The sequence below is a fragment of the Foliimonas ilicis genome, assembly GCF_039939195.1.
GTDB lineage: Bacteria > Pseudomonadota > Alphaproteobacteria > Rhizobiales > Rhizobiaceae > Foliimonas > Foliimonas ilicis.
Map to the genome: position 1 here is coordinate 1 of NZ_JBDUUH010000005.1, position 57671 is coordinate 57671.

Annotated in this window: 54 protein-coding genes and 5 pseudogenes (1 of these 59 running past the window's edge); 32 read left to right on the forward strand and 27 right to left on the reverse strand. The window is 56.1% G+C overall.

Annotation, left to right across the window (positions count from 1 at the left end; genetic code table 11):
• From ABFT80_RS12345 to msrB, 6 genes and pseudogenes are all read right to left on the reverse strand, one after another.
• Positions 1-184: pseudogene (locus ABFT80_RS12345) on the reverse strand (hypothetical protein); the annotation flags it as partial.
• 319 nt (positions 185-503) lie between these two features.
• Complete coding sequence (locus ABFT80_RS12350) at positions 504-797, reverse strand: hypothetical protein (RefSeq protein ID WP_347972228.1); 294 nt, start codon at positions 795-797, stop codon at positions 504-506.
• Between the two features lie 112 nt (positions 798-909).
• Complete coding sequence (locus ABFT80_RS12355) at positions 910-1698, reverse strand: molybdopterin-binding protein (protein WP_347972229.1); 789 nt, start codon at positions 1696-1698, stop codon at positions 910-912.
• Between the two features lie 2 nt (positions 1699-1700).
• Positions 1701-2585 (reverse strand): cytochrome b/b6 domain-containing protein, encoded by an 885-nt coding sequence (locus ABFT80_RS12360; protein WP_347972230.1) that lies wholly within the window; start codon positions 2583-2585, stop codon positions 1701-1703.
• Between the two features lie 54 nt (positions 2586-2639).
• On the reverse strand, positions 2640-3374 hold the full coding sequence (gene msrA / locus ABFT80_RS12365; RefSeq protein WP_347972231.1) for a peptide-methionine (S)-S-oxide reductase MsrA: 735 nt from the start codon (positions 3372-3374) through the stop codon (positions 2640-2642).
• A 23-nt stretch (positions 3375-3397) separates the two neighbouring features.
• Entirely contained in the window at positions 3398-3889 is a 492-nt protein-coding gene (gene msrB, locus ABFT80_RS12370; protein ID WP_347972232.1) for a peptide-methionine (R)-S-oxide reductase MsrB, read from the reverse strand.
• Positions 3890-4052: 163 nt separating this feature from the next.
• Here msrB and ABFT80_RS12375 point away from each other — a divergent pair, with 163 nt between their 5' ends.
• The 5 genes and pseudogenes from ABFT80_RS12375 (at position 4053) to ABFT80_RS12390 (ending at position 9584) form a co-directional block, all read left to right on the forward strand.
• Entirely contained in the window at positions 4053-4589 is a 537-nt protein-coding gene (locus tag ABFT80_RS12375) for a sigma-70 family RNA polymerase sigma factor (protein ID WP_347972233.1), read from the forward strand.
• 2 nt (positions 4590-4591) lie between these two features.
• Complete coding sequence (locus tag ABFT80_RS12380) at positions 4592-5230, forward strand: NrsF family protein (RefSeq protein WP_347972234.1); 639 nt, start codon at positions 4592-4594, stop codon at positions 5228-5230.
• 81 nt (positions 5231-5311) lie between these two features.
• Positions 5312-5483, forward strand: a pseudogene (locus ABFT80_RS28075) (ImmA/IrrE family metallo-endopeptidase); the annotation flags it as partial.
• Positions 5484-6242: 759 nt separating this feature from the next.
• A complete protein-coding gene (locus tag ABFT80_RS12385) occupies positions 6243-7691 on the forward strand; it encodes an alanine/glycine:cation symporter family protein (RefSeq protein ID WP_347972235.1) in 1449 nt (482 codons plus the stop codon).
• Positions 7692-7985: 294 nt separating this feature from the next.
• Positions 7986-9584, forward strand: a complete 1599-nt coding sequence (locus ABFT80_RS12390) for a BCCT family transporter (RefSeq protein WP_347972236.1) — start codon at positions 7986-7988, stop codon at positions 9582-9584.
• A 118-nt stretch (positions 9585-9702) separates the two neighbouring features.
• Here ABFT80_RS12390 and ABFT80_RS12395 read toward each other — a convergent pair whose 3' ends face one another.
• Complete coding sequence (locus ABFT80_RS12395; RefSeq protein WP_347972237.1) at positions 9703-10362, reverse strand: GntR family transcriptional regulator; 660 nt, start codon at positions 10360-10362, stop codon at positions 9703-9705.
• A gap of 159 nt (positions 10363-10521) precedes the next feature.
• Here ABFT80_RS12395 and dctP point away from each other — a divergent pair, with 159 nt between their 5' ends.
• From dctP to nhaA, 6 genes are all read left to right on the forward strand, one after another.
• Entirely contained in the window at positions 10522-11502 is a 981-nt protein-coding gene (gene dctP / locus ABFT80_RS12400) for a TRAP transporter substrate-binding protein DctP (RefSeq protein WP_347972238.1), read from the forward strand.
• Positions 11503-11574: 72 nt separating this feature from the next.
• Entirely contained in the window at positions 11575-12123 is a 549-nt protein-coding gene (locus tag ABFT80_RS12405; protein WP_347972239.1) for a TRAP transporter small permease, read from the forward strand.
• Positions 12123-13439: a TRAP transporter large permease gene (locus tag ABFT80_RS12410; RefSeq protein WP_347972240.1), complete on the forward strand. Its 1317-nt coding sequence runs from the start codon at positions 12123-12125 to the stop codon at positions 13437-13439. The genes ABFT80_RS12405 and ABFT80_RS12410 overlap by 1 nt, the downstream gene beginning before the upstream one ends.
• Positions 13440-13510: 71 nt before the next feature.
• Complete coding sequence (locus tag ABFT80_RS12415) at positions 13511-14827, forward strand: malonyl-CoA decarboxylase (RefSeq protein WP_347972241.1); 1317 nt, start codon at positions 13511-13513, stop codon at positions 14825-14827.
• Positions 14820-16334, forward strand: a complete 1515-nt coding sequence (locus ABFT80_RS12420) for a malonate--CoA ligase (RefSeq protein WP_347972242.1) — start codon at positions 14820-14822, stop codon at positions 16332-16334. The genes ABFT80_RS12415 and ABFT80_RS12420 overlap by 8 nt, the downstream gene beginning before the upstream one ends.
• Positions 16335-16590: 256 nt before the next feature.
• Positions 16591-17799, forward strand: a complete 1209-nt coding sequence (nhaA, locus tag ABFT80_RS12425; RefSeq protein WP_347972243.1) for a Na+/H+ antiporter NhaA — start codon at positions 16591-16593, stop codon at positions 17797-17799.
• Between the two features lie 155 nt (positions 17800-17954).
• Here the strand turns inward: nhaA and ABFT80_RS12430 are convergent, their stop codons facing one another.
• The 13 genes from ABFT80_RS12430 to arsC all read right to left on the reverse strand — a co-directional run bounded on the left by ABFT80_RS12430 (position 17955) and on the right by arsC (position 30115).
• The gene (locus ABFT80_RS12430) at positions 17955-19235 is read right to left on the reverse strand and encodes a sigma-54-dependent transcriptional regulator (protein ID WP_347972244.1); all 1281 of its coding nucleotides are present in this window, start codon (positions 19233-19235) and stop codon (positions 17955-17957) included.
• The gene (locus tag ABFT80_RS12435; RefSeq protein ID WP_347972245.1) at positions 19228-20646 is read right to left on the reverse strand and encodes a sensor histidine kinase; all 1419 of its coding nucleotides are present in this window, start codon (positions 20644-20646) and stop codon (positions 19228-19230) included. Before ABFT80_RS12435 ends, ABFT80_RS12430 begins: the two co-directional genes overlap by 8 nt.
• Before the next feature lie 53 nt (positions 20647-20699).
• Positions 20700-21890 carry a monovalent cation/H(+) antiporter subunit G gene (gene mnhG / locus ABFT80_RS12440; protein ID WP_347972246.1) on the reverse strand — a complete coding sequence of 397 codons (1191 nt, stop codon included), beginning with the start codon at positions 21888-21890 and terminating at the stop codon, positions 20700-20702.
• Positions 21890-22186 (reverse strand): monovalent cation/H+ antiporter complex subunit F, encoded by a 297-nt coding sequence (locus tag ABFT80_RS12445; protein ID WP_347972247.1) that lies wholly within the window; start codon positions 22184-22186, stop codon positions 21890-21892. Before ABFT80_RS12445 ends, mnhG begins: the two co-directional genes overlap by 1 nt.
• Positions 22183-22515 carry a Na+/H+ antiporter subunit E gene (locus ABFT80_RS12450; protein ID WP_347972248.1) on the reverse strand — a complete coding sequence of 111 codons (333 nt, stop codon included), beginning with the start codon at positions 22513-22515 and terminating at the stop codon, positions 22183-22185. The genes ABFT80_RS12445 and ABFT80_RS12450 overlap by 4 nt, the downstream gene beginning before the upstream one ends.
• Positions 22512-24050 (reverse strand): Na+/H+ antiporter subunit D, encoded by a 1539-nt coding sequence (locus tag ABFT80_RS12455; RefSeq protein WP_347972249.1) that lies wholly within the window; start codon positions 24048-24050, stop codon positions 22512-22514. The genes ABFT80_RS12450 and ABFT80_RS12455 overlap by 4 nt, the downstream gene beginning before the upstream one ends.
• Positions 24047-24454: an NADH-quinone oxidoreductase subunit K gene (locus ABFT80_RS12460; RefSeq protein ID WP_347972250.1), complete on the reverse strand. Its 408-nt coding sequence runs from the start codon at positions 24452-24454 to the stop codon at positions 24047-24049. Before ABFT80_RS12460 ends, ABFT80_RS12455 begins: the two co-directional genes overlap by 4 nt.
• Before the next feature lies 1 nt (position 24455).
• Positions 24456-24854: an MnhB domain-containing protein gene (locus ABFT80_RS12465; RefSeq protein WP_347972251.1), complete on the reverse strand. Its 399-nt coding sequence runs from the start codon at positions 24852-24854 to the stop codon at positions 24456-24458.
• Positions 24851-27151 (reverse strand): hydrogen gas-evolving membrane-bound hydrogenase subunit E, encoded by a 2301-nt coding sequence (mbhE, locus tag ABFT80_RS12470; RefSeq protein ID WP_347972252.1) that lies wholly within the window; start codon positions 27149-27151, stop codon positions 24851-24853. The genes ABFT80_RS12465 and mbhE overlap by 4 nt, the downstream gene beginning before the upstream one ends.
• 453 nt (positions 27152-27604) lie before the next feature.
• Positions 27605-27901: a potassium transporter TrkG gene (locus ABFT80_RS12475; RefSeq protein WP_347972253.1), complete on the reverse strand. Its 297-nt coding sequence runs from the start codon at positions 27899-27901 to the stop codon at positions 27605-27607.
• A 13-nt stretch (positions 27902-27914) separates the two neighbouring features.
• Complete coding sequence (gene arsH / locus ABFT80_RS12480) at positions 27915-28625, reverse strand: arsenical resistance protein ArsH (protein ID WP_347972254.1); 711 nt, start codon at positions 28623-28625, stop codon at positions 27915-27917.
• Positions 28625-29680, reverse strand: coding sequence for an ACR3 family arsenite efflux transporter (arsB, locus tag ABFT80_RS12485; RefSeq protein WP_347972255.1), 1056 nt, complete (start codon positions 29678-29680; stop codon positions 28625-28627). Before arsB ends, arsH begins: the two co-directional genes overlap by 1 nt.
• Positions 29681-29689: 9 nt before the next feature.
• Positions 29690-30115 carry an arsenate reductase (glutaredoxin) gene (gene arsC / locus ABFT80_RS12490; protein ID WP_347972256.1) on the reverse strand — a complete coding sequence of 142 codons (426 nt, stop codon included), beginning with the start codon at positions 30113-30115 and terminating at the stop codon, positions 29690-29692.
• A gap of 139 nt (positions 30116-30254) precedes the next feature.
• On the opposite strand from arsC, the gene ABFT80_RS12495 reads away from it, so the two are divergent.
• On the forward strand, positions 30255-32426 hold the full coding sequence (locus tag ABFT80_RS12495) for a TonB-dependent siderophore receptor (protein ID WP_347972257.1): 2172 nt from the start codon (positions 30255-30257) through the stop codon (positions 32424-32426).
• A gap of 33 nt (positions 32427-32459) precedes the next feature.
• Here the strand turns inward: ABFT80_RS12495 and ABFT80_RS12500 are convergent.
• A pseudogene (locus tag ABFT80_RS12500) lies at positions 32460-32565 on the reverse strand (transposase zinc-binding domain-containing protein); the annotation flags it as partial.
• A gap of 89 nt (positions 32566-32654) precedes the next feature.
• On the opposite strand from ABFT80_RS12500, the gene ABFT80_RS12505 reads away from it, so the two are divergent.
• From ABFT80_RS12505 to ABFT80_RS12525, 5 genes are all read left to right on the forward strand, one after another.
• Entirely contained in the window at positions 32655-33683 is a 1029-nt protein-coding gene (locus ABFT80_RS12505; protein ID WP_347972258.1) for a LacI family DNA-binding transcriptional regulator, read from the forward strand.
• Between the two features lie 67 nt (positions 33684-33750).
• Positions 33751-34422 (forward strand): amino acid ABC transporter permease, encoded by a 672-nt coding sequence (locus tag ABFT80_RS12510; RefSeq protein ID WP_347972259.1) that lies wholly within the window; start codon positions 33751-33753, stop codon positions 34420-34422.
• Positions 34423-34431: 9 nt separating this feature from the next.
• Entirely contained in the window at positions 34432-35088 is a 657-nt protein-coding gene (locus tag ABFT80_RS12515; protein WP_347972260.1) for an amino acid ABC transporter permease, read from the forward strand.
• A 55-nt stretch (positions 35089-35143) separates the two neighbouring features.
• The gene (locus ABFT80_RS12520; RefSeq protein WP_347972261.1) at positions 35144-35941 is read left to right on the forward strand and encodes a transporter substrate-binding domain-containing protein; all 798 of its coding nucleotides are present in this window, start codon (positions 35144-35146) and stop codon (positions 35939-35941) included.
• Positions 35942-35964: 23 nt separating this feature from the next.
• Positions 35965-36729, forward strand: a complete 765-nt coding sequence (locus ABFT80_RS12525) for an amino acid ABC transporter ATP-binding protein (protein ID WP_347972262.1) — start codon at positions 35965-35967, stop codon at positions 36727-36729.
• Between the two features lie 874 nt (positions 36730-37603).
• Here ABFT80_RS12525 and ABFT80_RS12530 read toward each other — a convergent pair.
• Complete coding sequence (locus ABFT80_RS12530; protein WP_347972263.1) at positions 37604-38554, reverse strand: NHL repeat-containing protein; 951 nt, start codon at positions 38552-38554, stop codon at positions 37604-37606.
• 18 nt (positions 38555-38572) lie between these two features.
• On the reverse strand, positions 38573-39367 hold the full coding sequence (locus ABFT80_RS12535) for an SDR family NAD(P)-dependent oxidoreductase (protein ID WP_347972264.1): 795 nt from the start codon (positions 39365-39367) through the stop codon (positions 38573-38575).
• A gap of 113 nt (positions 39368-39480) precedes the next feature.
• Between ABFT80_RS12535 and ABFT80_RS12540 the strand changes: the two genes are divergently transcribed.
• Entirely contained in the window at positions 39481-40419 is a 939-nt protein-coding gene (locus tag ABFT80_RS12540) for a LysR family transcriptional regulator (protein WP_347972265.1), read from the forward strand.
• Between the two features lie 303 nt (positions 40420-40722).
• On the opposite strand, the gene ABFT80_RS12545 is transcribed toward ABFT80_RS12540, so the two are convergent.
• Positions 40723-41661, reverse strand: a complete 939-nt coding sequence (locus tag ABFT80_RS12545; RefSeq protein ID WP_347972266.1) for an SDR family NAD(P)-dependent oxidoreductase — start codon at positions 41659-41661, stop codon at positions 40723-40725.
• 144 nt (positions 41662-41805) lie between these two features.
• A complete protein-coding gene (locus tag ABFT80_RS12550; RefSeq protein ID WP_347972267.1) occupies positions 41806-42744 on the reverse strand; it encodes a LysR family transcriptional regulator in 939 nt (312 codons plus the stop codon).
• Positions 42745-43212: 468 nt separating this feature from the next.
• Between ABFT80_RS12550 and ABFT80_RS12555 the strand changes: the two are divergent.
• The 8 genes and pseudogenes from ABFT80_RS12555 to ABFT80_RS28080 all read left to right on the forward strand — a co-directional run.
• Positions 43213-43644, forward strand: a pseudogene (locus ABFT80_RS12555) (SMP-30/gluconolactonase/LRE family protein); the annotation flags it as partial.
• Positions 43645-44033: 389 nt separating this feature from the next.
• Positions 44034-44549 (forward strand): Lrp/AsnC family transcriptional regulator, encoded by a 516-nt coding sequence (locus tag ABFT80_RS12560; RefSeq protein WP_347972268.1) that lies wholly within the window; start codon positions 44034-44036, stop codon positions 44547-44549.
• Positions 44546-45715 carry a saccharopine dehydrogenase C-terminal domain-containing protein gene (locus tag ABFT80_RS12565; protein ID WP_347972269.1) on the forward strand — a complete coding sequence of 390 codons (1170 nt, stop codon included), beginning with the start codon at positions 44546-44548 and terminating at the stop codon, positions 45713-45715. The genes ABFT80_RS12560 and ABFT80_RS12565 overlap by 4 nt, the downstream gene beginning before the upstream one ends.
• A gap of 103 nt (positions 45716-45818) precedes the next feature.
• The gene (locus ABFT80_RS12570; protein ID WP_347972270.1) at positions 45819-46607 is read left to right on the forward strand and encodes an ABC transporter substrate-binding protein; all 789 of its coding nucleotides are present in this window, start codon (positions 45819-45821) and stop codon (positions 46605-46607) included.
• A 117-nt stretch (positions 46608-46724) separates the two neighbouring features.
• On the forward strand, positions 46725-47402 hold the full coding sequence (locus ABFT80_RS12575) for an amino acid ABC transporter permease (RefSeq protein ID WP_347972271.1): 678 nt from the start codon (positions 46725-46727) through the stop codon (positions 47400-47402).
• Positions 47399-48073, forward strand: coding sequence for an amino acid ABC transporter permease (locus ABFT80_RS12580; RefSeq protein WP_347972272.1), 675 nt, complete (start codon positions 47399-47401; stop codon positions 48071-48073). Before ABFT80_RS12575 ends, ABFT80_RS12580 begins: the two co-directional genes overlap by 4 nt.
• Positions 48054-48827 carry an amino acid ABC transporter ATP-binding protein gene (locus tag ABFT80_RS12585; RefSeq protein WP_455189927.1) on the forward strand — a complete coding sequence of 258 codons (774 nt, stop codon included), beginning with the start codon at positions 48054-48056 and terminating at the stop codon, positions 48825-48827. Before ABFT80_RS12580 ends, ABFT80_RS12585 begins: the two co-directional genes overlap by 20 nt.
• Positions 48828-49083: 256 nt before the next feature.
• A pseudogene (locus ABFT80_RS28080) lies at positions 49084-49278 on the forward strand (hypothetical protein); the annotation flags it as partial.
• Here ABFT80_RS28080 and ABFT80_RS12590 read toward each other — a convergent pair.
• Both ABFT80_RS12590 and ABFT80_RS12595 read right to left on the reverse strand, forming a co-directional pair.
• Positions 49211-50224, reverse strand: a complete 1014-nt coding sequence (locus ABFT80_RS12590; RefSeq protein ID WP_347972274.1) for a transporter substrate-binding domain-containing protein — start codon at positions 50222-50224, stop codon at positions 49211-49213. The pseudogene ABFT80_RS28080 and the gene ABFT80_RS12590 sit on opposite strands and share 68 nt — an antisense overlap.
• Positions 50225-51012: 788 nt before the next feature.
• Positions 51013-52146 carry an NAD(P)/FAD-dependent oxidoreductase gene (locus ABFT80_RS12595; protein ID WP_347972275.1) on the reverse strand — a complete coding sequence of 378 codons (1134 nt, stop codon included), beginning with the start codon at positions 52144-52146 and terminating at the stop codon, positions 51013-51015.
• Between the two features lie 226 nt (positions 52147-52372).
• Between ABFT80_RS12595 and ABFT80_RS12600 the strand changes: the two genes are divergently transcribed.
• The 6 genes in view from ABFT80_RS12600 to ABFT80_RS12625 are tightly spaced (at most 51 nt apart) and all read left to right on the forward strand, a layout consistent with a single transcriptional unit that may run on beyond the window.
• Positions 52373-53251: a MurR/RpiR family transcriptional regulator gene (locus ABFT80_RS12600; RefSeq protein WP_347972276.1), complete on the forward strand. Its 879-nt coding sequence runs from the start codon at positions 52373-52375 to the stop codon at positions 53249-53251.
• 51 nt (positions 53252-53302) lie between these two features.
• Positions 53303-54871 (forward strand): ABC transporter substrate-binding protein, encoded by a 1569-nt coding sequence (locus ABFT80_RS12605; RefSeq protein WP_347972277.1) that lies wholly within the window; start codon positions 53303-53305, stop codon positions 54869-54871.
• Positions 54872-54912: 41 nt separating this feature from the next.
• On the forward strand, positions 54913-55839 hold the full coding sequence (locus ABFT80_RS12610) for an ABC transporter permease (protein ID WP_347972278.1): 927 nt from the start codon (positions 54913-54915) through the stop codon (positions 55837-55839).
• Between the two features lie 2 nt (positions 55840-55841).
• Positions 55842-56687, forward strand: coding sequence for an ABC transporter permease (locus tag ABFT80_RS12615; RefSeq protein WP_347972279.1), 846 nt, complete (start codon positions 55842-55844; stop codon positions 56685-56687).
• 1 nt (position 56688) lies between these two features.
• Entirely contained in the window at positions 56689-57645 is a 957-nt protein-coding gene (locus ABFT80_RS12620) for an ABC transporter ATP-binding protein (protein WP_347972280.1), read from the forward strand.
• Positions 57642-57671 carry the 5' portion of an ABC transporter ATP-binding protein gene (locus tag ABFT80_RS12625; protein ID WP_347972281.1) on the forward strand. The gene runs 948 nt beyond the window's last position, so the window shows 30 of its 978 coding nt (coding positions 1-30); the start codon lies at positions 57642-57644; the stop codon falls past the right edge of the window. Before ABFT80_RS12620 ends, ABFT80_RS12625 begins: the two co-directional genes overlap by 4 nt.

Below are 57671 nucleotides of genomic sequence, written 5' to 3' on the forward strand. Positions count from 1 at the left end.
CAGGTCCATCAAACGAAGCCAGGAAGTCATTCGCGGCGAACCCTAAGCCACTCATAAAGAATGCAAGCGCGAGCAGTAGCGGATATCGGTAAGACCGACGCCGCTGCCAGAGCATCAAAAATGTCGCAGTGAAGATCAGCGAGATAGCTGGGTTCAGCAACTTGAAGAAAAACTCGCCGGTCAATGTTTGCTTCTTGTCGTCGTTGGCGCTGTATTTTCTATATCCGGTGAGTGCTGATAATGAAGCGTTAAGTCAGCGGCATGAGTAGGGCCGCTGGCGATGGAAAAGGCGATTAAGATTAATGTCTGCTGACCTCCGGACCAATCCGACGGGTCTTCAAAACGAATAAGAGATCATGTGTGTCACGCTTGGCGCTCAGAAGATCATTGGAAACCAGCCGGTGAAATATGGCCGCGTTTGAGTATCTAAAACTGCTGAAAGCAAAGAATAGAACTGGACGGCGAGGCCACACAAGCCTCGCCGTGTAGGCGTGGTTATGGCATCAGCCCTTGTTCATGGCTTTCATGGCACTGTCCATATGCGTCATGCAGTCATCCATCTTGTTGGCCTTCATGGAGTCCTTGGCCATCTCCATTTCCTCCATCGCCATTTTCTTCGTCTCCGCCGATCCCTTCATAGCCTCCATCTGGCTATCCATCTTCATCATCGAAGCATCGTCGCATTTCATCATGGTATCGCTTTTCATCGCGCCGTCAGATTTCATGGGTTCAGCAGCAAATGCCGGTTGCGAGAGGGCGAGCGCGACGGTTGCGACGGCGAACATTGTCTTGAGCATGATAAATTCCTCACTATTCATTTCGGGGAATATTCCCCTGCAAATGAGTTCGGTCGCGATAGGAATTTGTTACGGGGTCACAGTTTCGTGAAAGATTTATTGCCGACGAAATTTAGATCCCGCCGAACCAGTCATAGCCATTGTCTTCCCAATAGCCGCCTTGTCCCATGCCGATCGGTACAAAGCTGTCGACTAATTCGATCTTGCCTATGTATTTCGGCATTTTATAGCCAAGTTGTCGCTCCACCCGAACCCGCAACGGCGCGCCATTTTCGACCGGCAAAGGCACGCCGTTCATTCCGTAAGCGAGGATCGTTTGGGGATGACGGGCGTCTGCGAGGTCGATGGAGCCATAATATTTTATCTCGCCGGAAAGATCGCGGTCGATCGTGTCCATGCATTTAAAAACGACGTAACGTGCGGACGGCTTTGGTTTGGCCTCATCAAGTACGAGCGACAGCGGCACGCCGGTCCATTTCGCGATGCAGCTCCAGCCTTCGACGCAATCGTGTCGCGTGATCTGCGTTCGCGAAGGCATCATCTGCAATTGCGCGAGCGATAATGAAAGCGGTTTTTCGACGAGGCCGCCGACATCGAGTCGCCAATCGGCAAAACCGTTATTGAGAAACGCCTTGTAATCTTCATTGTCCGGCGAGGTGACGCCATTCGGTCGCTGCGGCTGGCGAATGTCGGCTTCGGTGAATTCCTGCGCCATGGCACTCTGCCCGGCAAGCAGCCTTTGCACGCGATAGGTCAGATTGTTGGCGTTTTCGAGAAAATTCCGCACGCCGCTGTTCGTGCCATAACCGTCCAGCACGTCGCAGCCAGAAAGCATGAGCCCCGACCCGCCAACAGCGGCTCCAGTCAGAAAAGCACGACGCGAAAGCTTGAACTTGGACATGATCAGGCTTCCTTACCCTTGTCGCCGTGAGGCTTCGGCGGGTCTATGCGATACCAGCCGGTGATGATCGAGCGCAGTTCGTTCAGCGGACCGGCAGCCACGATCATCAGCATATGCACGATGAAGAACCCGACCAGCAGCAGCATCATGCCGAAATGAATTGTTCGCGCGGTCTGGCGTCCGCCGAATGCGTCCGCAAGGAAAGGGATGACCGCATTCATGGTCGGCGACATCGCAAGGCCTGTGAGGATTATGAGCGGAAACACGACAAACAGCACGCCGCCATAGGCGAGCTTCTGGAGGGTGTTGTATTCGCGCGTGTGATGGAATCTGAGTTTTGCGTGGTCAATTATATCGCGGGGCAAATTGCGCAAATCTTCTGCTCGCGGCGCAAGATCGCGGCGCAAATGCCCGTTGATCAGGCTTCCGGCCAGCCAGCCGAAAAGCGTGATGACGAGTACCCATGCAAAGAAGAAATGCACGACGCGTCCAGTGCCCAAATCCTGATAGGAAGGAATGGTCGCCCATGCGGGGAAACCGCGGCTGGAACGGTCTGCCTCTGAGCCGGATAATCCAAGTACGCCGGTCGTATCGAAGCTCTTTCCGAAGATGCGCGCGTAGCCCGCCGGACCGTCTGCCGTATTTGTCGACCCGAGCGCGAGCACCTCATTGTTGAAACCGAAACCGGACTGCTTGCCGACGTAAAGTGTCGGGTGCGCATTGAATATTTGCAGCCCGGAAAGCAGCAGGAAGAAAAGCGCGATCGCCCATAACCAATGCGTCAACCGCGTCCATAGACGTTGGCGGTAGATAAGCGGTTTCTTGATCGCGCTCTCGCTGATCGGAGTTTCGCGTTCGGCTATGCCGCGCGACGTTATATCGGTCATGGACGTCCTCGCTTTCTTGTAAACCGAATGGCAACGCGTCGTTCTCAGCTTCCCTCAGTCAACCGCCGCGTTGGCAACCAGCTTTGGCTCGGCCCGATAGAGATCCGGGAACAGTTTTTTCAAATTGTCGAGCTTCGGCAGATCGTAGGTTGCAATGTAGCCGCTATCGGGATGAAGCGTCGCATAATCCTGATGATACGGTTCGGCCGCATAGAAAGTTTTCGACATCTCGATGGTCGTCGCGATCGGTGCATCGAAGACCTTCGCCTCATCTAGCTGCTTGATGTAGGACGCGGCAGTCTCCTTTTGCGCCTTGCTCTCTGCAAATATCGTCGAGCGATATTGCGTGCCGGTGTCCGGACCTTGCCGATTAAGTTCGGTCGGGTTGTGCGCGACGGAGAAATAGACCTGAAGCAGTTTTCCGTAGCTCACGACTTTGGGATCGTAGGTGACCTCGACCGACTCCGCATGGCCAGTCTGACCGCTGCTGACAATTTCGTATTTGGCGGCTGACGATTGACCTCCGGCATAGCCGGAAACGGCGTTTTGCACGCCTTTTACGTGCTGGAACACGCCCTGAACGCCCCAGAAACAGCCGCCGGCAAAAATTGCCTTTTCGGTTCTCAAACCGGTGGCAGCTGCACTTTTTGCTGGCGGCGGGATGATGGTTGCCGTTTCGGCGGAGCCTGGTGTGATACCACCGAAAAACAGAACAGCCGCCAAAAACGAGCCGCCCGCGAGAGCCGCTCGATAATATCCAAGTGTCGATTTTCCGGATGAATATGTCATGTCATAAACTCCTTTTAAGATAGTCAGGCAGCGGCAGCGGCAAATTTCATCGCAACGCCGTTCATGCAATAACGAAGGCCGGTTGGCTGCGGACCGTCATTAAAGACGTGCCCAAGATGCCCGTCGCATCTGGCGCATTCGACGGCTGTGCGGGCCATTCCATAGGAATTATCGGTCTTGGTGATGACTGCGTTGTCGAGCGGCGCCCAAAAGCTCGGCCATCCCGTTCCGCTGTCGAATTTCGTCTTGGAAGAAAACAGCGGAAGGTCGCAACCGGCGCAGGTGAAATTACCGGCGCGTTCCTCGTGCAAAAGGTCGCTGGTGAAAGCGGTTTCGGTGCCTTCCTGCCGCAGAACATCATATTGCTGTTCCGACAGCATCTTGCGCCATTCCGCATCGCTGCGCTTTATCTTGCCGGTGACCGCAAATGCCGCCCGGACGCTTGGAAATTGCATCGTTACCGCAAGAATGGTGCCCCACAACGCGCTATTCAGAATCTGTCGACGTGTTGCCATTGGAAAGTCCTTGCTTTGAAACAGTCTACCCATCTTCGTTGGTAGTAACGGCGCTGTTACATCCATGTGTGAACACGAGAGTGTGATAGGCTGACTCGCTGACAAGCTTTTCCTCGTTCATGTAACAAAGCAGCGTTTTCGCACGTAATCGGGAGGTAAGTAGGTGCACGGCAAGGGAGAACGCGAACTTGCCGGTCTCTTGCGGTCAGCGATCGCCGGAGACGAGAAAGTCTACGCACTGTTTTTGGAGAATGTAGCGGTGCTCGTGCGCGGCATGGCGCGGCGCAAGATCGTACAGGGAGGCGTGGACCCCGAGGATATAGTGCAGGAAACCTTGCTTGCAATTCACTTAAAGCGCCACACATGGCTGACGGACATGCCGGTGCTGCCGTGGATATTTGCGATTGCGCGCTACAAGCTCATCGATGCGTTTCGCAAACGCGGGCGAAGGATCGAAATCGACATCGACCATATTGCAGAGACATTCGCGCAGCCTGAGCAGAGCATTGCCAGCGATCGCGACATTGGCCGCGCGCTTGACATTCTGCCGCCTGGCCAGCGCAATATCGTCGGTGCGATTTCGGTGGAGGGGCATTCGATCAGCGAGACGGCGCAGAAGCTCGGCATGAAGGAGGCCGCGGTTCGCGTATCCCTGCATCGCGGGCTGAATGCGATCATGAAGCGGTTTGGACAGGAATGAGCATGGAAACCAGCGAGATGATCAGGACATTGGCTTCGCAAGCAAACGTCAAACCTATGCCGATGCGCAAGGCGTGGTTGGTGGGGGTTGCTCTGGCGATCTTTCTGGCCGCCATTACATTTACTGTGATGCTTGGTCCGCGCCCGGATTTTGCCGATGCTGCGCAGACCGTCCGCTTCTTGTCGAAGTTCGTATTCGCGCTCGCCCTGACGTTCAGCGCCTATAAGGTTTTACGCGCATTGGCGCGGCCGGACGGTTATGAGAGCGGCGACGCGAAGTGGCTTTTGCCTGCACCGCTGCTGTTGGCAATGGCTGTGATATTCGAACTTTTTGCCGTGCCTCAATCGGTATGGAGCGATAGGCTCGTCGGCTCGAATAGCCTGCTATGCCTCACCCTCATTCCGTTCATCGGCATCGGTCCGCTGGCGGTTTTTCTCGGAGTGCTGCGCCATGGCGCACCGACACATCCGCGTATGGCCGGAGCCTTCGCCGGTCTGTTTGCGGGCGGGATAGCGGCGACGTTTTACGCAGCGCATTGCATCGACGACTCGCCGCTTTTCGTCGCGACCTGGTACTCGATTGCGGTCGCAATTCTCACGGTTGCCGGAGCACTGATCGCACCGCGTGTGACCCGCTGGTGACATCCGATCCGACTTCAAGTATCCGGCACCCAGGCGACGCTTTACGCAGGTAATACCAAAGTTTTTTAATCAGAAACCGCATCCATCAAACTGCAGTTCGCTGAACAAGCTGGCCTCGATGCGGACGGAGCTACATCTTGGGCTCGGCAAACTTTGGGCGAAAACGATCCAGATGAACTCGCACTCAAATAAAACGCGAGAGCGCTTAATTACCGGGCATGAGATCGGACACTTCCGTTTGGACAACTTGCGTCGAGGGTTTGTCGAAAACGCTGGCTATGGTCACGAAGAGACGTTTTGCTTGCTAATCAGGCGGTCAGATTGTGAACTGTTCGGCGATTGAAGGACGCGGGGGCGCTCGAAAACCTAATTGCTTTTCAGCGAAGGTGGCGACATGTCGAAAACGCAGAGAAAAGGAAAAGGCCAAGGTCAGCCCTGGTGTTGCATTGTTCATCGTCTCACCGCGTCGATTTTTCATTTGATACGGCGAAGGTCAATGAAACAATTGACGTCTCAATATTCAAAAGATGGCGGGACGATAGCTACCGCCTACCCAACCTGATAGAGTGGGCAAAGCGGGAAAAAATAGAATTAGCGGATATATCTGGATCGACTCTGGCGAACTCGCCGACCATCGCTGCGCCATGCCCAAAGTTATAACACCTCTCGACGGCTTTCCTCAGAACTATGCAAGCGGTAACTTTGCGCCTTCCTATCGACAGTAGAGACGAACCAGGCCTTCACCTAGAAACGGACACCGCCTTAAACGGACTGGAAGGCCTCCAAGTGGAGAGTGTTGAGCGCCGATATTCCAGCCTCTGGCTTTGTCTTTCGAACAACGGTTTCCTAACCCGAATTTTCAAGCCATGCTCCAAATGTGTTCTGTTCACGCGAAGTACAACGAAGCCTTCGCTTGTCATCCCGTAGCTATTCGACAGATACTGAACCTTCAGTGTGTCGGAAGCGGCAATGGTTCGACACTCCCTGAAACAAGACGGAGAAGTGTGGAACCATGGAAATCATTAGAGGTTTTTTCGGTTTAGTCGAGGATTTCACATGGGGATGGTCCTTGATCCCCATACTGATCATTTTTGGCGGCTTCATTACCGTCATGAGCGGATTTGTGCAGTTCGAATATTTTGGCAGGATGTTTCGCGTTCTTTCCTCGAAGAATCAGAGTGCCGACCCGAATGCTATCAGCGCTCGTGAAGCACTCCTCGTTTCCGTAGGTGGCCGGGTCGGCGGCGGAAATATTGCCGGTGTTGCAGTGGCGATCACCGTCGGTGGGCCGGGTGCGGTATTCTGGATGTGGATGGTCGCCTTGATCGGAATGGCGACCAGCCTTGTTGAGTGTTCTCTGGCGCAGCTTTACAAAAGGCCAAATGGAGATGGGACCTATCGAGGAGGGCCGGCGGCCTACATAATTCACGGGTTAGGTGAAAAATACAAATGGCTCGCGATGTTTTATGCGATCTGCCTGATGGCTGCCTTCGCCTTTGGGTTCAATGCCTTTCAGGGCAACACATTTGCCGGGGCAATTAATGAGAGCATGGGGGTCGACAGGATATGGAGCGGTGTCGTTCTTGCCATCATAACCGGCTTCATCGTCTATGGCGGCATCCGACGCATTGCCAAAGCGGCCGATGTGATCATTCCGGTAATGGCGTTCATTTACATTGGTCTGGCGCTGTTTGTAATCGTGATGAACATCACGGACTTGCCCAGCGTGTTCTGGAGCATCATCGCAAACGCCTTCGGCCTTGAAGAGGTGGTCGGCGGCGGTGTCGGTGCAGCGCTAGCTCAGGGATTGCGTCGCGGTCTCTTCTCCAACGAGGCGGGGCTGGGCTCTGCTCCGAACGTGGCCGCAACCGCGGATGTTCGTCATCCGATCAGCCAAGGTATCACCCAGTCCTTTTCGGTGTTCATCGACACGATCATCATCTGCTCGTGCACGGCCTTCATCATCCTGCTCAGCCCGGTCTACACGCCCGGTGCGGAGGGTGTTGACGGTATCGTTCTGACGCAGCAGTCGCTGGTTGCGTCCGTTGGCGCATGGACACAATATTTCCTGACCTTCGCCATCTTGTTGTTCGCGTTCAGTTCGATCATCTACAATTATTATCTTGGAGAGACGGCATTGAAGGTCATGACCGGGAGTGCAGCAGCGCTGCATGTTCTGCGCGTCGCCGTTGTCGCAGTCGTTTTTTTGGGTGCCATTGCACCGGGGGCTACTGCGGTGTTCTTTTTTTCTGATCCGTTAATGGGAGTGTTGGCGCTGGTCAATCTTATGGCCATCATGATGCTATTCCCGGTCGCTTTGCGAATTTTGAACGATTTTCGTTCACAATTGAAACAAGGCGTCGCGCGGCCTGTGTTTGAGCCGGAAAGATTTAGCGATCTGGATATCGAACCTGCAGCTTGGCCGTATGCTCAAAGTGCAGAGCATAAAGGCTCGAAATAAGGTCGTAGTAAATGCCAAGAATCAAGGCCCGCTTCGGTGGGCCTTTTTATTCCATGGCCGCCGAACGGACAGTTCAACAACCTAAGCCGATCTGGCAGCCCTATATTCATTCCGAGATTTGGGTGCACAGGCTCGTCCCTAGTCTTATATCAACCGTCAATGTCTCGATCTCCGTTAATGGAGTCGCGATCAGGCAATTGAAGGTGTTATTTTTGCGTCACTTTTGCATATGTGCGAAGATCGCTTTGCTTCAGCTCTACTTAACGGTTCGGGCTGATATAATGGGAGGGAAACATGACAGGTTCGCAGGTGAGAGTAGCAAAAGTCGGTATTGGTGAACACGGACTTGAAGCTGGCCAGGACAATATCCGCGTGCTGGGTCTGGATGTCCACAATCCGGTGTTTTTCATCTCAGCGGTGACGATCATATCGTTCGTAATTGTCACGCTGATCTTCAGGGATTCGATTGGACCGGCCCTGGAAAGCCTACGTACCTGGCTGACCTCCACCTTCGATTGGCTGTTTATGATTTCGGCAAACCTGTTCGTGTTGTTTTGCCTCGTAGTCGTTGTGTCACCGCTCGGCAAAGTAAGAATCGGTGGAGCGGAGGCAACGCCCGACTTTTCCTATACTGGTTGGTTCTCGATGCTTTTCGCAGCCGGTATGGGCATCGGGCTGATGTTCTTTGGCGTGCTGGAGCCGATGTATCATTTCAATAATCCGCCGCTTGGCCTCGCGCCTCCGATTGTTGACGGCTTGCTGGTTGAAGGTGCGGCTCCACAGGCCCGCGAGCTGGGCATGGCCGGGACCATATTCCATTGGGGCCTTCACCCTTGGGCCATTTATGCCGTGGTAGCTCTTTCGCTTGCGCTGGCAACTTACAACAGAGGCATGCCGCTCTCGATCCGCTCGGCTTTTTATCCGATTTTTGGTGAACGTATTCGTGGCTGGATCGGGCATGTGATCGACATCATGGCGGTCTTCGCAACACTGTTCGGTCTCGCCACCTCGCTTGGTTTTGGTGCATCGCAGGCGCTAGCCGGCCTCAACGAACTCTACGGTGTCCCCAACACCGATACGATGAAGGTGATCCTGATCCTGGGCATCACGGCCATCGCCCTTGGATCGGTAGTTGCTGGACTTGATGCCGGCGTGAAACGCTTGTCGGAAATCAACATGGCGCTGGCGATCCTACTGCTGCTGTTCGTCATCATACTGGGACCGACGCTTTCTATTGTCACCGGCTTCTTCACCAACACCGTCGACTATGTGATGAATCTGCCCGCGCTGGCGAATCCGTTCGGACGTGAAGACGAGGCTTTTGTCCACGGCTGGACTACTTTCTACTGGGCGTGGTGGATTTCCTGGTCGCCCTTCGTCGGCATGTTCATCGCTCGGGTATCGCGTGGCCGCACGGTGAGGGAGTTCCTTGTCTGCGTGCTGATCATTCCGACGCTAGTGTCGATCCTATGGATGACGACGTTCGGCGGCACTGCGATGAATCAGTTTCTCGCTGATGGCTACACAGGCGTTCAGCAGACCGTGGTCGACTATGTGCCAGAACTTTCCCTCTTCGCGATGCTTGCAGATCTGCCGTTCGCACCCGTGACATCGCTGATTGGCATCGTGCTGGTGATCGTGTTTTTTGTCACATCATCGGATTCCGGCTCGCTGGTCATTGACTCGATCACCGCGGGAGGCAAGGTGGATGCGCCAGTCGCACAGCGTGTTTTCTGGGCAATCTTCGAAGGTTTGGTTGCGATCGTATTGTTGCTGGGTGGAGGGCTTGCGGCGCTTCAGGCCAGCGCGATCGCGACAGGATTTCCCTTCGTGATCCTGCTGTTGCTGATGATGTACGCTACTTGGAAAGTCCTGCGGACGGAACCCCGCTGATGACAGGACAGGGGTGGTGTCAGGCGGGCTTTGGCTGTACGACAACGCTCCGTAGTGCGCCAAATCACAGTGCAAGAGCCAGAGGGCTCTTGCAACGCTTCGCGCAATGCTCCTTCTTCTATTCCTTTTTGGAAGCCCGCCGATAGTTCACGATAAGGTCGTTGAATGTTCCACCCTGCACGGCGACATGTCCGCGTAAAGTCTCGGATGCGACTTTTGCATCGCCGCTGATCAGGGCATCGAGAATCTTGCGATGCTCCGCGAGCGATTGTGCCATACGCCCGCGGACCTTCAGCTGCATGCGACGGAACGGTTTCAGGCGTCGATGCAGTCTTGCTGCCTCTGCCGCGAGGAAAGTGTTTCCGGAAGCCTCATAAACCAGATGGTGGAATGTTTCATTGGCACGATAATAGACATCGACATCGTCTGCTGCGACCGCTTCTTCACAAACGATCACAGTTTCACTCAATTTTAAAATCAACTCGGACGTCATGCGACGGCTGGCCAGCCTGCCGCAGAATGCTTCGAGTTCTGCCATAACCTCGAACATTTCGATAAGTTCTTCGAATGCCGGGTGCCGGACGAACGCGCCGCGCCGCGGCTGCAATTCTAGCAGCCCCGAAGCTGCAAGCGCCTGAAAAGCCTCGCGAAGTGGCGTTCTCGATACATCGAAACGCTGAGAAAGCTTGATCTCGTCCAGCCGCTCTCCGCTACTGAAAACGCCTTCGACAATCATCTGCTCGAGCCTCTCGCGAACCGTATCCGACCGACTGCTCATATGTATTTCCTGCAACGTTAAACGAAAACAACAAAACGATTCTTGCATACAAGAGGGTTGACACAAAATGCAATAACTTTACTCATTGCGGTCCGAATGGGGTGGAGACCGCATTCTATAAGACACCACTATCAAAATGATCTCTGGGAGGAGACAGCGATGTTGAAGTGTTTTGCGGCTACAGCCGCCTTGTCCATTTTTGCCTGTGCCACGGCTGGTGCGACTGAGCTTCGGCTATCACACCAGTTTGCACCCAATGATGTACGCCACAAGATCGCGCAGATGGTTGCCGAAGATGTTGCGGCTGCCGATGTAGACCTTTCGATCAAGATTTTCCCCTCAAGCTCCTTGTTCAAGGCAAACGAGCAATATATTCCGCTCTCGCGCGGCCAGCTCGATATGACTGTGCTTCCGCTTTCCTACGCCGGTGGCCAGCGCCCGGAATACAATCTCACACTGATGCCGGGCCTCATCAAGGATCATGATCATGCGGCACGGATGAACACCAGTCCGTTCATGAAGGCTCTTGAAGATATAATGGCCGAGGATGACGTCATGGTTCTCGTTCACGGTTATCTTGCGGGCGGCTTCGCTTCAAAGGACAAATGCATAACCAAGCCTGAGGATGTAAAGGGTTTGACCGTTCGTGCTGCGGGCAAGGCTTTCGAGCAGATGCTGGAGGGGGCAGGCGCTTCCATTTCCTCGATGCCGTCATCGGAAGCATATAATGGCATGCAGCAGGGCATTCTGCAGGCAATGAACACCTCTTCTTCATCGTTCGTCTCGTTCAGGCTGTACGAGCAGGTGAAGTGTTATACGCCGGCATCCGACGTTGCTCTCTGGTTCATGTACCAGCCCATGCTGATCAACAAGGCGACTTTCGACGGGCTTACGCCTGAACAGCAGGACGCGTTGCGGACGGCCTCAAAGAAGGCCGAAACATTCTATCTCGAAGAAGCCAAGAAGGAGGACGTCGAGTCGATCGAGCCTTTCAAAAAGGCTGGCGTGGAAATTGCCACGATGACACCGGCGGATTTTGACGCCTGGAAAAAGCTTGCCGAGGAAACCTCTTACAAGGCTTTTCTGGCCGAGGTTCCCGGCGGCCAGAAACTTCTCGATATGGCATTCGAGGTTAAGTGACCGAATTGGAAAACGGGGCGCATTTTCCAAGATGCGCCCGTAAGCCCAAATGCTGCTTTTAGGAAAATAGCTATGGAAAGTCAGATTTCGGCTTCCGAAATCCAGAGGAAATCGCATCCTCTTGTGACGTTTGTCGGAAAACTCTCCAATCTGTGCGGGTGGGTTGCCGCGGCCTTCATCATCGCTTCGATCTTTGTCACATGCCATATGGTTTTCGTGCGTTTTGTGCTCGGCCAATCGACCATCTGGCAGACCGAAGCGGTCATCTACATGATGATTGCGACAACGACTGTCGGCCTGCCTTATGTTCAGCGACTGCGCGGCCACGTCAATGTCGATCTGGTTCCATCCATGCTCCCCATGGGCGCAAGACGCATGCTTGCCTATACGGTTCTCATACTGACCATAATTCTGGTCGCGACGATCGCATGGTACTCGCTGCACGCATGGCATGAGGCGTTCACTCGCAACTGGAAATCAAGCACCGTATGGGGGGTGAGGCTTTGGATTCCCTGGCTTGCGTTGCCAGTCGGCTTCGGCCTCTATCTGCTTCAGCTTTTGGCCGATCTTGCAGCTCTTTATCTGCGCATTGATGAACCTTTCGGTCTGGAGCAACGCTGATGGATCCCTTGACGCTTGGCCTGATCGTGGCCTTTGCAACGATCATTATTCTGTTTTCCGGCGCATCGGTCGCCATTGGCCTTCTGCTCGTTTCGGCTTTCTTCCTGCTGGTTTTCGACGGGACGCGTTCACTTTCAATGCTTCCCGAAGTTTACTTCGCGGATTTGAACAGCTTCACGATGTTATCGATCCCGATGTTCATAATCATGGGGGCTGCCATCGCGTCGACGCGAGCTGGCGGCGATCTCTTTGAAGCACTCGAACGATGGATGACCCGCGTTCCAGGTGGTCTGGTCGTCTCCAACCTTGGTGCCTGTGCGTTGTTTTCGGCTATGTCAGGCTCCAGTCCGGCTACCTGCGCGGCGATCGGAAAGATGGGCATACCCGAAATGCGCAAGCGCGGTTACTCGGACGAGGTTGCCGCAGGGTCGATTGCTGCGGGCGGGACGTTGGGCATTCTCATTCCGCCATCCGTTACGATGATCGTTTATGGCATTGCGACCGAGACGTCGATCGGCCGGCTTTTTCTGGCAGGTGTTTTGCCGGGTATCATGCTGGTCAGCCTATTTATGATCTGGACGATCTACAGCACCTGGAGAAGCGGAGCTTTACATCTTTTGTCTCCGCGACGCTATTCTCTTGCGGAACGATTGGAAGTTCTGCCGCGCGTTATCCCTTTCATCGTCGTCATTCTCGGTGTTCTTTATGCCATGTACGGTGGTGTAGCGACGCCCTCCGAGACAGCTGCGATCGGTGCGCTTCTCTGTCTCGTGATGGCGATCATCATCTACAAAATGTGGCAGCCTGCTGCGATTTGGGCAGTGCTGCGCGATTCCACCAAGGAAGCCGTGATGATCATGTTCATCATCGCGGCTGCGGGCGTCTTCGCCTACATGATGTCATCGCTTTTCATCACACAGGCCATCGCACAGTGGATTGCAGAACTTGACGTGAATCGCTGGGTGTTGATGGCCGTCATCAATCTCTTTCTACTGGTTGCCGGGTTCTTCCTGCCGCCCGTCGCCGTTATCCTCATGACGGCGCCGATCCTGATGCCAATCCTCACGGCTGCTCAGTTTGATCCATACTGGTTTGCTGTCATTCTGACGATCAATCTGGAGATCGGATTGATAACCCCGCCGGTTGGCTTGAACCTCTATGTGATCAACTCCATTGCACCTGACATCTCTTTGAAGACGATCCTCAAAGGTTCGATGCCATATGTCCTGTGCATGGTGGCTGCGATCCTCATCCTGTGCTTCTTCCCGGGCATAGCCACCTGGCTTCCGAATGCGGTGATGGGGCCTGCAATCTAGGATAGGAAGAGTTGTGGCGGCGGCATTCGTCCGGCCCATCCGCAACGATCTTTGGAATGAGGAGAAGAGAGATGAAAGCCTCTGGCTTTTTTGGCGATCTGCTCGCCACCTTGTTCGAGCGCACTCCCTGGACGGAGGGCCTAACGGCTGAACGTCCAGTCGAGGAAATGTGCGAAGCGCTCATGTCCGGCCATGGCGAAATATCTGGCATGCGCATCGCCCGGTCCATTCTCGCGCGCTATCGCATAATGAACGACAGCGACAAGGTCGCTTTCTTTCAATATCTGACAGAGCGGCTCGACGTGGATGCCGCAGCCATCGGAAAAGCAGCCAAAGAGTATGCAGAAAAGCCCGATGGTCCAAGGTTGGATGTATTGAACCGGGCTGCGGAGCCGCCCCGTCAGGAACTTCTACGCCGGCTCAATCAGGCGCCCAATGCGACCGGTGAACTGGTACGGATGCGTCTCGATCTCATTGGTCTGATGAAAGCGCATCCGCAGTTCGCCCGTACCGACCTCGACTTCGTTCACTTGTTCAAGTCGTGGTTCAATCGCGGATTTCTGGTGCTACGCCATATCGACTGGCGCACGCCGGCCAACATTTTGGAAAAGATCATCGAATATGAAGCCGTTCATGCGATCAGCAATTGGGACGAATTGCGTCGACGACTACGACCATTCGACCGACGATGCTTTGCCTTTTTTCATCCCTCGATGCCGGATGAGCCTTTGATCTTTGTAGAAGTGGCGCTTGTTGAAGGTATTCCCGGATCGATCCAGTCGGTGTTGGCGGAAACGCGCAATCATCTTGAGCCGAGCCTTGCAAACACTGCGGTGTTCTATTCGATTTCCAACTGTCAGGAGGGGTTGCGCGGCATATCCTTCGGCAATTCGCTGATCAAGCAGGTTGTGGACGAACTCAGCCAGGAGATGCCGCATCTTGAGAACTTCGTCACATTGTCGCCGATCCCCGGCCTGTCGCGCTGGCTGAAGAAACGGGCCGATGAGGGCGACGAACACGCCGGGCAGATTTTCGCAGCCTCCGAAAAAGGCATCACGGCTCTGGGCGACGTGAAGGAGGCATTGCGTGAGCAGACTGCGCACTATCTGGTTGAAAGCAAGCGTGAGGATGGGCTGCCGCTCGATCCGGTCGCACGTTTCCATCTCGGCAACGGGGCATTGGTGCATGATGTGCACGCCGCGGCCGATCATTCACCCAACGGGCTGAAACAGTCATGCGGTGCAATGGTCAATTACCTCTATGAACTGAAGACCGTCGAACAGAACCACGAGAATTTCGTGACGCGGCAAAGCGTTGCGACTTCGCGTGGGATGAAGTCGCTTTTGAAATCTGCTCTGGCGGCGAAGGGAAGAAAAACGAATGCCTAATATGCTGTATCAAGCCCTGTTCGCACCGCTGGCCAGCCGCGATACGCCGCTTCTGTACGCGCCCGATGGGAGGGGTACGACTGGCGCAGAATTCCATGCCATGGTGATGCGCTATGCATCGACTTTGCAGAAACTTGATCTCGCACCCGGAGACAGGGTCGCTGTTCAGGTGACGAAATCGAAGGAAGCTTTCGCACTTTATGGCGCCGCCGTTGCGACAGGCGTCGTCTTTCTCCCCCTCAATACCGCCTACACCGCAGCGGAAGTTTCCTATTTCGTGGAGAATTCCGGCGCCAGCCTGCTGATCGGCGACAGCGCGAATGCTGGTCAGCTTGAAGGGGTAGCGCGCAATCACGGTGCTCGGTTCCTGACGATGAAGTCCGACGGATCAGGCTCATTCGCTGATCATGCCGAAAACCAGTCGCCGTCATTCACGCCCGTCGATCGAGGGCCAGATGATTTAGCTGCGCTCCTTTACACATCCGGCACTACCGGGCGCTCCAAAGGTGCAATGCTGTCGCAGAGCAATCTTCTTTCGAATGCGGAGGTTCTTGTCGACCAATGGCGTTTCACTGAAAAAGACATTTTGCTTCACGCCCTGCCAATCTTCCATACGCACGGTCTGTTTGTAGCATCCAACGTTATCCTGCGCGCAGGCGCATCGATGATCTTCCTGCCATCGTTCAATACCGATACGGTTGTGGATTTTATCCCCACGGCAACGACGATGATGGGAGTGCCGACCTTCTATACACGGCTGCTGGATGACCCGCGATTCAATCGCGAACTGACGCAGCACATGCGACTTTTCACCTCCGGTTCCGCTCCGCTGCTCGCCGAAACGCATGTCGCATTCGAAGAACGTACCGGACACAAGATACTTGAACGTTATGGCATGACCGAAACGAATATGAGCACTTCCAATCCCTATGACGGAGAACGCCGCGCTGGCACGGTAGGCTTTCCGCTACCCGGCGTAGAACTCGAGATTACCGACCCTTCCAACGGCGAGCCCATGCCGGAAGGAGAACCCGGCATGATCGAAGTTCGCGGACCTAACGTCTTTCAGGGTTATTGGCAGATGCCGGAAAAGACCAAAGAGGAGCTTCGCGACAATGGCTTCTTCATTACAGGCGACATCGGGCAGATCGATGCCGACGGCTATGTCAGCATCGTCGGACGGCAGAAGGATCTAATCATCACCGGCGGCTACAATGTCTATCCGAAGGAGATCGAGTTGGTCTTCGACGAACAGCCCGGCGTTCTGGAATCTGCGGTCATAGGGCTGCCCCATCCTGACTTTGGCGAAGCTGTAGCCTGCGTTGTCGTGCCGGAAAAAGGCGTAGCGCTCGATGTGCAAGTGCTTAGTGAAGCAATCAAGAACAGTGTCGCGCGTTTCAAGCAGCCCAAGGCGATATTTGTGGTCGATTCACTTCCTCGCAACACGATGGGCAAGGTGCAGAAAAATGTTCTGCGTGATACTTATCGTGGACAGTTCGTACGTTGATCAAAGCGAGATGATAACGTCGCTATCTTGAACTTCGATTGGCTGCAGCTAGCGTTCTCCCAAAGCTCTTCCTCCGCTCCGGAGATGTCTCGCAACATTCAATGCCGGGAGTGTGGGGAGTTGCTTCCTCTCGTATCGAGCAGGCTTCCCGCAAATTGCGAATCCCGCTAAGAACTGTCCCATGACGTGTGATGCGCGCGTCCGGGAGTCCCCCTGGTACGGAGAATAGACACTTTATCACAGGGGATGCAAAGCTATGCCGCCAAACTTAAATCGCGGGTATTTTAGTTCCACTATCCACCGGCTTCTGGATAATAAAGCTTCCGGCACCTTCTTGTTGTTAGGAGCGGCGATGCTGGCGATGATCGTGGCTAATTCGCCATTGGCAGACGAGTATTTTTCCAGCCTCAATTTCTACCTTGGTTCGCGTAGCGTTCAATATTGGATGAATGACGCGCTATTAGCAGTGTTTTTCCTGTTCATCGGGCTCGAAACCAAACGCGAAATTCTGGCTGGCCAGCTTTCGACGTGTAGACGCCTTATTCTTCCGGGAGCAGCGGCAGCCGGCGGCATGATCATACCGGCATTGATTTATTTCGCCTTCAATTGGAATAACCCCACAGCTTTACGCGGTTGGGCGATCCCGTCGGCGACTGATGTTGTCTTTACACTCGGCATGCTCTCGCTGCTTGAACCAAAAGTGCCCAAATCGCTGAAAATCTTTGTTGCCTCTTTGGCAATCATAACTGAACTCGGATCTGTGATTATTATCGCGGTCTTCTTCTCGGCCGAGATCAATCTGCATTCCCTTGTGGCGGCCGCTCTGATCATTGGCAATCTCCTGGTATTTAATCGTACTGGCGTCTTACGTCTTTGGCCGTACCTATCGCTCGGCGTAGCGCTCTGGATGATTGTCCTGATGTCAGGTATTCAAGCAAAACTGATAGGCATCGTCCTTGCGCTGACCATTCCAATCCGATTGACGTCTGGAACGCTGACGTCACCGACTGAATCTCCATTGTGTAAACTCAAGAAGACTCTTGATAAACCCGTGGCGTTTTTGATCATTCCAATCTTTGGATTCGCAAACGTTGGGGTATCCTTCACAGGTGTCACACCGGCTGTGCTGATCGAGCCAATCTCCCTTGGGATAGTGGCCGGCTCGGTCATCGGTAAACTGCTCGGGGTTTTCGGGATAGTCGCGCTTCTTGCTCGAAGCGGCTGGGCGGAACTACCGGTGGCAAGTTGGGGCCAGTTATTAGGTGTATCGCTCTTATGCGGTATCGGATTCACAACAAGTCTCTCCATCGGGTCACTTGCCTTCGAAGATTCACCAACGTCAGATACAGTGAGGTCTGGTATCTTCTTTGGTTCGCTGATCGCCGGTTTGAGTGGCTACACCGTGCTGCGTTTGTCGCATCGACATATCGCAACATTCAATCGCGAAACCAAGGCCGTCGGCTAGGGCTCCAAATCGACCGGAAGACTTGAAATTGATCAGTGAGGAAAAACGAACGCAGTTGAGGCGGAGCATCGTTTCCGTTGGCAACGGCTATCGTGTCTTATAGTTGGTGAACGGAAAAAACCGGATGGACTTTCGTAACGGATTTCATCCGCAGGCTACCCTTTCCGTCTTTTCCAAAGCGTAGTTCGTGAAATGCCGAGTTTTTTAGCGGCCTCTCCGACATTTCCTTCAGAACTAATAAGCGCCTTCTCGATTTGATCTGCCTCAGCCTGTCGCCTGGCACTGGCAAGACTGCTGGCATGGACTTCGTCAAGTCGGCTTTCAGGAAACAGGTCGTGTGCACCAAGAACCTTGCTACCTGCAAAAACCAGCGCCCTGCTTACCCGATTGCGGAGTTCTCTAATATTTCCCGGCCAATTGTGGTTGAGAAGTGCCTCGATTGCATCTTCCGAAAAGCTGACGGCAGTCCCTTGCCGATCTTGAATGAAGTATTCCGCAATATCCAGTATCTCACCCCTACGTTCACGCAAAGGCGGCAAGGCAAGCTCGATCACCGACAGCCTATAATACAGGTCATCTCTGAAGCGTCGTTGGGTGCGCATGTCGTCGATATTTGAATTAGTGGCAGCAATTATTCTTCCCCTGAACTTTCTGTCATTTCTAGACCCAACCGGACGAAACCAGCCGTCTTCAAGCACACGCAGCAACGCTGTCTGCAATTTGGTATCCAGTTCGCCTATTTCATCGAGAAAAAGCGTTCCCTCTCCAGCCTCTTCAAAAAAGCCTAAATGAGTCTGGTTTGCACCGGTGAAAGCGCCACGCTCGTGACCGAAAAACTGGCTTTCAAGCAGTTCGGCAGGAATAGCTCCACAATTAACTGCAACGAAAGGTAGTTCGGCTCGCGAAGATAATTTATGAACGAAGCGCGCCGCAACTTCCTTGCCTGCACCCGTCTCGCCGGTCAAAAGTAACGGAAGATCGGTGGCAGCTACCCGTTCCAGCTTTTTCAAGATTTCGGAAGGTGCGGGAGCCGGCAGAATCGCCGCTTCATTCCGCGGCGCCAGCTCATTCTTAGCCAAATGGGAGCGAATACGCTCAATTAACTCCTCTACATCGTACGGTTTGGTCAGGTAGTCTTCAGCCCCGGCTTTTACCAAACGGACCGCCTGGTCGATCTCACCAAACGCGGTCGCAAAAAGGATTGGCGTCTCACCCAGAAATGGTTGCGCGCGCCGAAACAAATCTTCCCCTGAGCCATCGGGAAGCCTAATGTCTGAGAGTATGAAGCATGGTTTTTGTAACCTAAGAAACTGAATTGCATCAGAGCAAGTCTTCGACCAATGCACATCGAAATCTTCAAGCTTTAGCCGTTGCGAAATAGCTCCGCCCAGGACCTCATCGTCCTCGATTACCAATATTTTGTCCGGTCTATTCATCTTGGTGCTTTTCGCGCTGGATAGGAAATCGCAACGCGATGCTGGTTCCGGTGCCGTGATTGGAATCAATACTTACGCGTCCGTTCAGCCTTTCCACCAAACGGATGACAACGGCCACTCCGAGGCCAGGCCCGCGTGTCGATTCTCCTGTTTCAATTGCACGGGCCAACTCCGGGCTCAAGCCGCTGCCTTCGTCACGAACTGATATAACGAGTTCGCGCTTCATTATTCTGGCGGAAAGTTTAACGGTACCGCCTCTGGGTGAAGCTCTGATGGAATTCAGCAGCAGATTGAGAACTACCTGCCTGACCTCTGATGCGGCAACAGCGACTTCAGGAGGCAGGTCAACTTCCGTCGATATTTTTACGCCACGAGATTCTCCGTCGGCACCGACGAGCAACCGAAGATCTTCAAAATCTTTTCTGGACAATGGCCGCCAGTCTGGGTGCGAGCGATAGTTCTCAAGGGTGGCATTGACCACGCCTTGAAGGGCAAGCACTCCTCGGTCAAGGAACGCCACAGCCTCATCACGCGTATCGGTTCGATCCCCGAAACGTTTCAAAGTGCTTATCGCCGTTCTCATGCCGCCAAGGGGGTTCCTGACTTCGTGAGCCATGGTTGCGGCGAGCCTGCCAATGTCGGCTTCTCGCTGTTGCTCCGCAAGATGGGCGAGCATGTTCTCGCGCTCGGTACTCGCGTGAGCCATGGCGTTGAAAGAGTGTATCATGCGCTCGGCCTGGATATCGTTGGATGGAATGAGCGAAGCTTCGATTGGCCGAAGCACCCCGAGCGCGGCGTCATAAAGACGATGGGCGACCAGGGCTACAGGTCGTTGCACGCGCCTTACCATGAAAAACCCAAGTATCGCGCAGGCGCCGCTGAAGAGAAGGTCGAAAACGAGCAAACCAATCCTCAGGATGCCGCGTTCAGAAGTGAAAACCGAAATGTCCAGCTTCGCAGCGACAATACCAAGCGCGCTACCAGCCTCATTTAATTCGCGCCATATCCATATCGACCCATCGTTGGTTCGCGAAACACCGTTGCCGGGTTCGCCAGAGGAAAATGGCAAAACGGTATTGTCGTTGCTTTCATCGCGACTAACACGTGTCGTGAGGGCATCTTGCCTGCCAATAAAGGCAAGTTGCCTCTCCAGAACGCCTTGATGAAATGAAAGCGCATTGTTCAGCGTCGATCTAACCCCTTCGACGTTTCCTTCAAGCACATGAGGCAGGAGGGCGGCCGAAAGTCCATCAAGGTATACTTGCCCCAAAGTTTCGACTTGCCGGTCAGCTTGGCGGCCCATGAAGAAAATTGCCGTCTGCGTTGAAGCGACCGCGGCAAAAAAGATCATCATAGCCGCCGTGAGCGGCAACCTGATCGTGACTGGCAGTTTGAAGTTTTTGGTCGACAAGATTCCGCTCCAGCCAGTCCTTTGGCGGAAGGTCGCAGTGTTGCAATCGGAACTCAACCAAAAACGACGATTGGAACGTGGTCAGTTTTTGGCCTCGACGCCCGCCGCATACGATTGATCCACCCTTCATGTCCTTCATTGCCGAACACAGCCACTTGAGAATGCGACAATATTGTTTCCAATATCTCGTCAGGCTCTGCCACGCGTCCGGCCCGTTTCTCCAGCTCCAACATTGCTACTACGTGTCGAATTTCCTCGACGCGCGTAGCCGCATCCGGAACCACAAGAAGATCAGCTGTGGGCCACGGGTCTGATCTCAATAGCCATCTCAACGTATCGTCACTGTGGACGGAAGCGTCATGTATGAAGGCGATCTGCGTGACATCGGAAGGTGTGACAGTCACGCTGATCAACGGCCATATCTCCTGCCTGACCAGATAAGCGGCGGTATCAGTGTTTTGGCCTGAAACACCATGATCGAACCACCCACAGCGAGGCACGATAAGCAGGTCGTTTGAATGCCGTTGGCCGACGATGATTTTTGTCGGATCACCTTCGTCCATCAGGATCGATGGGACAATGCTCGCCTGTGCAGCAGTCTGTTCGAAATAGCGGACTGCCTGACCAAGAGAATGGCGCGCCTTTTCGATCTGGCTGGCACGCAGTTGAGATGCGTAATAATTTCCACCCAAGGGAACGGGACCAACATCCGATAGCATCTTGGTATCGACGATGGCCAGACCTACGAGCGGAACCGAATGCTGCTTGGTAAGCAAAATTGCCTGATCGATTGCGGCCCGCCCACTCTCACCTCCGTTAATTGCTACGACAACCCTTTTGAGGGCTCTCGTGTTGTCCAGGCTATTGGAAGTCGCAGTTCCAAGTGATGGAATTTTTCGGTCCGGCATTTCAAATGTCCCCCTTCCAAGCTCGCCCTCAAGCTCATCGTGCGACGTCCCACCCCACATCGGGACCCCCGCAACGTAACCCGCACGAGAAAGCAGATGACCCGCGATAGGCGTGGTCATCAGTAAAAAGGAGATGGCGATCAATATTTTGATCCACATCTCGACAGATGGATAAGCAAAACCGACACCGATCAAAACAAGGCCGCATCCCACTACACCAGCCTCGGTGGCAGCGTGGGCGCGCATAAAAAAATCGGGCAATCGGAGGACGCCAACCGCGGCAATCAGGCAGATCGCTGCCCCAGCGATCAAGAAAAATGCGGAGAGGAAAGCCATCACTCTTCATCCTCTTCGTTAATCGATCCGCGTTCGATGAAGGCTGAAAAGGCAACGGTGGCCAGAAATCCAACCAATGCGACACCCAAGGCGATATCGATAAACGCAGTGGATCCCGACACGACTACAGCGATGCCCGTCGCAGCCACACCAAGCAGGCTGAGCATGTCGAGTGCCACGACGCGGTCGGGGCTTCCTGGACCTTTTACGATTCTCCACCCGGCACAAACCATTGCGATGAGCAGCAGCGTGCCCGAAATGGCTAGTCCTGCGGACTGGATCCATGAATCGGTCATCGTAGCACCTCCTTTACACTGCTTTCGAAACCGTCCTTGATCTGCCCTACGCTCTCTTCCGAGACATTCATGACGTGGACGTAAAGCGTCGATTTGTCCTGCGAAACATGGAGGCTCGTTGTTCCCGGAGTGAGCGTGATCATGTTGGCGAGCAAGGTAATGCCCTCGTCGCTCTTTACATCGAGCGGCACCGCGACCACGGCGGATTTGAGTGCCCGGTCGGGATTGAAGACGGTGAGTGTCACCTCCTTCACTGAGAGGGCCAGCTCCCAGAAAAACAGCGCGATAAGTCTCATCCATGCGTAAGCAATGCGCCGGAAGTTCCTCATGGTTGCACCTCCGCAGCCTGCGATACGCTCTGTCCCAGAACGGCGTCCATATAGGCGGTCTTATCGAGAAGCTGCTCTCCAGCGCTCATTGAAAACTCGACGAATGGCTCCGCGAAAAAGCCGATCTTTAGGGTGATTGCTGCGAGAGCAACAATCGGGGTCAACATCGCGATGCGTGTCGCTCTATCGGCGCGCCAGGAACGCAGGGCGACATCGCGGCCTTCCGGCGCGGCTTTCCAGAAAGCCTCATTCCAGATTTTCAACATAGAATAGAGTGTCAGAACCCCGACAATGAGGCCGGTCGTCGCGAGAACGATATGCCCGGCATCGAGACTTGCCTTGATCACCACGAATTTTGACCAAAAGCCCGACAGGGGCGGCAAGCCCGCCAACGATAACGCGGGAATGAGAAAAAGCACGCCGAGGAACGGCAGGCTTTTGTAAAGGCCGCCAATCTCTTTCAACTGGAAAGATCCGCCAGCCCGGTTAACCACACCTGCGATGAGAAAGAGGTTCGCCTTCACTACGATGTGGTGAATAACGTAGAGGATCGCGCCGCCTATCGCGAGCGGCGTCGCGATAGCAATGCCGAGCAGCATGTAGCCGATCTGGCTGATGATGTGAAATGACAGAATACGCCTGATATCGTAGTGCGCGGCGGCCCCAAGTACTCCTGTTATCATCGTCATCATAGCAACTGCGCCGATGATGGGTCCGGTAAAGCCGGCATCCGCGTCAAACATCAGTGTGAACGTTCGGATGATTGCGTAGACGCCTACCTTCGTCAGCAGCGCGGCGAAGATGGCAACTATGGGTGCGGAAGCCGTGTGATAAGCGGCCGGAAGCCAGAAAAACAGCGGAAACACCGCTGCCTTTGAACCGAACGCAACCAGAAAAAGCACAGCTATCGTAGTAACGAGCCCCTGGTTTTCCAGAGTTGGCAGCACGCGTGCAGCGTCAGCCATGTTGAGCGTACCCGTGATGCCGTACAGAAAGGCGACGACGATCAGGAAAAGGGTCGTGGCTACCAGATTGAGCGTCACGTATTTGATGCCTGCATCGAGTTGTGCTCGCGTGCCGCCGAGCGCCAGCAGCCCGAACGAGGAGATCAGCATCACCTCGAACCAGACATACAGATTGAAAATATCCCCGGTCAGAAACGCGCCGGTAACGCCCAAGAGAAGCCCTTGATAAAGCGGATGATAAAAGGCGCGTTCGCGCGCCTCTACGCCATCGACCAACCCGTAAATGCCGATGGCAACCGCCATAAGGCCGGTAATAAGCACCATCGCGGCAGCAAGCCTGTCAGCCACGAAGCTGATGCCGAAGGGCGCGCTCCACGAACCAAATTGCGTCGCGAGTACGGTGCCGTCACTGACCGAAATCAACAACAGTAGGGAAGAGCCAAAAAGTCCGAAGCTGGCGATCAGGCTGACCACACGCTGCGCGAGCGGCCGGTTCCAAAGCATTGCGCAGATCGCGATTCCTGCAAGCGGAAAAACGATGGGAAGCGTAAGCATCAGATGCGGTGTCATGAGGTCACCTCCCGCGCCTTAACGGCATTGGGTGACGCTTTTGCCAAGCTGCTTTCAAAGCCGGTTTCTGCCGAGCGCATCTCTTCAGTGTCGAGAGTTTCGAGACGGCGATTTGCACTTTCGAAAAGTACGACCGTGAACGCCAAGAGCGCGAAGGAGATAACGATTGCGGTGAGGATCAGAGCCTGAGGCAATGGGTTCGCGCTTATCGTTATCGTAACTTCCCCTTCTGGCACCAGAGGTGGAGTTCGACTTCCTATTCTTCCGGCGAGGAAAATCGAGAGGTTTGCGGCATTGCTCAATACGAGCAGGCCAAGCACTATCCTGAGCACGTTCCGGGACATGACCAGATAGGTCGCCACCGCAATCATCAAACCAAATGCAAGCGCGAATGCGGGTTCCAACTCAAGACTCCAGATAGTAGGAAAGGAAGGTGAGAACGGAGCCGACCACGGCGAAGTAGACCCCAACATCGAAAATCAATGTCGTGCTGAGCGGTATTCCACCTGGAAAAATCCACTGATGCGTCAGGAACGGCTCTGCCAGAAGCAATGCAGGTAGGCCGGAAATCAGGGCCAGCAGCAAACCTGCACCGATGATCGTTTTCGGTGAAAACTTCAGCAGCGACATCATCGCTTCACGGCCTCGGGGCAAAGCATGTACCGCGATGCCTGCAGCCGCGATAAGCCCGCCGATAAAACCTCCCCCCGGCTCATTATGTCCGCGCAACAGAACGTAGATCGAAAACACCAGAGCCGCGGGCAAGATGATCCTGCTCGTGGTTTGAAGGATTAGAGAGTTCATGATTTGCGCTCCTTGGATTTTCTGCGCAAACCAGCGAGAACTGCAGCGGCAGCAAGTGCGGCGAGACCAAGCACAGCTATCTCGCCAAGCGTATCCAGCGCCCGGAAGTCCACGATGATCACGTTGACGAGATTGCGTCCATGCGCCTGCGGGACACTTTCGGTCCGGAAGAAATCGGACATCCGTTCGTCGAACGGTTGCGCCAGAACACTAAGCATCGCAAGCGCTGCAACAGCTCCGATACCGATTGCGACACTGGCGTCACGCAGTCTCTCGGATGGCCTGCGATAGTCGCGCTCGCGAAACGGCAGGTAACCGACGATCGCCAGCAAAATGACGATTGCCAGTGCCTCCACCGAGAACTGGGTAAACGCCAGATCCGTCGCGCCATTGAACAGAAAGGTCAGCGCGATGGTGAAGCCGACCATTCCGGCCGCGGCGATTCCAGATATGAAATTGCGTGCTCCTACGACCGCAAGCGCCGACACGCATAGCAGGACCACCAAAGCCAGATCCGGTTGCAAAATATTGGCGAACGAGGGCAACTCGAAGCCACCCTTGAGCACAAGTGTTCCGAAGCCCGCCACTGCGGTGACAGTCAGCGTGTGACCTACATATGTCCGCAAACTTCCCGATTGGATGAGGTTCGTTTGCCACCTCGCGACGCGTTGAAGGCCGTCCATCAAAACGTCGTAAAAGCGATCCGGTCCGAAGCGGTCGATCTGGTCCAGCGCGGCGAGTTTTTTTCGCAATCCGTTCCAACGCCGGAACACCAGAGCACCTAGCGCGAGCGTCACGAGGCTCAAAAAGAGCATCGGCGTTAAACCGTGCCAAAGCGACAACGTATAATCCAGCGGAGCACCAGCAATGGCTGAAGCTGCGGGCACGAGAATGCCTTCGCCTGCGATCCAAGGAGCGAGCCCAAAACCGAGTCCCAGCAATGCCAGCAAAATCGGTCCAGTAGTCATCGCAATGTCCGGGTCATGGGGCGTGCGCGGCGTTGACCCTAGATCGCCGGTAAAGCAGCGTATAGCGACGATCCCGGCAACCACGACCATGACAATGTTGGCGACCAACGCCACGCTGACGACAACCCAGGACGCAGAGGCCTCAAGCCCTGTTTCATAAAGCAGTTCTTTCGCAGCAAAGCCGATGAAAGGCGGCAAGCCGGCCATCGACAGCGCTCCGAGCGATGCTGCAAAGGCGGTGATCGGCATGGAATGCATCAGCCCCCCGAGAGCCGAGCTATCGCGCGTTCCCGTTTCGTGATCGATTATTCCAGCCACGAGAAACAGGCAGGCTTTGTAAAGTGCGTGGACGATGAGGAAAGTGACCACGGCGATCGCGGATAGCTCACCGGGCAAGCCAATCATCAGAACGAGCGTTCCGAGCGAAACGATCGTAGAGTAAGCCAGCACACGCTTCAGATCGGTTTCGCGCAACGCAAGTAGCGCGCCAACCAACATGGTCGCACCACCGAAGCCGACAAGCAGAACGGTCCACAACCAATGGCCGTCGAATACAGGGCTCAGCCGAGCCAGCAGATAGACCCCAAGCTTCACCATCGTTGCGGAATGGAGAAAGGCGGAAACCGGGGTAGGTGCGACCATCGCATTCGCAAGCCATGAATGAAGTGGTATCTGCGCCGATTTCGCAAAAGCACCGGCGGCAAACAGCGTGATGATTGCTGGTGCCGAGGCGTGGGCCGCAATCGCCTCGCCCTGAGCGATGATGCCGGCAATGGAATATGTACCGGCCACCTGTCCGATCAGGATTACTCCGGCCAGCATGGCTAGACCGCCTGCAACCGTTACCAAAAAACCTTGCTGTGCAGAGCGACGTGACTCTGCTTTTTCAGGCGAGAAACCGATCAGCAGGAAAGACGTCAGGCTGGTCATCTCCCAAAAGACGACCAAAAGCATCAGATCATCGGCAAGCACGGCTCCCAGCATCGATCCCATAAAAAGGGTCAGCACGATGTAGAACCGCGCGAGCCGTGCAACGCCACGCAGATAGGATGATGCGTAGAGAAACACCGCCGTGCCAATGCCGCTGATCAAAAGAGCGAATAGAAGAGAAAGGCCGTCTGCACGAAATGATGCCTCGATCCCGAGACTCGGAATCCAGCTATACGTCTCGCTAATCGTATTTCCCGAGCCAATGGCAGGCAGAAATAAACAAAACCCGCCGAACAGAACTGCCGGAGCGAAAGCGATCAATGGCGACGATCTTCCACCGAGCCAGCCGACCAGTGGTGAAACGGCAAATGTGAATGCTATGAGCGCCAGCAAAGTCATCGTGAGGTTTCCATCATTGAAAACCCCTAGAAAGTTTCGTGCCAGTTTGGACTTGTCTATCAAACGCCTAAAAACTGCGACTTTCGCACGCGTCCGATCGCGGAGAGATTTGAGCGACGTTAAGGAGCGCGAACATGGTCTTCGGATCACGTTCAGTTAACGAGACATCCCCGAAGCGGAGCTTCACTTAGTAGCGAGCACAAAGCGGAGTGATATTAAAACCAACGAATGTTGTCATTTGCCATGGCAATCTCAAATTGCCTTGGGTACATGCAGTATTCTAGACCGTGAAATTCTCCGGACAGATCACCGCTGTATCTCTTTCTATGGCTTTCGAGCGACAACTCAAATTAAGCCATAGTGCGGAATCATTCGAAAACTGCAACGGCAGGACACGCAGTAATCCCAGCTATCTGACCGCTTCTCGGAGATTGTGAAATATCCCGTCAAAGGCTATCTCGTCCAAAATGTTGGTGTAGCCAAAACCAGTGCCGCTAGTATTTCCAGCCGTCCAATCAACATCAACGCGATCAAAATCAGCTTTGCTGGACTTGGAAGTGAACTGAAATTTACTGCCGGGCCAACAACATCTCCAATACCCGGCCCAACATTGGTCAAAGCTGTTAACGCCGCCGATAGTGCGGTTGTGAGATCAAGGCCAAGCGCACCAAGTGCAAGCGATCCAAACAGCCAAACCGTAAAAAAAGCAGCAATGAACAATATGGCGTTGCTTTGCAGGGCGTCTCCCAAAGTCGCGCCGCCATTAGATTGCTGCCAGCTTCACGCGCTCGGACAGCTTCTCGGCGGCTTCCTTGCGCTCACTATAGCGGTCAGTGAGATAGGGAGAGATGTCGCGGGTCAGCAGTGTGAACTTGACCAGTTCCTCGATCACGTCAACCACGCGGTCGTAATAAGAAGACGGCTTCATCCGACCCGCCTCGTCGAACTCCTGATAGGCCTTCGCGACAGAAGACTGGTTGGGGATGGTCACCATGCGCATCCAGCGGCCGAGCACCCGAAGCTGATTGACGGCGTTGAAGCTCTGGGAGCCACCGGAGACCTGCATGACGGCTAGTGTCCGGCCCTGTGTCGGCCGCACCGCGCCGACCGAGAGCGGTATCCAGTCGATCTGCGCTTTTATCACACCACTCATCGCGCCATGCCGCTCCGGGCTGGTCCAGACCTGTCCCTCGGACCACAAGGACAGGTAGCGCAACTCCTGCACCTTCGGATGGTCGATCGCGGCTCCATCGGGCAACGGCAGCCCATGCGGATCGAAGATGCGAGTTTCCGCCCCAAAATGCTTCAGCAGGCGTTCGGCCTCCAGCGTCAAGAACCGGCTGTACGAGCGCTCGCGTAACGATCCGTAGAGCAACAGGATACGCGGCGGATGCGTTGAGGGCGTCGCGCGCAACCGATCGATCATCGGCACGTCGAGGCTATCGATCACGACATTGGGAAGATCGTTCGGCATCAACGGTGAGCCTCGGCAATCGCCGCGACCTTGTCGCCGCGCTCGTACCAGCCCTTCGATCGGTTCACGATCCAGACGACGGTAAGCATCACCGGAACTTCGATCAGCACGCCGACGACGGTGGCGAGCGCAGCCCCTGAGTGGAAGCCGAACAGGCTGATCGCAGCGGCCACCGCCAGCTCGAAGAAGTTAGACGCCCCAATCAGTGCCGACGGCCCGGCTACGCAGTGCTGCTCGCCTGCGATCCGGTTGAGAATATAGGCCAGTCCAGCATTGAAATAGACCTGGATCAGGATCGGCACGGCGAGAAGCGCGATCACCAGCGGATGTGCGATGATCTGTTCGCCCTGAAAGCCGAACAGCAGCACCAGCGTTGCCAGCAGCGCCATGAGCGAGACCGGGCCGAGCTTGGCCAGCAGCCGGTCGAGCGCGGCTTGTCCGCCGGTCGCCAGCAGTTGGCGCCGGAGAAGCTGCGCGATGATCACCGGAATGATGATGTAGAGCACGACCGACAGGATTAGCGTGCCCCACGGCACGGTGATCGCGGAGAGCCCGAGCAGCAAGCCGACGATCGGCGCGAAGGCCACCACCATGATCGCGTCGTTGAGCGCCACTTGGCTGAGCGTGAAATGCGGTTCGCCCTTGATCAGGTTCGACCAGACGAACACTATGGCGGTGCAAGGTGCCGCGGCAAGAATGATGAGTCCCGCAATGTAGCTGTCGATCTGGCCGGCCGGCAGGTACGGGCGGAACAGGTAACCGATGGAAAGCCAGCCGAGCAGTGCCATCGAGAACGGCTTGATTGCCCAGTTGATGAACAGGGTCACGCCAATGCCGCGCCAATGGCGGCCGACCTCGCCGAGTGCGGCGAAATCGATCTTGAGCAGCATGGGAATGATCATCAGCCAGATCAGCACGGCGACCGGCAGATTGACCTTGGCGATCTCAGCAGCCCCAATCACTTGAAATGCGCCCGGCATGACGTGTCCGAGCGCGATGCCAACGACGATGCACAAAGCAACCCAGAGGGTGAGATAGCGTTCAAATGTCGACATGGTTCTTCCTCACGCCGTCGCGACGCGGCGGCCGTGCTCGCCGATAACGCGCTCGCCGTTTTCCTTGAGGAACTCACCCCGTTGCGGTGGCAGCAGGTCGAGCACGTCTTCGGACGGACGGCAGAGCTTCACGCCCTTCGGTGTCACTACGATCGGTCGATTGATCAGGATCGGATGCACCAGCATCGCGTCGAGAAGCTCGTCATCCGTCAAGCCGGGATCGCCAAGACCGAATTCGGCATAGGGAGTGCCCTTTTCCCGCAGCAGGTCGCGCGCCGAGATGCGCATGCGCGCGATGAGCTGGACCAGCTTCGTGCGCGACGGCGGTGTCTTGAGATACTCGATGACGTGCGGTTCGACGCCGGCATTGCGGATCAGCGCGAGCGTGTTGCGCGAGGTGCCGCAATCGGGATTGTGATAGATGATGACGTCCATGACCGACCTCACGCCGCACAGTGGCGGGGCGAGGTTGCCCCTCGGTCCGGCGTTTGACGGCACAATGGCGGCAAGGATTGCGTTTGTAACTAAATAACATTACAGACCCTTTTAACGTCATTGATCGCAGAGGGGTCGGATGCAAATCATCGATAACCACAATCTTGAAATCCGATCCATCTCGGCGCCGCGACGAAGATGGCTTGAAGGTGTTGCCGTGACTGTCATGTTCAGCTTTGTTCCAGTCGGCGTCGCATTTGCAGAAGATGCAGCTGACGAAGCGAGCGGTTCGGGCACGGTGCTCGAAACGATCGTCGTTCGTGGAGCAGGCGAGGGGAACTCCTATACCTCAAAGACCTCCACCACGACCAGCCGACTGGCCGCACCCGTCAAGGAAATCCCTCTATCGGTCAGCTCCGTGACTCGTAAGCGCATGGATGACGAGCTGCTCTACGACGACATCGACGCTATCGCGCGAAGCACGGGTATGAATGTAGACGGGTCGCCCTATCCTTCAGCTATCAGCTCGCGGGGCTTTTCAACTCTAAGCAATGTTGACGGGCTTCGAATGCAAAGCGAGGATAGCAATTTTACGCCGGTCCTCGACACGTTTCTTCTCGACAGCATTGAAATCATGCGGGGACCGGCGGGCTTGTTGGAAGGTGCCGGGCAGCCTGGCGGCGTCGTCAGCCGGATCCTGAAGCGACCGATAGACCAGTTCGGCATGGGTAGTTCTGTCTCTTACGGCAGCAACAGCTTTAAACGCTCAGAATTTGAGATAGGCGGCCCGCTTGCCGATGACGCAAGCCTTCGCGCACGTTTTGCCGGTGCCGTGACGGATCGCGATTTCTTCTACGATGTCGCAGGTCAACGAAAGATTGCCCTGTTGGGCACCATTGAAGCAGACGTTACCGACTGGACAACGGTTCGCTTGTCTGCCGTCTACCAAAAGGACGATAGAACGCCTTTCTGGGGAGTGCCGTCGCACGAAGATGGCCATCTTCTGGATCTCGATCGCTCGACCTTTTTGGGATCATTTCTTGGGCATTTCAACACGAAATACACGATGCTTTCGGGCGAAGTTATCCATGATTTCCAGAATGGCTGGACGGCAAAAATAATGGGCAACTATTTCGATCAAAAAATCGATGAATTTGATCTTATGGCGGTAGCTCCGGCATATGACATCGACGGCAAGACGTTCGTGGATCTCGGTCTTAACGTCAACCAAGACCGGGAGCGCGGGCACAATCTGGATACCTCTCTCAGTGGCTCGATCGGCTTGTTGGGCCGGGAGCATAAAGTTGTCGTCGGCGCCAGCTATATTCGGTCCAACCTGAAAGTTGATGAGCGCTGGGGATATGACGGTTTCCCCGTCGATCTCTTTAATCCGGATCCAAACATTCCTCTTCCCGACGCCGCCGATGACGGCATTCAGCAAGACCGCGACTACCTCCAATACGGGCTCTATGGTCAGATAAACTACAAGCTCGCCGACAACCTCACCGTCCTCGTCGGGGGTCGCGTCAACTGGGCGGAAATGTCATCGGACATTACGGGCCCCGTTATTCAGGACTATCGAGAAAACGCATTTTTCACACCTCTCCTCGGCCTGGTCTACGAGGTGACTCCGTCGACCGCTCTCTATGTCAGCTACGCGGATATTTATGAGCCCCAATTCCAGCGTGACGCGGAGCGGAATGCGCTACCACCTCTGACCGGGACTCAGTACGAGGCGGGAATAAAGACGGATTTTTTCGATGGCCGATTGGCCGCCACGGCTGCTGTCTTTGACATCACACGAAAGAATCAGGCCCATATCGTTGGGCGCTGGCCCGAGCAAATCTATGAGGCAGATGGAACCACCAATAGCAGAGGCATCGAGCTTGAGGTCGCCGGAGAGATCAACGACGCGTGGAAAGTCTTTGCGGGTTACACGTTTACACACAACGAAGTCACGGAATCGAAGGACGCCGGTCGCTTGGGAAAAGTGGCGAGTAATACGCCGCGGCATAAGTTCAACCTTTGGCTCAGCCACCAATTCCAGCAGGACGCTCTCGAAGGCCTGCAGATCGGTGCTGGCGTTACGGCGGTGAGCAGCTTTTTCGATTACGACAATGCGCTGACAGCTCCTGGCTATGCGACGGTGGATGCGGCGATGAACTACAAGATCAATCCGAACCTCGATCTGTCGCTTAAGGCTGCAAATATTTTCGACGAAAAATACTACGAGCGTTTGGGGACGTCGGGCATATATCACTACTATGGAACCCCCAGAAGCTTGTCGCTACAGATCAAGGGACGAATGTAGCCGCCCATTGACGTCCTTTGGTGTGATAGTCGCACCCTGACACCGTGGGCAGTGCCGGTTGCGACAGGGGTTATAGGCGACGCGCAATGACCGCATTCGTCGCAGTCCTCGACATGGCCGCCAGCGCGGCGGTACGACATTCAACGGGGCTTTACCGCGCTAAGCCCATCCAATATGATGTTTAGATCGATCTAAAATGAAATTTTGCACGATTCGAGCCAGGCGAAGATGAAACGGATTACGCTTCTGGACGTCGCGCAACATGCTGGGGTCTCACGTGCCACGGCGTCGCTCGTCGTGCGCGGAAGTTCGTTGGTCAGCACAGCCACACGTGCCAGCGTCGAAGCCTCCATGCTCGAACTCGGCTATGTCTACAATCTGAGCGCGGCCCGGATGCGTGCGTCCCGCAGCCGCACCGCGGGGGTCATCATCCCCAATCTCACCAACCCGTTCTTCGCCGTGCTCCTGGCTGGCATCGAAAGCGTGCTGGAGACTGCGGGACTGGCAGTCATCCTCGCCAATTCAAACGAGAGCGCGCCCAAACAGGACGGCTTCGTGAACCGGATGCGCGAACACGGCGTGGACGGGCTGATCGTCTGTCCTGCCGAGGGAACAGAGCAGCGCTTCATAGAAGACGCCCACAGATGGGATATCCCGATGGTGCAGACTTTGCGCATGGTTCCCGGAACGTCGGGCGATTATGCCGGCATGGATCCCGACGTCGGAATGCGCGAAGCCATTCAATGCCTCGCCGATTTCGGCCATCGGCGGATCGGCTACATAGCGGCCGACACGTTTCACTCCGCCCATACCGAACGTCTCGCCAGCTTCCATACGGCCATGACGGAGAACGGGTTCGAACCGCTCTTCGTCAGGGAACTCCAATCGACCCATCACGCTGCCCGCATGGCAGCGCCCGACATCATGAACCGCCCAGCGCGGCCCACCGCGCTCGTCTGCCACAACGACGTGCTCGGGCTGGGCCTGCATCGCGGTCTCTCCGATCTCGGCGTGATGCCGGGCCGCGATGTCTCCCTGGTGGGTTTCGACAACGTCGCCGAGGCCGATCTGGTCAGGCCGGGCCTGGCTTCTGTCGCGACGGAACCCTTCAAGGTCGGGGAAACCGCGGCACGGCTGCTTCTGCGCCGGATCGAGCAGCCGGAAGCGGAGATCGCGCGCACGGTCGTGCCCACCTATTTCGTGCAACGCGGCTCCTGCGGGCCACTGCGCTCGGCTGCGATGACCGTTTCGGCTTGACCCGAAGCGCATAGTTGGATTTAGATCGATCTAAAAGGCACCAGCGCGCGCAATAGGGAGGTTCGCATTGGGCTATCAATTCAAGTTTGCGCCGGTCTTCAGCAATTTTGACCAATTGTTGATTGGCGCGCTGACCACCATCCAGCTTTCCTTCGGCGCGATGGTGTTGGGCACGATCGTTGCGGTCACCTGCGCCATCGCCAAGACCGCCGGCCCGAAGCCGCTGCGCTTCCTCGTCGACTGCTATGTCGAGGCGATCCGCAACACGCCCTTTCTTGTCCAGATTTTCTTCATCTTCTTCGCCCTGCCCGCGTTCGGAATCAGGCTGTCACCCAACGTGGCCGCACTGACCGCGTTGACCGTCAATGTCGGCGCCTATGCCACCGAGATCATCCGCGCCGGCATCGAATCCATCAACCGGGGGCAGGTCGAGGCGGGCACTGCACTCGGTCTCAAGCGGATGCAGGTCTTCCGCTACATCATCATGAAGCCGGCGCTGCGCACCATCTATCCAGCGCTGACCAGCCAGTTCATCTACCTGATGCTGACGTCGAGCGTGGTGTCGGTCATTTCCGCCACCGATTTGGCGGCTGCCGGTAACAACATCCAGTCGCAGACCTTCGTCGCCTTCGAGGTCTATCTCGTCATCACCGCCATGTATCTGATCCTGTCGCTGGGTTTCTCCACCATCTTCGCGGCGATCCAGCGATATGCCTTCAACTATCCGCTAGCGCGCTAGGAGGATGACATGATCAGAGCTTTCGGCATCAACGAATTCTGGTTCATCGTCCTGGCCGTGCAATGGACGGTGGCTTTGTCGGCGGTCGCGTTCGCGGGCGGCGCCGTGGGCGGACTGGCGGTCGCGCTTGCAAGGGTGTCCGCCATCTCGCCGCTGCGCTATGCGGCGCTCGGCTTCATCCGGCTGTTCCAGGGTACGCCGCTCCTGATGCAACTCTTTCTCGTCTTCTTCGGGCTCAACATCTTCGGCTTGGGCATCAATCCATGGCTGGCTGCCGCGATTGCACTGACGCTGCATGCCAGCGCGTTCCTGGGCGAAATCTGGCGCGGTTGCATAGAGGCCGTCCCGACAGGCCAGGCCGAAGCCTCCTGGGCGCTGGGACTGCGCTATTACGACCGCATGAAGTCCATCATCCTGCCGCAGGCCGCCCGCATCGCGGTCGCGCCGACGGTTGGCTTCCTCGTCCAACTCATTAAAGGCACCTCGCTTGCCTCGATCATCGGCTTTGTGGAGCTGACGCGCGCGGGCCAGATCATCAACAACGCGACCTTCGACCCGTTCACGGTGTTCGGGCTGGTCGCTGCGCTCTACTTCATCCTGTGCTGGCCGCTGTCGATCCTCGCGCGCCGCATGGAAAACCGCTTCGCCGTGGCGACACGGCGTTGAGACGGACCAACGGCTTCATAAGGCCGAACATTTCAAAATGGGAAGGGACCAGCACATGAACATCTTCGGAAGAATTGCCGGGCTGACGCTCGGCGCAGCGCTCGCGGCAGGCGTGGCGCTCTCGAGTGCGGCCGCGCAGACGGTCGAGGAGATTAAATCGCGCGGCAAGATCAACATCGGCATGCTGGTCGATTTTCCGCCTTTCGGCATAATGAACGAGCAGGGTCAGCCGGACGGCTATGATGCCGACGTTGCGAAGCTTCTCGCCGAGGACATGGGCGTCGAGGTCAATATCGTGCCGGTCACCGGTCCGAACCGCATTCCCTACCTGCTCTCCGGCCAGGTCGATATTCTCGTCGCCTCGCTCGGCATCACGCCCGAACGCGCCAAGCAGGTAGACTTCTCGGACGGCTATGCCGGCATCGAAATCTTCGTCTTCGGCGACGCGAACACTGAAGTGACCGAAGCCGCCGACCTCTCCGGCAAGAGCGTCGGCGTCGCCCGAGCCTCCACGCAGGACACCGCCATCACCGAGATCGCGCCCCAGGACGCCAACATCCAGCGCTTCGACGACGATGCCTCGGCCGTCCAGGCACTGCTGTCGGGTCAGGTGCCGCTGATGGGCGCGTCGAACGTGGTGATCGCGCAGATCAATTCGGCCGCGCCCGACCGGTTCGACACCAAGTTCTCGCTGCGCCGTCAGAGCCAGGGCATCACCACGCGGCCCGGACAGGCCGAACTGATGGAGCACATCAACGCGTTCCTCGCGAAAGCGAAGGAGAGCGGCCGGCTCAACGAGCTGCACGAGAAGTGGGTCGGCGGTCCGCTGCCCGAGTTCCTCGTTTCCGAATAACGGATCGCAAGAAGGAGCGCGGTATGTCCGTGACGAACACCAAAAGCGCAGACATGCCCGCCGTAAGGATGGAGGGCGTGGACAAGTGGTACAACGCGTTCCACGCTCTCAAGAACATCAACCTCGAGGTCGCGCGCGGCGAGAAGATCGTCGTGTGCGGCCCTTCAGGGTCGGGCAAGTCGACGCTGATCCGCTGTGTCAATCAGCTTGAGGCGGTCGAGAAGGGCAGAATCTTCGTCGACGGCATCGAATTGACCGCCGGCCCGAAGAACGTCGAGCAGGTGCGCCGCGACGTGGGCATGGTGTTCCAGCAGTTCAACCTGTTCCCGCACATGACGGTGCTGGAAAACTGCACGCTTGCACCGATGAAGGTGCGTGGCGTCTCCAAGGCCGAAGCCGAGGAGACGGCCAGAAAATTCCTCATCCGGGTGCGCATCCCCGAGCAGGCCGAAAAATATCCTGCCCAGCTTTCAGGCGGCCAGCAGCAGCGCGTGGCGATCGCCCGCGCCCTGTGTATGAACCCCAAGATCATGCTATTCGACGAGCCGACCTCGGCTCTCGATCCCGAGATGGTCAAGGAGGTGCTCGACACGATGATTGACCTCGCGACGGAAGGCATGACGATGATGGTCGTCACCCATGAGATGGGCTTTGCGCGCAAGGTCGCCGACCGCGTCATCTTCATGGACCAGGGCGAGATCGTCGAGGTCGCCGGCCCGGAGGAATTCTTCTCCAATCCGAAGCATGAACGTACCCGCACTTTCCTCGGCCAAATTTCAAGCGTGTAACCTATGCTATGCGATGCGCCTATGCCTCGACGAGGCAGATCGGGGAGGAGTTATGGCACTCCTGTGTCCGTGTCTGAAATCACTTCAGAGACGGTGAAAGCACTTATTCGTCAGCAGGGGGTGGACGTCTTCGTCGATGGGCTTCGTGGCAAGAGGCGAACGCACTGGTCTTGTCTCAAGTCGACCAATCTTTGGCCTTTATCCACCCTTTCGACGATCCCTTATTGTGGAGGCCATAGCAGCTTGATCGATGAGGTGGTGGCGGTTCGGGCCACATTTGACGCGGTCATTCTATCGGTTGGTAGCCAATCTTGCAGTGGAACCAAGGGGCGGCCTCATTGGCTGCGTCCATCAATGCCGGTTAGCAGGTTGAGCTGCCAGCCATCAATAGCATCGCAACATCTTCGTGTGCACGACGCGTGTGCCAGCGGACGTTTGAGTTGAGCAAGATGGCTTGCAGCCGATTTCTCGATGATCATCGTGCGCTTGTGGAGCCAGCATGTGGCGCCGCATTGGCGGTTACCTATTCTGAGATGGGTCCGCTTGCCTGTTGGAGCGGATATTGGTCATAGTCTGTGGCGGGGCAACGCAAACATTAGAAGGACACTTTTCGGGTCTGGATATCGGCGGCAAAAGCGGCCCCGCCATAACAGTAGAGGGCGCATGCTTCCAGTGAACCACTTCTTCGCCGCATACGACCTGCAACGCCAAAATGGAGCGCGCCCGATCGGCGGCTTTCGCCGCTCTCGTGGCTATTACAACGCTTTTTCATGAATATCATTTTAATGAGATGCTGGCTCCTGCCAGCCAGCATCTTGAATCACATTCTGACGTTCAACGAAGTCTCGAACGATTCAGATAATGCGGAATCGCTCTAGCTCAACGGAACTGCGACGACACGGAATTCGTTCGGTATTTCAGTTTCGCGACCTTCAATGAGGCGATGGCGGATACGGGATTCCGTTACGTAGGCGATGCCATCCGACGCGATAGTGAGATTGACCGGGCTCTCCAGGCCTTCGGTCACAATTTCGAGGTCGCGTTTGCCCGGTGCGAGAGAGTTCGCAATGCGTAACACTCTGCCATCGCCGCTCTCTACAGCACCTTCCAGAACAATAAGCGAACCGTCGGCGGTGAATGCCATGCCATCTGGATTCTCGATTGTTCGCGGTAACTCCAGTTCCCGGAGGCTGTCGTTCTCGTAGATATAGAGACGCCCCGTGCTGAAGTTTCCAACAGCAACCGCACCATTCGGAGCTCTCGCAATTCCGCCTACTCCAATACCGCTGTCATGGGTCAGGCGGTCATCTTGCAGTGCCGTTTCAAATTCGGTTTCGCCAAGTGTCAGCCGCAGAAGCCGACCGCCGGTACTGTCCGTGACCAGGATGCTGCCTTCAGGTTCGATGGCGATATCGTTTGTGAATCCGTCGTTCAGCGCAACTGACTGCAGAACAACACCCGTGCGAGTGTCGATTGCGAAAATGTTCGGGACTCTGGGTTCACCCTCAGGCAGAAAGTCTGGCGATGCACCCCAAAGTACGTTACGGGCCTCGTCCAGCCGTAACGCTGTGCCGGCAAAGATGCTTTCCGAACCTTCATGGATGCGAGACCATAAGCCATCTGGCCCGCGACGCAGGATGCCGCCCTGTGTGATCTGTCCGATGAATAGCGTTCCATCTTCGGCATGCGTAATTCCATTCGGGTAGGACGCATTTTGCGGCAAAGTGATTGTATTTGGAACATCCGCATTACTGGCTGCCGTATAAGCTCCAACTGATGTTGTGCAAAGAAAGGCGAATACGAGAGAGGTTGCTATTGTGCGCACTGTACAGTTCTCCATGTGTTATGATGCAATTGCATCAGTTGCCCAGGCCCTGTGGCCGGGAATGGTGTAGCCCCCATCGACGAGAAGGTTTTGTCCTGTTACGAAACGGGCACCGTCCGAGCAGAGCCAGACGACGGCATCGGCAATGTCCTCTGGTGTGCCCAACCGCTGCGCCGGCGTGTGACGGATAAACTGGCGATCAGCCTCGCCTTCGGCGGCAATGCGAAACATCGGTGTGTCGATGATGCCAGGATTGACGTTATTGACCCGAATGCCCTCTACGGCTGCCTCCTGAGCAAGCGCGCGGATCATTCCGTCCAGCGCCGACTTCGATGCCGAATAAACCGAAGAGCCTGGAAATGCTCCATGGGCGAGCCAGGAAGAAGTGTTGACTATAGCGCCGCCATTGCCGAGGCGTATCATTGCCGCCATCTGGTGCTTGCAGCAAAGCCAAGCGCCTTTGAGATTGACGCTCATCGTAGCGTCGAAATCGTCTTCGGACTGCTCCCAGATCGGCCTGAAGTTTCCGAGATTTCCGGCATTGTTGAAGCAGGCATCGAGCCGTCCGAACTCATCAACTGCAGCCGAGATCAATCCGGAAACGGCGCTTTCATTTGATACATCTGTGGAAATGACAAGTGGTATCGAACCTGCGGCCCGAACGAGATCTGCAGTGCCGTCCAGCTCGGCCTCACGCCGGCCGGCTAGTACGACACCGTGTACGCCAGCATTTGCAAATGCCTGGGCAGTGGCTTTGCCTATTCCCGTTCCGGCACCTGTTACAAGTGCCACCCGGTTCTCAAGTTCGTGCATGTCGATTGCTCCTTCTGTTTATGAAGGAGATGTGGGATGTCGCAATCTGCAATTAATAGTCTATTTTGCCATTAAATAATGCTAAAACAGCAATAATGATAGCAGGAGGTTGTTTGGAAAAATCGTTGGAGAGCGAAAGGTTGATTGAGTTTGTCGTGGTTGCGCGCAAAGGCAGCTATGTGCAGGCGTCTCGCAATCTTGGCGTCCACCCATCCGTGTTAAGTCGCCGAATAAAGGCGCTTGAGACCGAGCTTGGCGCACGCCTTTTGCATCGCGATACACGTAACGTCACCTTGACTGAAGCCGGTTCCGTTTTCTTCGAGCATGCCATTGATCTGATCTCGCGTCTTGATGATGCGCGAGCCGCTGTGTCGCGCTATGCGGAACAACCAGCCGGTACGTTAAGACTCGCTCTGCCAAATTTATTCGGGCAATCACAAATCGCGCCACGACTGCCAAGGTTTATGAAAGCCTACCCCGGCCTCAGGCTTGATCTTCATTTCAGCGATCATATCGTGGATCTGGTAAGCGACCGTTTCGACGCCGCTGTCCGTATCGGAGCGACGGAGGCAGGTGGCGACTACAGAATGAAGAAAATCGCAGAAAATCAACGTGTCATCTGCGCATCGCCCGCATATGTTGAACAATATGGCGACCCCACACATCCTGGTGAGTTACAGGATCATCGCATCCTGAATTTCTCTGCATTCCTGCAAGGCGCACGGTGGCAACTCGACGGACCAGAAGGAATCTTCGAGCTGGCAGTTGATCCCGTCATGAGTTCAGACAACATTACCGCATTGCATCACGCCGCGCTTGCAGGTCAAGGGATTGCAATCCTGGCGACATTCGTGGCGGGGACTGACATCAGTCAAAAACGCTTGATCCCGGTATTAAACGGTTACCGTCCAGCAAAAAGTATAGTGTCGGTCATCTATCCGCGCGCGCCGATAGTGCCGCGCAAGGTTCGCGCCTTCATCGATTTCATGAGTGAGGAATTTGAAGGTAGACCACCTTGGGATCGGGAGTTGTGTGTCCAGCTCGATGTTTGATGAGCGCGACCCCAGAATGGACATTTGGAACCAGAGAATAGGCGCCCAAAACCCCGCCTTCGAAATCCATAAATTGACCTAGCAAACGGCACCTAATCAAATTCGGCTGCGCCGGGGGATTTGTTCCGGAAATGGACCCTTTTCTATGACCGCCGATAACCACATCTGGCTGAGCAGAGGAAAATTCCTTCAACTGTCGAATTTGGCCGGGTACCGCCAAGTCGCTGCGAGGCGCCACGCAGCGGCATTGCCTGCCCATGACACAATGAGGGAGTTCCGCCATGCGGATTGTTGTTCTTGCCGTCAGAGAGATGCGGTCATTCCGCCATCGACAAAAATCATTGATCCCGTAAGGTATGTCATGTCCGGGGACGCTATCGCGAGAATAGGTGCGGCGATCTCGTGCGGTGCAGCGACACGCTGTAATCCATAGACGTTGCTGCGCCCCCAAATACCGATGGCGGCGCTCCATGCAGCATCCGGCGCGTCGATGAAACCGGCCTGTCGTCGGATCATCTCCGTGTCGGTCGCGCCCGGACAGATGCCGTTCACCCTGATGCCCCTGTCGGCATATTCAAGCGCTGCCGTCTGGACGAGCCCCGCCAGCGCCCGCTTGCTGGCGTTGTAGGCAGCAAGTCCGGGCCGGGCCCCGACAATGTTGACCGACGACGTCACGATGATTTGGCCACCCCGATCGAGCATATGCGGGATCTGCGCCTTCATCGACAAGAAGACGCCCCGGACATTGGTGTCCTGCAGATCGTCCCATTCGTCGGCCTCTATCTCGTGCAGGGGTTTGCTGAAGCTGATGCCGGCATTGTTGAGCGCGATGTCGATCCGGCCATAGGTTTCAACGGCGCGCGCGACGAAGGTGTCGATATCGTTTTCATCGCGCACATCGGTCCTGATGTAGAGCGCCTCGCCGCCGGCCTCGCGAATGGCACTCTCTACCTCCGCGCCCAGATTCTCGCGACGACCGCAAAAGACGACCTTCGCGCCCTCGGCGGCGAAGGCTTCGGCCGCCGCCCGGCCGATCCCCGACGTGGCCCCGGTGATCATGACGATCTGATCGGCGAAACGGCGCCTGCCTTCGAAGACAGGTGAGGCCGGGGGGCGTACCGTCGCCGCGAGCGAGAGACCGCCTGTCATCCCCATGGCTGCGCCGGCCAAGGTGCCAACGGCTGCCGCGCCCAGCATGTGCCGCCGGCCCGGATTGTTCGGCTTGTTGTTTTCTGATTCCATCTCGCCCCGCTCGCCGCAGATTCCTCGCGGCTAATGCATTGAAGTCGGGGCAGGGTAGAACGCGGTGTGTTGTGCTACAATCCGATACTATCTGAATGAACCATGAAGAATTCCTTCACAATGGTGCGCATGAGAATGCTGGCATCAAAGTGACATTCGTTCTTCGAAGTACTTGCGTTGCTTGATCATGTGGTCAATAAAGACTTTCAGTTTCGGCAAGCGCTGGGCGCGGCTCGGATAATAGAGAAACAGGCCGGGACTTTGCGGACAATAGGTGTCCAGCACGGTTTCAAGTCGTCCGCGCACGACTTCTTCGTGCACCAACGGCTCTGCCAGATAGGCAAGGCCGAGACCTTTCATTGCCATCGATGGCAGCAGCGTTTCGTCATTGAGTGTGAGCGGGCCAGAGACATTGATCTCGACTTCGCGCCCATTTTCGACGAATTCCCAGCGATACACACCACCTGAGCGTTCCTGACGGTATCGGATGGCGCGATGGGAACCAAGATCGGCAGGCTGGACAGGGTGCCCATGCTTCTGGAAATAGGAAGGCGAACCCACCACGCAATATCGGAAGGGCGGTGTCAGCCTGACGCCGATCATGTCGGCATCAACGAGCTCTCCCAGCCTTATTCCAGCATCAAAACCGGCCGCGACGATGTCCACGAAACCGGAATCCGCCACGATTTCGATATCTATATCCGGGTAGGCGGCGCAGAACTCGGGCAGTGCGGGTTCGAGCACTGGTGTGACAACCGAGCGCGGCACGGTAATGCGCAACAGTCCTGAAGGTCGCTCGCCCAAGGACCTTGCCGCCTCAAAGGCGGCATCTAGGTTTTCCATGGCGGGCTTTGCGTGTTCGATAAATCGCTGGCCGGCCTCCGTCAGGCCGACGCTGCGCGTCGAGCGCGAGACCAACGCCACGCCGACACGCGCTTCCAGAGTCATAATCGACTGACTGACGGCCGACGGCGATACGCCCCAATCGATCGCCGCCGCGCGGAAACTGCGGCGATCCGCGACACGCAAAAACGCCGATACGCTATCAAGTCCGCGTGCCACCTTTGTGAAGTTCTTCTTCATCTATCTGCCTGATTAGCATGGATACCTGAATCAGACCCCTCATAACATAAATTGCCGCGGCAAAAATGGTAAGGCGAGAAGCGCGAGGAGCCAAAGGCAGCCTTAGATTAAGGCCCGAGCGTGCCGAGTCAGATGACCGCGCCAAAACCGACTCCGGCGAGAGGCGATCCCATAATCGCCCGGTGACAACGAAGTTCCTTTCTCATGACGTTCAGACAGGGTAGTCTCGACTGCTCAAGTTCAAGCATAGTCGTGGATGTAATGCGTAAACGTGTTGGCAAGATTAAAAGCCAGTCGTCGGCCTCTTTTCCCGCTATCGACCCCGTCTCAGCCGTTCACTCTGCAATGTCGAAATCACGAAAGCAGCCTTTTGTGAAGCGTGCTCCTACGTCCAATCGCCATTATAGATTTTTGCCAGTGCGCCGACGACATTCGCTATTTCAGCGCGAAGCTCGGGCGGCCCGATTAATAGATGGGGCTTATGGACACCTGGAGGTCGTGGCGGATGATTTCTTCAAGCCCAATGGCTTGGCGTTTTCGCCCGATGAGAGCAAGCTCTACATCGCCGACACAGGACGAACCCACGGCGCCCAGCATCCGGCCCACATCAGGGTGTTCGACGTTCAAGGCAGCAAGCTTGTCGGTGGGCGCGTCTTTGCAGATTGCACCGTTGGTCTCTTCGACGGTTTTCGGATTGATACCGACGGCCGCCTTTGGACGTCGGCGGGAGATGGCGTCCATGTCTATCATCCCGACGGCACTCTGATCGGGAAGATCAAAATCCCCGAGGTGGTCGCGAATGTCTGTTTCGGCGGACCGAAGCGCGATCGCCTTTTCATCTGCGGCACGACCAGCCTTTATTCGGTTCGGGTCTTCGCCACTGGTGTAAAGACCTTCTGAGGTTGGCAGTCACATGTCGTCGAATGACTTCAACCAAGAGCTGCACGCCGCCTATTTCTGTACTTTCAAGGCTTCGCCATCGTCCAGCATATCGCCGTACGAGCGTAGTCGGGTGCACAGGCTGGCCAAGCTCCAATGGCTATGTCGGAACAGGGTGCCGCATCTGGGGCGCTGACCATACGCGCCAACGCTTATCAGTTTGCCGAAATCTGACCCTTGAGCACAGTTCCGACCGATCGGTCTTGTCTGACTTGCAGGACTGACGAGATTTGCTTGTCTCTTCTACTCGCACATCCCATAAAGATTTGCTTTGTGAAATAAAGCGCCTAGGATGTTTCTGGAATGGAAAAAAAACTTCTGAAATTCTTCTAATTGTGAAAGAGGTTGGGTTGAGAGAGCATTTGGATCAGGCAGACAGGCGGTTGGTTAAGTTGCTGTCACAAGACGCGCAGCACAGTATCAGCCAGCTTTCCGAGAAGATGGCGATGTCGGTGCCGACAGTACGATCGCGTCTTCGCAACCTTCTTGACCGCAATCTCCTCAGGATCGTGGGACTTCTGAACCTGACCGAGCGTCCCGAACTGATCTCGGCCATCGTCGGCATCAATGCGCAGGGGCGCGGGCGAGCGCGCGAACTTGCCGAGCGCATCGCGCAATTGCCTTTCGTGAATTCGGCTTCCGTGGTGACCGGCCGCTTCGATATCATCGTCGATGTCACCGTCACCGGCGACGTCGCCGACCTCTACCGCGTCACCAGCGAACTGATCCCCGGCGCAGGCGAGCCGGGCGAAGTCGTCCGCAGCGAGACGTTCGTCGTCATGGCATCGTGCAACAAATGGATCAACCTGCCCGAAGGCTGCTGGCCCGAAGGGGCTGAGGCGCCAGTGCGCAAGGAAATGGCATGAAAGTCGCGGTGCTCGGCGGTCTCGGCTTGCAAGGACGCGCGGCGATTGCTGATCTCGTTGCAAGCGGCGTCGAGGAGGTGGTGTGTGTCGAAACTGCTTCGAACGGCGCGACTGTCCTGGCGGGCCTCACCGATTTGAACCGCATCCGTTTCGTCGTTCCTGAAGGTCCGATCGATTCTGTGTTGGCCGAGGTGATGAACGGCGTGGATGCCACCATCGACCTATTGCCGCAGCCCCTGATGCATGATGCGGTGCTTGCCGCGATCAAGACGCGCACACCGCTGGTGACGACCAACTACGCGAAACCGATTGCGGATCTCGCACCGGCGGCTGAAAAGGCGGGTGTGTCGATCATGACCGAATGCGGGCTCGATCCGGGTATCGACCTTGTTTTGTATGCGCATGCCGCGCGCCAGTTCGACGCCGTCACATCAATCGATTCCTATTGCGGAGGCATTCCCGAACCGAAGGCACGCGTCGAGCCACTATCCTATAAGGTGAGTTGGAATTTCGATATGGTTCTGGCCAGCCAGAGCCGCGACAGCGTGCTCATGGAAGATGGTAAGCGCGTCGTGGTGTCGAGCGCCAACCAGCATGAAAATACATTCATCCATCAGATTGAGGTTGAAGGGCTTGGTGCACTGGAGGCCATTCCGAACGGCGATGCACCCCACTACGCCGCGATGCTCGGTGCGGCGAACGGTTTGCAACGCACGGGCCGCTATTCGTTGCGATGGCCGGGCTGGTCGGCGTTCTGGGCGCCGCTGAAAAAGCTCGGCTTCTTGTCCGATCTGCCTGTGCCGGGTCTGGCAGCTCCGATCAACCCGCGCGAGTTCCTCAGTCGCTTGCTTGGCCCGCAGCTCCAATATGCTGACGATGAGAAGGATTTGTGCATCATGCGCAATGTCTTTCGCGGCACGCAGGGCGGTCGCGGCAAGACGGTGACATCCGATCTCGTCATCGAACGCGACCTGAAATCCGGACTGTTCGGAATGAGCCTCGGCGTCGGTTATCCGGCAAGCATAGTCGCGCAAATGCTGGCAAGAGGCGAAATCGCCGGCGCCGGGCTTCTCAACCCTTTGACGCATGTGCCCGATGGTCTGTTCCTGAATGAACTAGCCAAACGTGGGATCAATATATCTGAAACGATCGTCTGGAATGCCTGAGGGCGAGGTAGAGTTTTGATAGCGGCTTGACCCGCCAGCAAGCGGTGATGCCTTTCAAAAGAAGGCCTATTACGGGCAAGAAGACAACCGGGAGGAGACTAGAATGAAGATTGCCAATCTGTTTATCACGGCACTGGCGACGCTGGGTATTACCAACGCGGCAAGCGCTGGCGCACTGGATGACATCGTCAAGCGCGGCGAATTGCGGGTTGCGGTGCAGACGCAGGGACCTCCCTTCTCGTTGGTAGATTCCAAGGGCGAACGCAGCGGCAGTTCCGTAGAACTTGCTGAGCTGATGGCAACTGAAATGGGCGTGAAAATCACATTCCTGGATTTCGACTGGGATGGCCTCATTCCAGCGCTGCTGTCCGGCAAGGCCGATCTGCTCGTGGCCGACATGACGCCGACGCTGGCGCGGGCGATGAAGGTCGCCTTCACCAACCCTTACATGTACACGGGCAGTACCGTGTTCATGAAGGGGGAAAGCAAGTTCAAGACCGCCGAAGACTGCAAGGCGCCTGGCACAAAGATTGCCGTGCTGCTCGGCGCAACCGGCGAAAAGGAAGCCAAGAAAGCTTTCCCCGAAGCCGACATCAAGAGCTACAAGGGCGGCGGTCCGCTACTGCTTGACGCCGTCAATAACGGTCAGGCCGATTGCGGCGTGAATGACGTTTCCGCTGTCAAAGGCCAATCGACAGCTTATCCGGCAGGCACCTTCAACATCATGCCGGATCTTTTGTCGAAAGAACCCCTGGCCTTCGCAACGCGTTATGACGAGCCCGATCTGCTTGTCTGGATGAACCTGTTCCTCAATCAGGTCACCATCGATGGACGCCTGGAGCAGAACCTCAACTACTGGGTCAATTCCGAAGACTGGAAGAAGGACCACTAAAAGCTGGCACCGGACGATCCCGCATCTAACTCCTGCTCGATGCGGGATCGCTCTTTGCCTCGCCTGCCGGGGAGGCAGGCCTTACTTGGTAACCACGATATGGTAGGCCCTCCGTAGATGCTCGAAAATTTCAGCTTCCGCACGATTGGCGAATACCTGCCCCTGTTCGGGCAGGGCCTCGTCACGACGGTCTGGCTATCGGTCATTTCCTTCGCCGGCGCGCTTCTGGTCGGCATTTTGCTTTGCGCTATGAACCTGCAACGCTCGCGCGCCCTAGGGGTGCCGGCCAAAGCCTATATCGATGTCATACGTGCCACGCCGCTGCTGGTTCAGCTCTATTTTCTCTATTTCGGCCTGCCGCGCCTTGGCATTATTCTGCCTGAATACATCGTCGGCATACTCGCTCTGTCACTAAACAGCGGCGCCTATATCGCCGAGATCATCCGCGCGGGCATTCTATCGATCCCGGGCGGTCAGGTGGAGGCCAGCGTCGCCTCCGGCATGCGCTATCTTCAGCGTATGCGCCTCGTCATCCTGCCGCAGGCTTTCAAGGTGACAATCCCGCCGCTGCTGGGGCAGGCCATCGTCATGGTGAAGGATTCGGCGCTGCTGTCGCTGATTTCGGTTGCCGAACTGACGCGCGCCGGGCAGTTGCTCGCCTCCGATCGTTTCATGCCAGCGGAAGGTTTCATCACCGTCGCCGCCTTCTACCTCGTGCTTTACTATTGCCTCAAAGGGCTGGCCGCTTTCGCGAGTCATTGGCTCGGCCGTGAACCGGCAAGGAGCCGCCCATGATCTGGCAACAACTGGAAAGCCTTGCCGGCAGCTACCCCCTGGCCATGCGCGGACTCGGCATGACGGTCGTACTTTCGCTTATCGCGCTTGTCATCGGCACGCTGATAGGCTTTGGCCTCGGCATTTTGCGCACCGCCGGCAGCCGCGTGCTCAGCACCGTCATCGGCGCGTGGGTGGACCTCATCCGTGGGACGCCGTTCCTCGTCCAGATATTTTTGATCTTCTTCATCCTGCCCGAACTTGGCGTCGAGCTTGACGCCTTCACCGCCGGCATCATCGCGCTGACCAACCTCAACGCCTGCTTCATCTGCGAAATAGTGGTCGCCGGTATTAACTCCGTGCCGAAAGGCCAGATTGAAGCGGCGCTGGCTTCGGGCTTGTCCAAATGGCAGCGGATGCGGCAGGTGGTGCTGCCGCAGGCCATGCGCGTGGTGCTGCCGCCGCTGGTCGGGCAATATGTGCTTCTCATCAAGGATTCGTCCGTCGTCTCCGCCATCGGTCTGACTGACCTGACACGCGTCGGCTGGCTGGTGGTGCAGCGCGTACCGAATGGCCTGCTGGTCTTTGCGCTCGTCGGGGTCGGCTACTTCGTCGTATGCTACCCGCTCATCCTGCTGGCGCGCCGACTCGAAAGACGCATGAGCGCTGCCCATGGCGAGGTGCAGTTGTGAACTCCCTTCAGGAAGGTCGTCAGGCGTGATCGAGTTTCAAAATGTCAACAAATGGTTCGGATCGCTTCATGTCCTCAACGACATCAACCTCAGCGTCCAGCCGCGCGAGGTGGTTGTGGTCTGCGGCCCCAGCGGCTCGGGAAAATCGACACTGATCCGCTGCGTCAACGGCCTGGAGCCGATCCAGAAGGGCGATCTTGTCGTCGACGATAAACGCGTCGGTGATCCAGCTACCAACATGACGCTGCTGCGAACTGAAATCGGCTTCGTTTTCCAGTCCTTCAACCTGTATCCGCACAAGACCGCGCTCGAAAACGTCACGCTGGCACCCATCCATGTGCGAAAAATTCCGCGTAGGCAGGCGGAAAAAGACGGACGAGACCTGCTAGCCAAGGTCGGACTCGGCGACAAGTTTAATGCCTATCCTTCGCAGCTATCCGGCGGCCAGCAGCAGCGCGTTGCCATCGCTCGCTGCCTAGGCATGCGGCCGAAGATTATGCTGTTCGACGAGCCGACCTCGGCGCTCGACCCTGAAATGATCAGCGAAGTGCTGGACGTCATGGTGGCGGTTGCCGAAGAGGGGATGACGATGATGGTGGTGACCCATGAAATGGGCTTTGCCCGCCGGGTCGCCCAACGTGTGGTGTTCATGGACCAAGGCGCCATTGTCGAAAGCGGAGCGCCGGAAGAATTCTTCTCCAATCCAAAGACCGAACGCAGCAAAGCCTTCCTCGGCAAGATACTGCGCCACTGAGTGGCGGTTTATGGCGCGGTGTGTCGCTCGTCGTCTATCAATCGATAGTAAGTCCAATAAAACAGGACAGATTCTATTTTTTCCCCAGTCCGACTAAACATCCAGCTCAGTCGATGGTTAAACCATTCTTGAGGTGGGGTTTGTCATGGCTTCAGCAATCGCTTTGATCGTTCCTGACCCGGAAGGTTTCAGATCAGGAAGACATTTCGCTGCTTGACTTACCTTGGTACCACGACGGAATTAGTCCGGAGGCGAGACGCGTCTGTGTCGTATGAGCAAGCAAGGAAATCGATACATCCGGCAACTGTTCATCCTCGCCGCGACGGAGATGGCGGCTTGTTGCGTCGCCGGCCACCAAAGGCGAACGTTGCCAGTGCTGGTGCTCACGGTTGGACGCCGAAGTATTTCACCCTCAGTTTTTCAATTTCTCCGCTCTCTTGAAGTCCAATGATTGCCACTGATGCAGGACGTGTGAAAGGGCTGCCAGTAGAAAATGCAAAGCCGTACTTGTCCGGATGAAAAGTGCCTCCGACGACCTCCACCGGTAGATCAGGATTGGCATGGGCGTGATATTCCAGAACTGGCTTGTCGCCAACAATTGCGGCTATCTCTTCGTTCAGAAGTGCCGCAGTAGCGTCCTCGATATGATTGAAAGGCATTGTGTTGACAAAAGCGCCCTTCATATATTCCTCAGCGATACTTCCGGAGCGCACCCCCACGATTTTGCCTTGCAGGTCTGCAACGCTATTAATTTGGTTCGTGAGATGTGACGCGGTCATTACGCTTGCAACTGACGACGTGACATAGGCTATGACGGCAATACCAAATACCATCCAGATTGCCTGCCAAATGCGACCTGCCCATCCGAACAGATTTTTTCGGGATGTTCGTCCAGATGTAGCCACCGACATTACGTGATAAAAACTCTCCGACAAGCCCTCCCGCCAGCGGCGCGGGAACTCCGGATCAAATCGTCGGTCAAAGAGTGTCAATGCTGCGGTCGCGACCACCAGCATGACACCAAGCCAAGCGTAGTTCATAAGATGGCCAGCATCTCCCAAGTCATCGATAATATCGGAAAAATTGGAACCTGAACCCTTATGGACCATAACACGAAGACCTGCATCAAACCATGGATGGGTAAAGTCTAAAACTTCAGCTCGACCCTCGGTTATCGTGAGGTTTGTCACCGCCGCATCGACTGTGCCGTTCGCCGTAGCCGTAACAAGGTCAGAATAGTTCTGGAATTCTTGATATTCTGAAATGACATTCAGCCGCGCGGCGACACGTTCCCAAATCTCGATCGACATGCCTGAGTAATTTTTGCTATTTTTTGTAACAAAAGGTGGGCTGGAATAAACGCCGACTCTAAGGGTCGATGGGGTCGGTTCGGACACTTGTGCCTTTGTTGTCCCTATCATCAGCAGGACTTGCGTAATCACTAGAAAGATAAGTAGGCACGCACAAAGTATACCAGAATTGAGTAACCGCATTGCAAAAACACCGCTCGTCCGCCAATGTGACGAACCGTTTCAGACTATCAATACGATAGCAAATTCAGCCCGCCATTGAGCGGGCTTTTTTACAGGAAAAATCATGAACAATTTTAATCGTCCGGCTGATTATTCGCAGCACAGAAGTAGAAACTGACGATGCCCTTTCCCTTCCTATTATGTGAGCGTTGAGCCGAGGGATAATCCCGCCACACAAAGTGGGGCAGAACCTCATTAAATGGCAAGGGCGATCTTACGAACGCGGTGTGAAGCGTCTTAAAGCAACGCTTGTTCGAAATTGCCTTAGGTCGCTTGGGGAAAAGCAGTGTGCTTTTTAGGAAAGCCAAGAAGTTCTGATCAAGGTAAAGTTCACAGCAGCGCCAGCTTCCACGACTGCTTCAGGAACTTATCACGCCATCCTGTTCATCGCAGCAGCGACTGCAGCGATTGCGAAGGTGTTCGGACAGTCGCCCGACGGCGCGCTCGCCAGTCCGGTTTAATTCTCGCGATACCGGTTCAAGAGTCCGCAACGTCCTCCCTGACGTGCTGTCAGGTATTGCTTGGGTTAGAAGCGTCCTGCCGGATCGGCGACTGGGCCGGTATTGAAGGACAAATCCGTGGTCCGCATCAGAGAGCTCGAATGGCGTAAAAAGAGACTGGAAAACGTTTCACAGTTCAACATTCATGGCGTCTCAACGCGATGCTTCCTTGATGAGGCGACCTGGTGACAGGGCGCCTTCCTCTACGCCTATGGTCCGGAGTTCTAAAGGAAGGTTCCCGTTCACGATTAAGCCCTGCGCTGCCTTTCCGAGAGCCGGCGCCATCATAATTCCGAAACCGCCCTGACCAGCCAGCCAGAAGAAATCGTTTGCCCGTGGATCGAAACCGACGACAGGGACCTGATCTTCGACGAACGATCGCAGACCAGCCCAGCTATGGGCGACCCGGCTGATGGAAAGAGTTGTTCGGCGTTCCAGCCAATCGACCAGAACGGCAACGTCCCACTCGTCTGGCTGAGCGTCCTGGGGAGCGGTGGACGTCTGGTCGCCAGGTGATGCCATAATCTTACCGGCATCCGGCTTGAAGTAGGCTTCGCCATCGACATATTCAACTGCTGGCATGCTACCTAGGTCCGCTCCCGATGGCGGATCGACGAGGATAGCAGTGCGTCGCTTGGGCACGAGATGGAGAGGGATTGCCCCAGCCATCGCGCCGATCTCATCGGCCCACGCGCCGGCCGCGTTCACAACAATGCGTCCGACAAATGTCGTGTCACGCGCTGAAAGACGCCAAAGTCCCTGGCGGTACTCAATGCGGTCGATCCGGCTGTTACAGATCACCATGCCACCGCGTTGCCTAAGACCGCGCAAGTAGCCTTGGTGCAATCCAGCGACATCAATGTCCATGACGCCCTTCTCATAGGCGGCAGCAGCGACTTGGTCAGGTCGCAGCAACGGTGCCAACGATCGGGCGTCTGCGGCCGAAATCAACTCGATCTCATTATCGGGCGAGGACAGTGCAAGGACCGCAGATAGGCGGCCCTCATCGCCTGGCCCAGCTACCGTCAGCGAGCCTCTCGGCGTTAGCAGCGGATACCGGGTGAAGTCGGCTGGCGGGGATGTAAAAAAGCCATGGCTCGCCGAATTGATGCGCTGGACGATGGGCACGCCGTAGTTGCGTGTGTACAATGCGGCCGACCGCCCCGTACTGTGATATCCTGGAATATTCTCAGCCTCGATCAACGCTACGGTGCCACCCGCCGCCAATTCGAACGCAGCGGCCGCTCCTGATATGCCGGCGCCAATGATCAAATAGTCGAAGTGCATCGTGGGATCACTCTTTCAGCTATAGAGGCCCTTCCTCGGCCCCAGTCTTTTCCTACGGCGTCGCTCACCAGCAACAGTCATAACGCTCGGAGCACAAAAACCTTTCAGTTGGCCGCGCGGCATCTCACTGATTGAGCCCACTTAAAATAAATATGCAAGAAAAATAAAATATGTTGACCTTATGATAGAAATATTGCCTCTTGATCGAGTTCATTGGAGGATGCGCGTGGGAAAGACGGTTCGCCAAAGACTGACGGATTGCATGAGCACGGGTTCCCGGGCCGATAAGGTTTTGGCGAGCTATATCCTCTCAAAGCTGAACAGCATCCCATTCGAAACAGCCTCAACGCTCGCCGCAAAAGTCGCGGTGAGTGAACCAACCGTTGGCCGCTTCTGTCGCGCCATCGGGTACAAGAGCTTCAAGGACCTCAAGGAACAACTGCGGGAAGACATCGGCGACCGCCCGTGGCTGGTCAGCGATCGCCTGCGTGAGTTCCAGCAACGCTCGCTCGCTGGCGAAGATCAATTGGCCCAAGGCCTGCAACTTGAAATAGCCGGTCTGGTGGCCGTCTACGAATTGGCCCAGACCGAGGAATGGAGACGGACGGTCCAACGTCTATCGACGACCAAAGCCGTTTACGTTGCAGGATTTCAGACCGAACGCGGCATGGCGCAATTCTTTGCAAATCAGCTGCAGTACCTGCGCGACCGGGTTCATCTATTGGATCTGGCGGGCGGGAGTTTCGCCGAGCTGCTGCTCACCGACCACGAGGAGGCGTGCCTCGTGATATTTGAGGCACGGCGCCATTCGCGGCTGGCCCGCCTCCTTGCCCAGGAAGCGCGCAGCGCGGGAATTCCGACTACGCTCATCACCGACGCATTTTGCGACTGGGGCCGCGATCTCGTCGATGAAGTATTGGTCGTGCCGACAGAATTCAACTTGTTTTGGGATTCCACGGCCCAAATGGCGAGCCTGACAAACCTGCTGATGAACGGCGTCTTTATCAAGCTTGGACCACTCGTAGAAGAGCGGATGAACAAGGTCTCAATGCTCTACAGCCGCTTCACAGGATATGTAGGCGACTTCTCCGAACCAAAAGGCTGAAAACGCAGCAAAGCGTTCCATTAATAATAAACAAAAGGGAACTGTGACATCATGAATTATCTGGCTAAAACCGCTCTGCTGGCATCAGCAGCCTTCGTCGTCTTGCCTAATGTTGTCGCTGCGCAGGAGGCAACCTTCGTCCTGACCGCCCGCGATGTTGGAGCGCCTAGTTACGATCCCATCAAAGGTACCAGACTGAACGATGCCATCTCGCTCATCTATGATCGACTGGTTGTCCAGGATACCGATCAGAGCTACCACGGCCAACTCGCTACCTCTTGGGAGTCCGCTCCTGATGGCATGCAGTGGACGTTCAAGCTTCGCTCGGGCGTCACATTCCACAATGGCGAGCCGTTTAATGCCAATACAATCGAATGGTGGATTCCAAAGTTCAAGGGTACCGAGAACTCGTTCATGGTCGACGCCATCGAGAAGGTGGAAGTGATCGACGATCTTACGGTCAGGTTCGTCATGAAGAACCCTGACCCGAACCTGCTCTTCAATCTGGCGAGCACCTTCATGAGCGTTCCCGAGCCGACGGCCTATGACCGCCTCGGTGACCAGTTTGGCGTGACCGAGGCCATCGGAACCGGACCGTTCAAGCTCGAGCAATTCACGGTCGGTCAGCAGACGATTCTTGTGCGCAATGACGACTACACTTGGGCGTCAGACCTCTCAACGAACAAAGGACCAGCCAAGATTCAGCGTCTGGAGGTGCGGGAAATCACCGAAGATTCCACCGCGTTCCTCGAGCTGCAAACGGGCGGCGTCGATCTTCTGCTGCGTGTACCAACGGACTTCCTGCCGCGCTTGAAAAGTCAGGAGGCAATTGAGGTTGTTACTTTGCCGGGCACGGAAATGATCTATATGCCGATCAACACCTCGGTGGAGCCGTTCACCGACATCAAGGTGCGCCAGGCCGCCGCTCTGGCGATCAACCAACAGGAAATCACAACTAGCCTCTTTGGTGGGGTCGGTTTGCCTGCACATACGTTCCTTATCGATAGCCTGCTGGAATCTCAGGTCGATCCCGAGTTCCTTATCAGTTTCGATCTCGAAAAGGCCAACAGCCTTCTCGATGAGTCCGGCTGGACCATGGGATCGGGAGGCATTCGCGCAAAAGACGGGAAGCCCCTGCAGGTCAAGCTGTGGACCCAGAACGGGACCGAGTTCAAGCGCGTGTCGGAAGTCGTGCAGGCACAGTTGAAAGCAATCGGTATGCAAGCCGACATCACGGTGTTCGATTCCAGCACGATCAACGCCCAATACAAGAAGGAAACGGAGCACCAGCTGGCAATTCGGACCTACGCATGGGCTAACGCGGACATCATCGACTGGTTCTTCAGCGCAAAGCGTCTGGGCTATCCGAACGTCTCGATGCTGAATGATTCCAGGGCCGAAGAGTTGAACGACATAGCGATGACCAAGTCGCGCACGTGGGACGAGCGCGTTGCCAACTTCAAGACGTATCACGAGTACATCCTGTCCCAGTTCCCTTTCGCGCCGATTTATCAGCCCGTGACGAATGTTGCCTACAACACTGAGGCGCTCGTGCTTCCGAAGACCATCCGGGGCCGATTCCAAAGCCATGTGGTGCTCGATATCGAAGTAAAGGACTAAGCGTCTTTCACCGCAAAACAGCCATTGCGAAGAGTGCCGGGATGTTCATTTTCGTCATCAAACGACTACTTATGCTCGTTCCGGTATTCCTCGCCGTGTCGTTGATCATATTTCTGATCATCCATCTGGTTCCGGGCGATCCGCTCGCGAACATCATGCAGGTCGGATCCTCGCCTGAACAACAAGCGGCCCTGCGCGCAAGATACGGCTTCGATCAGCCTCTGCTGGTCCAGTACGGGCTGTGGTTTCAGAAAATGTTGTCCGGCGATCTCGGCGACGCCATCATCTTGCGCCAGCCGGTGGCGGCGCTCATTGCGCAAAATCTGCCTCACAGCCTGGCACTTGGCGGACTCGCACTGGCCTTTTCGACAGTGGTGGGAATTGCCGCCGGTGCTCTGGCCGCGATCCTGAAGGACAGCTGGCTGGATCGAACCGTCATGACCCTGATCCTGCTGGGATCGACCGTTCCGAGTTTCTGGCTCGGCCTGCTGATGATCTTGCTGTTTGCGGTGCAACTCGGCTGGTTTCCGGTCTCCGGCGCTCGAAGCGCCAGCGCGCTGGTCCTGCCGGTTCTCACCATCGGCCTTGGGGGCGTCGCCTTGGTTGCACGCGTGACGCGCGCGGCGATGATCGACATTGCCCGCAAGGATTTCGTTCTGATGCTCCATGCCAAAGGTGTGTCGTCGGCGCGTATTCAACTGCGCCATGTGCTGCGTCACGCGCTGCTTCCGGTTCTAACGATCCTCAGCCTGCGCATCGGCTGGATCCTCGGCGGCGCCGTAACGGTCGAATTCGTCTTCGCGCGGCCGGGTCTCGGCTCCCTGCTTATTACCTCCCTCAATCAACGCGATTATCCCGTGGTGCAGGGCTGCCTTTTGATGCTGGCCATTGCGGTCATGCTAGGCACTTTGCTCGGCGATATTCTTCAGGCTGCCATCGACCCGCGGGTCCGAGAAAGGACGACTTGAGAATGGCAAGCTCCAAAGCCCTGGCCAAGGTTCTTCGATCGCCGCGCGGCGGCATTTCCGCCGCCTTCCTCAGCGTCGTGATCATGTGTGCGGTGCTGGCCCCTTGGATCGCGCCCTATGCGTATGACATTCAGAATTTGCCAAGCGCCAATAATGAACCCTCACTGACGCACTGGCTTGGCACCGACGAGTTTGGTCGCGATTTGCTGTCGCGCATCATCCACGGTGCTCGTACATCGCTGACGGTGGCTGTTATCTCCATCGGCGTCTCTGTTCTGGTAGGCACCAGCTTGGGCGCCGCAGCTGGCTATTTCGGCGGCGCTTTTGACCGTGCCGTAACTGCGGTAGTCGATCTGACTTGGTCTTTCCCTGAGATACTCATCGCGCTTATCTTTATTGCGATCATCGGACCGGGATTGCACAGTACAGCCATTGCCATCAGCGTTGCCTATCTGGCGCAGTTTACGCGCTTGGCGCGCGCGCAAATCATGGCGCTGAAGGGCGAAACCTATGTCGAGGCCACGATCAATCTCGGCGCTACCCATGCGCATATCCTGTTCCGGCATCTCATTCCAAATGCGGTGACGCCTATCATCGTCGCCGCCATGCTCGCCACAGGCGATGCGATCATTCTCGAAGCAACTCTCGGCTTCTTCGGTCTTGGTGCGCAACCGCCCACGCCGAGTTGGGGAGCAATGATGAGCAGCGGCACGGCAACAATCTTCATTGCGCCGTGGATCATTATTTTCCCGGGGCTCGCGATCGCGACGACGGTTATCGCCATCAATCTCTTTGGTGACGAAGTGATCGAGTCCCTCGACATCCGCGCTCGATTGCGGGACGGCTGAGATGGCCCTTCTTTCGATCCGCGATCTCTCGATCCGCATCAGCCGCCTCAACCCGCTCGATGGTATTTCTTTCGATGTTGCCAAAGGCGAGATTCTTGGCATCGTCGGTGAGTCAGGCTCGGGAAAGTCGCTAACGGCCATGAGCATCATGGGGCTTCTGCCGTTGATTGGTGGGCGGGTGACCGGCGGGTCTATGCGTTTCGACGGGATCGACCTCGTCGGAATCGCCGAGAAGGCCTATCGCAAATTGCGTGGTCGGCGCATCGCGTTGATCACGCAAAACCCGATGACCTCGCTCGATCCTGTGCTGCATGTTGGCGCGCAGATCGACGATGTCGCCCGCATCCATCTCGGCTATTCGGCCGCACAGGCTAAGGCGCGCAGCATCGACCTGATGGAACAGTTGCGGATTCCCGAGGCGGCAACGGTTCACGGTCAGTATCCCCACCAGTTGTCGGGTGGCATGAAGCAGCGGATCGTAATTGCAATGGCGCTCGCCGCCGATCCGGAATTGATTATCGCCGACGAGCCGACTACGGCGCTCGATGTCACGATCCAAGCGCAGATCATCCAGATCATGATCGATCTGGTTCGACAACGCGGCCTCGCCATGATCTTCATAACGCACGATATGAGCGTAGTGGCCCAGGCTTGCGACCGCGTCGTGGTGCTCTATGCGGGCCGTGTGGCGGAAAGCAATTTCGTCGGCCCGATCTTCGCCGCACCCAGACATCCCTACACGCGTAATCTGATCGGCTGCATCCCCCGCGCCGGACAGGCTGCGGGCAGCCTCAAAGGAATTCCGGGCGTCGTGCCCGGCGTACTCAGCTACCCCGCCGGTTGCCGGTTCCATCCCCGCTGTGCTCTTGCCCAATCGATCTGCGCCAGCGAGCTGCCACACTTGCAGATACACGGTGCCGCCGCCGTCGCCTGCCATTTCAGCGAGGCTGTCTCGTGATTCACCCAGCACCCCAAGCCCTGGTT

Bases quoted from the DNA above. Each gene is read 5' to 3' on its own strand.
- ABFT80_RS12350 (WP_347972228.1), bottom strand. From the start codon at position 797: ATGCTCAAGACAATGTTCGCCGTCGCAACCGTCGCGCTCGCCCTCTCG.
- ABFT80_RS12355 (WP_347972229.1), bottom strand. From the start codon at position 1,698: ATGTCCAAGTTCAAGCTTTCGCGTCGTGCTTTTCTGACTGGAGCCGCT.
- ABFT80_RS12360 (WP_347972230.1), bottom strand. From the start codon at position 2,585: ATGACCGATATAACGTCGCGCGGCATAGCCGAACGCGAAACTCCGATC.
- msrA (WP_347972231.1), bottom strand. From the start codon at position 3,374: ATGACATATTCATCCGGAAAATCGACACTTGGATATTATCGAGCGGCT.
- msrB (WP_347972232.1), bottom strand. From the start codon at position 3,889: ATGGCAACACGTCGACAGATTCTGAATAGCGCGTTGTGGGGCACCATT.
- ABFT80_RS12380 (WP_347972234.1), top strand. From the start codon at position 4,592: ATGGAAACCAGCGAGATGATCAGGACATTGGCTTCGCAAGCAAACGTC.
- ABFT80_RS12385 (WP_347972235.1), top strand. From the start codon at position 6,243: ATGGAAATCATTAGAGGTTTTTTCGGTTTAGTCGAGGATTTCACATGG.
- ABFT80_RS12390 (WP_347972236.1), top strand. From the start codon at position 7,986: ATGACAGGTTCGCAGGTGAGAGTAGCAAAAGTCGGTATTGGTGAACAC.
- ABFT80_RS12395 (WP_347972237.1), bottom strand. From the start codon at position 10,362: ATGAGCAGTCGGTCGGATACGGTTCGCGAGAGGCTCGAGCAGATGATT.
- dctP (WP_347972238.1), top strand. From the start codon at position 10,522: ATGTTGAAGTGTTTTGCGGCTACAGCCGCCTTGTCCATTTTTGCCTGT.
- ABFT80_RS12405 (WP_347972239.1), top strand. From the start codon at position 11,575: ATGGAAAGTCAGATTTCGGCTTCCGAAATCCAGAGGAAATCGCATCCT.
- ABFT80_RS12410 (WP_347972240.1), top strand. From the start codon at position 12,123: ATGGATCCCTTGACGCTTGGCCTGATCGTGGCCTTTGCAACGATCATT.
- ABFT80_RS12415 (WP_347972241.1), top strand. From the start codon at position 13,511: ATGAAAGCCTCTGGCTTTTTTGGCGATCTGCTCGCCACCTTGTTCGAG.
- ABFT80_RS12420 (WP_347972242.1), top strand. From the start codon at position 14,820: ATGCCTAATATGCTGTATCAAGCCCTGTTCGCACCGCTGGCCAGCCGC.
- nhaA (WP_347972243.1), top strand. From the start codon at position 16,591: ATGCCGCCAAACTTAAATCGCGGGTATTTTAGTTCCACTATCCACCGG.
- ABFT80_RS12430 (WP_347972244.1), bottom strand. From the start codon at position 19,235: ATGAATAGACCGGACAAAATATTGGTAATCGAGGACGATGAGGTCCTG.
- mnhG (WP_347972246.1), bottom strand. From the start codon at position 21,890: ATGGCTTTCCTCTCCGCATTTTTCTTGATCGCTGGGGCAGCGATCTGC.
- ABFT80_RS12445 (WP_347972247.1), bottom strand. From the start codon at position 22,186: ATGACCGATTCATGGATCCAGTCCGCAGGACTAGCCATTTCGGGCACG.
- ABFT80_RS12450 (WP_347972248.1), bottom strand. From the start codon at position 22,515: ATGAGGAACTTCCGGCGCATTGCTTACGCATGGATGAGACTTATCGCG.
- ABFT80_RS12455 (WP_347972249.1), bottom strand. From the start codon at position 24,050: ATGACACCGCATCTGATGCTTACGCTTCCCATCGTTTTTCCGCTTGCA.
- ABFT80_RS12465 (WP_347972251.1), bottom strand. From the start codon at position 24,854: ATGAACTCTCTAATCCTTCAAACCACGAGCAGGATCATCTTGCCCGCG.
- mbhE (WP_347972252.1), bottom strand. From the start codon at position 27,151: ATGACTTTGCTGGCGCTCATAGCATTCACATTTGCCGTTTCACCACTG.
- arsH (WP_347972254.1), bottom strand. From the start codon at position 28,625: ATGCCGAACGATCTTCCCAATGTCGTGATCGATAGCCTCGACGTGCCG.
- arsB (WP_347972255.1), bottom strand. From the start codon at position 29,680: ATGTCGACATTTGAACGCTATCTCACCCTCTGGGTTGCTTTGTGCATC.
- arsC (WP_347972256.1), bottom strand. From the start codon at position 30,115: ATGGACGTCATCATCTATCACAATCCCGATTGCGGCACCTCGCGCAAC.
- ABFT80_RS12495 (WP_347972257.1), top strand. From the start codon at position 30,255: ATGCAAATCATCGATAACCACAATCTTGAAATCCGATCCATCTCGGCG.
- ABFT80_RS12505 (WP_347972258.1), top strand. From the start codon at position 32,655: ATGAAACGGATTACGCTTCTGGACGTCGCGCAACATGCTGGGGTCTCA.
- ABFT80_RS12515 (WP_347972260.1), top strand. From the start codon at position 34,432: ATGATCAGAGCTTTCGGCATCAACGAATTCTGGTTCATCGTCCTGGCC.
- ABFT80_RS12520 (WP_347972261.1), top strand. From the start codon at position 35,144: ATGAACATCTTCGGAAGAATTGCCGGGCTGACGCTCGGCGCAGCGCTC.
- ABFT80_RS12525 (WP_347972262.1), top strand. From the start codon at position 35,965: ATGTCCGTGACGAACACCAAAAGCGCAGACATGCCCGCCGTAAGGATG.
- ABFT80_RS12535 (WP_347972264.1), bottom strand. From the start codon at position 39,367: ATGCACGAACTTGAGAACCGGGTGGCACTTGTAACAGGTGCCGGAACG.
- ABFT80_RS12545 (WP_347972266.1), bottom strand. From the start codon at position 41,661: ATGGAATCAGAAAACAACAAGCCGAACAATCCGGGCCGGCGGCACATG.
- ABFT80_RS12550 (WP_347972267.1), bottom strand. From the start codon at position 42,744: ATGAAGAAGAACTTCACAAAGGTGGCACGCGGACTTGATAGCGTATCG.
- ABFT80_RS12565 (WP_347972269.1), top strand. From the start codon at position 44,546: ATGAAAGTCGCGGTGCTCGGCGGTCTCGGCTTGCAAGGACGCGCGGCG.
- ABFT80_RS12570 (WP_347972270.1), top strand. From the start codon at position 45,819: ATGAAGATTGCCAATCTGTTTATCACGGCACTGGCGACGCTGGGTATT.
- ABFT80_RS12575 (WP_347972271.1), top strand. From the start codon at position 46,725: ATGCTCGAAAATTTCAGCTTCCGCACGATTGGCGAATACCTGCCCCTG.
- ABFT80_RS12580 (WP_347972272.1), top strand. From the start codon at position 47,399: ATGATCTGGCAACAACTGGAAAGCCTTGCCGGCAGCTACCCCCTGGCC.
- ABFT80_RS12585 (WP_455189927.1), top strand. From the start codon at position 48,054: ATGGCGAGGTGCAGTTGTGAACTCCCTTCAGGAAGGTCGTCAGGCGTG.
- ABFT80_RS12595 (WP_347972275.1), bottom strand. From the start codon at position 52,146: ATGCACTTCGACTATTTGATCATTGGCGCCGGCATATCAGGAGCGGCC.
- ABFT80_RS12605 (WP_347972277.1), top strand. From the start codon at position 53,303: ATGAATTATCTGGCTAAAACCGCTCTGCTGGCATCAGCAGCCTTCGTC.
- ABFT80_RS12610 (WP_347972278.1), top strand. From the start codon at position 54,913: ATGTTCATTTTCGTCATCAAACGACTACTTATGCTCGTTCCGGTATTC.
- ABFT80_RS12615 (WP_347972279.1), top strand. From the start codon at position 55,842: ATGGCAAGCTCCAAAGCCCTGGCCAAGGTTCTTCGATCGCCGCGCGGC.
- ABFT80_RS12620 (WP_347972280.1), top strand. From the start codon at position 56,689: ATGGCCCTTCTTTCGATCCGCGATCTCTCGATCCGCATCAGCCGCCTC.